General features: G+C 36.2%; 28 protein-coding genes and 7 pseudogenes. 23 read left to right on the forward strand and 12 right to left on the reverse strand.

The window, feature by feature from the left end; translation table 11 throughout:
* Nucleotides 1–325: 325 nt before the first annotated feature.
* The gene (locus tag VK90_RS25835; protein ID WP_048376309.1) at nucleotides 326–754 is read right to left on the reverse strand and encodes a cell wall hydrolase; all 429 of its coding nucleotides are present in this window, start codon (nucleotides 752–754) and stop codon (nucleotides 326–328) included.
* A 426-nt stretch (nucleotides 755–1,180) separates the two neighbouring features.
* On the opposite strand from VK90_RS25835, the gene VK90_RS25840 reads away from it, so the two are divergent.
* Nucleotides 1,181–1,495 carry a hypothetical protein gene (locus tag VK90_RS25840; protein WP_048376311.1) on the forward strand — a complete coding sequence of 105 codons (315 nt, stop codon included), beginning with the start codon at nucleotides 1,181–1,183 and terminating at the stop codon, nucleotides 1,493–1,495.
* Nucleotides 1,496–1,781: 286 nt separating this feature from the next.
* Nucleotides 1,782–2,621 carry a YitT family protein gene (locus VK90_RS25845; RefSeq protein ID WP_048376312.1) on the forward strand — a complete coding sequence of 280 codons (840 nt, stop codon included), beginning with the start codon at nucleotides 1,782–1,784 and terminating at the stop codon, nucleotides 2,619–2,621.
* A gap of 521 nt (nucleotides 2,622–3,142) precedes the next feature.
* On the opposite strand, the gene VK90_RS25850 is transcribed toward VK90_RS25845, so the two are convergent.
* Nucleotides 3,143–3,781 (reverse strand): TetR/AcrR family transcriptional regulator, encoded by a 639-nt coding sequence (locus VK90_RS25850; protein WP_048376314.1) that lies wholly within the window; start codon nucleotides 3,779–3,781, stop codon nucleotides 3,143–3,145.
* 406 nt (nucleotides 3,782–4,187) lie between these two features.
* Between VK90_RS25850 and VK90_RS25855 the strand changes: the two genes are divergently transcribed.
* The 3 genes from VK90_RS25855 to VK90_RS25870 all read left to right on the forward strand — a co-directional run bounded on the left by VK90_RS25855 (nucleotide 4,188) and on the right by VK90_RS25870 (nucleotide 6,439).
* Nucleotides 4,188–4,643: a MarR family winged helix-turn-helix transcriptional regulator gene (locus tag VK90_RS25855; RefSeq protein ID WP_048376316.1), complete on the forward strand. Its 456-nt coding sequence runs from the start codon at nucleotides 4,188–4,190 to the stop codon at nucleotides 4,641–4,643.
* Nucleotides 4,644–5,051: 408 nt separating this feature from the next.
* Nucleotides 5,052–5,555, forward strand: coding sequence for a DUF3995 domain-containing protein (locus VK90_RS25860; RefSeq protein ID WP_053081463.1), 504 nt, complete (start codon nucleotides 5,052–5,054; stop codon nucleotides 5,553–5,555).
* 464 nt (nucleotides 5,556–6,019) lie between these two features.
* Nucleotides 6,020–6,439, forward strand: a complete 420-nt coding sequence (locus VK90_RS25870; protein ID WP_048376320.1) for a DUF1259 domain-containing protein — start codon at nucleotides 6,020–6,022, stop codon at nucleotides 6,437–6,439.
* 118 nt (nucleotides 6,440–6,557) lie between these two features.
* On the opposite strand, the pseudogene VK90_RS25875 reads toward VK90_RS25870, so the two are convergent.
* A pseudogene (locus tag VK90_RS25875) lies at nucleotides 6,558–7,181 on the reverse strand (polysaccharide deacetylase family protein).
* Nucleotides 7,182–7,380: 199 nt separating this feature from the next.
* Here VK90_RS25875 and VK90_RS25880 point away from each other — a divergent pair.
* The gene (locus VK90_RS25880; RefSeq protein ID WP_048376321.1) at nucleotides 7,381–7,911 is read left to right on the forward strand and encodes a cysteine hydrolase family protein; all 531 of its coding nucleotides are present in this window, start codon (nucleotides 7,381–7,383) and stop codon (nucleotides 7,909–7,911) included.
* A 440-nt stretch (nucleotides 7,912–8,351) separates the two neighbouring features.
* Nucleotides 8,352–8,546, forward strand: a pseudogene (locus VK90_RS29495) (MerR family DNA-binding protein); the annotation flags it as partial.
* A 132-nt stretch (nucleotides 8,547–8,678) separates the two neighbouring features.
* Here VK90_RS29495 and VK90_RS25890 read toward each other — a convergent pair.
* Nucleotides 8,679–9,791 (reverse strand): RNA-guided endonuclease TnpB family protein, encoded by a 1,113-nt coding sequence (locus VK90_RS25890; protein WP_048376324.1) that lies wholly within the window; start codon nucleotides 9,789–9,791, stop codon nucleotides 8,679–8,681.
* Nucleotides 9,792–9,802: 11 nt separating this feature from the next.
* Entirely contained in the window at nucleotides 9,803–10,201 is a 399-nt protein-coding gene (tnpA, locus tag VK90_RS25895) for an IS200/IS605 family transposase (RefSeq protein ID WP_048376326.1), read from the reverse strand.
* A 156-nt stretch (nucleotides 10,202–10,357) separates the two neighbouring features.
* Between tnpA and VK90_RS30410 the strand changes: the two are divergent.
* From VK90_RS30410 to VK90_RS30960, 3 genes and pseudogenes are all read left to right on the forward strand, one after another.
* Nucleotides 10,358–10,519: pseudogene (locus tag VK90_RS30410) on the forward strand (Hg(II)-responsive transcriptional regulator); the annotation flags it as partial.
* A 29-nt stretch (nucleotides 10,520–10,548) separates the two neighbouring features.
* The gene (locus tag VK90_RS25900) at nucleotides 10,549–11,007 is read left to right on the forward strand and encodes a putative iron-sulfur cluster-binding metallochaperone (protein ID WP_048376329.1); all 459 of its coding nucleotides are present in this window, start codon (nucleotides 10,549–10,551) and stop codon (nucleotides 11,005–11,007) included.
* A 346-nt stretch (nucleotides 11,008–11,353) separates the two neighbouring features.
* Nucleotides 11,354–11,533 (forward strand): annotated as a pseudogene (locus VK90_RS30960) (integrase); the annotation flags it as partial.
* Between the two features lie 159 nt (nucleotides 11,534–11,692).
* Here VK90_RS30960 and VK90_RS30415 read toward each other — a convergent pair.
* From VK90_RS30415 to VK90_RS25920, 3 genes are all read right to left on the reverse strand, one after another.
* Entirely contained in the window at nucleotides 11,693–11,857 is a 165-nt protein-coding gene (locus VK90_RS30415; RefSeq protein ID WP_048376333.1) for a hypothetical protein, read from the reverse strand.
* Nucleotides 11,858–12,566: 709 nt separating this feature from the next.
* Nucleotides 12,567–12,914: a short-chain dehydrogenase gene (locus VK90_RS25915; protein WP_082148071.1), complete on the reverse strand. Its 348-nt coding sequence runs from the start codon at nucleotides 12,912–12,914 to the stop codon at nucleotides 12,567–12,569.
* Nucleotides 12,915–12,951: 37 nt separating this feature from the next.
* On the reverse strand, nucleotides 12,952–14,448 hold the full coding sequence (locus VK90_RS25920; RefSeq protein ID WP_048376335.1) for an IS110 family transposase: 1,497 nt from the start codon (nucleotides 14,446–14,448) through the stop codon (nucleotides 12,952–12,954).
* A gap of 1,020 nt (nucleotides 14,449–15,468) precedes the next feature.
* On the opposite strand from VK90_RS25920, the gene VK90_RS25925 reads away from it, so the two are divergent.
* Entirely contained in the window at nucleotides 15,469–15,930 is a 462-nt protein-coding gene (locus VK90_RS25925) for a GNAT family N-acetyltransferase (protein ID WP_025149700.1), read from the forward strand.
* A gap of 79 nt (nucleotides 15,931–16,009) precedes the next feature.
* Entirely contained in the window at nucleotides 16,010–16,156 is a 147-nt protein-coding gene (locus tag VK90_RS30000; RefSeq protein ID WP_269431835.1) for a tyrosine-type recombinase/integrase, read from the forward strand.
* A gap of 229 nt (nucleotides 16,157–16,385) precedes the next feature.
* On the opposite strand, the gene VK90_RS25930 is transcribed toward VK90_RS30000, so the two are convergent.
* Together VK90_RS25930 and VK90_RS31520 are read right to left on the reverse strand one after the other, a co-directional pair.
* Nucleotides 16,386–18,056 (reverse strand): ribonuclease J, encoded by a 1,671-nt coding sequence (locus VK90_RS25930; RefSeq protein WP_048376337.1) that lies wholly within the window; start codon nucleotides 18,054–18,056, stop codon nucleotides 16,386–16,388.
* A gap of 1,024 nt (nucleotides 18,057–19,080) precedes the next feature.
* Nucleotides 19,081–19,272 (reverse strand): annotated as a pseudogene (locus VK90_RS31520) (chloramphenicol acetyltransferase); the annotation flags it as partial.
* 136 nt (nucleotides 19,273–19,408) lie between these two features.
* Between VK90_RS31520 and VK90_RS25935 the strand changes: the two are divergent.
* The 11 genes and pseudogenes from VK90_RS25935 to VK90_RS25985 all read left to right on the forward strand — a co-directional run bounded on the left by VK90_RS25935 (nucleotide 19,409) and on the right by VK90_RS25985 (nucleotide 52,697).
* Nucleotides 19,409–19,924, forward strand: coding sequence for a hypothetical protein (locus tag VK90_RS25935; protein WP_048376340.1), 516 nt, complete (start codon nucleotides 19,409–19,411; stop codon nucleotides 19,922–19,924).
* A 226-nt stretch (nucleotides 19,925–20,150) separates the two neighbouring features.
* Nucleotides 20,151–20,339: pseudogene (locus VK90_RS25940) on the forward strand (ArpU family transcriptional regulator); the annotation flags it as partial.
* A gap of 261 nt (nucleotides 20,340–20,600) precedes the next feature.
* Nucleotides 20,601–20,789, forward strand: a complete 189-nt coding sequence (locus tag VK90_RS25945; RefSeq protein WP_048376342.1) for a hypothetical protein — start codon at nucleotides 20,601–20,603, stop codon at nucleotides 20,787–20,789.
* Nucleotides 20,790–21,018: 229 nt separating this feature from the next.
* Entirely contained in the window at nucleotides 21,019–21,219 is a 201-nt protein-coding gene (locus tag VK90_RS29520) for a hypothetical protein (RefSeq protein ID WP_082148069.1), read from the forward strand.
* Nucleotides 21,220–22,229: 1,010 nt separating this feature from the next.
* Nucleotides 22,230–22,932 (forward strand): annotated as a pseudogene (locus VK90_RS25955) (IS6 family transposase).
* Nucleotides 22,933–23,638: 706 nt separating this feature from the next.
* Nucleotides 23,639–24,892 carry an MFS transporter gene (locus VK90_RS25960; protein WP_048376346.1) on the forward strand — a complete coding sequence of 418 codons (1,254 nt, stop codon included), beginning with the start codon at nucleotides 23,639–23,641 and terminating at the stop codon, nucleotides 24,890–24,892.
* Between the two features lie 14 nt (nucleotides 24,893–24,906).
* Nucleotides 24,907–29,475, forward strand: coding sequence for a non-ribosomal peptide synthetase (locus VK90_RS25965; RefSeq protein ID WP_048376349.1), 4,569 nt, complete (start codon nucleotides 24,907–24,909; stop codon nucleotides 29,473–29,475).
* A gap of 2 nt (nucleotides 29,476–29,477) precedes the next feature.
* Nucleotides 29,478–35,948 (forward strand): non-ribosomal peptide synthetase, encoded by a 6,471-nt coding sequence (locus VK90_RS25970; protein ID WP_048376351.1) that lies wholly within the window; start codon nucleotides 29,478–29,480, stop codon nucleotides 35,946–35,948.
* Nucleotides 35,945–50,860, forward strand: coding sequence for a non-ribosomal peptide synthetase (locus VK90_RS25975; RefSeq protein ID WP_048376353.1), 14,916 nt, complete (start codon nucleotides 35,945–35,947; stop codon nucleotides 50,858–50,860). Before VK90_RS25970 ends, VK90_RS25975 begins: the two co-directional genes overlap by 4 nt.
* Nucleotides 50,861–51,283: 423 nt before the next feature.
* Nucleotides 51,284–51,958: a 4'-phosphopantetheinyl transferase family protein gene (locus tag VK90_RS25980; protein WP_048376355.1), complete on the forward strand. Its 675-nt coding sequence runs from the start codon at nucleotides 51,284–51,286 to the stop codon at nucleotides 51,956–51,958.
* Nucleotides 51,959–51,974: 16 nt separating this feature from the next.
* Entirely contained in the window at nucleotides 51,975–52,697 is a 723-nt protein-coding gene (locus VK90_RS25985) for a thioesterase II family protein (RefSeq protein ID WP_048376357.1), read from the forward strand.
* Nucleotides 52,698–53,061: 364 nt separating this feature from the next.
* Here the strand turns inward: VK90_RS25985 and VK90_RS25990 are convergent, their stop codons facing one another.
* Together VK90_RS25990 and VK90_RS25995 are read right to left on the reverse strand one after the other, a co-directional pair.
* Complete coding sequence (locus VK90_RS25990; protein WP_231595966.1) at nucleotides 53,062–53,913, reverse strand: IS3 family transposase; 852 nt, start codon at nucleotides 53,911–53,913, stop codon at nucleotides 53,062–53,064.
* A 23-nt stretch (nucleotides 53,914–53,936) separates the two neighbouring features.
* On the reverse strand, nucleotides 53,937–54,257 hold the full coding sequence (locus VK90_RS25995) for a helix-turn-helix domain-containing protein (protein WP_048376359.1): 321 nt from the start codon (nucleotides 54,255–54,257) through the stop codon (nucleotides 53,937–53,939).
* Between the last annotated feature and the right edge of the window lie 85 nt (nucleotides 54,258–54,342).

Below are 54,342 nucleotides of genomic sequence, written 5' to 3' on the forward strand. Positions count from 1 at the left end.
GATACTAAGTGGTGGGTAGTTCACATGTAGTATAGCTATTTAGAAAGTAAGCAAATATTATTTGATATGAGAAACCCTGTTTTGATAAACAGGGTTTTATCTTTTTAAAGAGGTCCCGCCCTATCTCTATAAACTTCAAATTTTTTTGCAGCCCAAAACGAAGAATTTTATGGCTTTTATAGTAATAAGATTCATTTTCATCGTTTTGGGGATAACTTGTTTCCCTAAGTTGATGTGCATGGACGCTACCCCTAAAACTAGTAAAAAAGTGTTAAATTAACGCTTTTTTATTCTTTCTTTAATTACAGATTGTTTTTATCATTGTTTAAAATGTGTTATAAACCTGTTCACAAGTTGCGGCTGTTGGTTGAAAAAAACAGTGCTTTTTAAAACGCCCCACAAGAGGCTGATTATACCATTGTTGAGGACAATCACCTGGTGGCCTAAAATACCACAAACTAAATTTCCCAGGCCAGAACCTCTCTCCATTGATTACTCGACGAGCTAAGCTTTTTTCACTTTCTCTTGCTCTTTGATAGAAATAACCGTGAGTAACAGCTTCAAACGCGTGTTCTTGGAAAATCATTTGTCTAATGGTACGAAGGTTTTTAAAATCGGAACAATTGGCTCTTATTCGGTTAATTCCTACATTTCCGACGAGCAACATACCCTGGGTTCCTTCTCCTTCGGCTTCTGCTCTCAGTAATCTTGCTAAAAGTGCAATATCTGCATCTGTAGCGTTAACAACTCCCATGACTTCACCTCCATTATATTTTCTTCTTATAGTATTGTTTATTAGTCAGGATAATGACTTTTTTACATAATATAGGTTTTTATGTTTACGGAGTATGAAAGAGAATTACTCTTATATATAAGGGGGATGATAAAATTGTTATGCAAAATATTTTTTCGTACAATTGGAAAGAAAAGCTAACAAATCTTTTATTATCTGTGTTTTGAGGATATTAGGAGATTTGTTGTGCAGTCAATGAATTTGGGGTATTGAATGTGAACTAATATTTTAAAGGTTTACTTTCAAATTAAACCGAACAGACCAAAAATAAGGAAGTTCTTTTACACTACAAAATGAATTTATTTTAAAAGCGCAGATGCATTTTTATGAATTTTATTGGAAATTAAATGTAAAAATGGGTTATCATCGTACAATAAAGTTGTATAGGTGTATTATAATGAAAAACTTTCTTTCGTTTTAGTAGTACTTTTAACTTGTATACTAGTATTTAATGTTTATGCTAGTGAAGTAGATACAACTAAAAGTGCTACAGAATTACGTGAAGAACGTATTGCAACAGCAATTGAAAACGTTTGGTACAAATATGATTTAGCTAGTTTTCAAATTGGTATCACTGATCCAATAATTTGGATTGAAACAGAAAAAATGGACTATAAGAAGGAATGGTTGACATACTTAGAAAAGAATGTAAGTAACTCTGATTTAGAACACTATAATATTGAAATTTCGGAGAGGAAATAATACGTAATTTCATTAGACAAGAAATAAAAGACATTAACCAATACAGTGTAAAGGTTAATGCCTTTTATTTTAATTTAAATGTAATAATTTAGTTGAAAACATGTCCATCAGATAAAGAAGCACTAGATGTACTATTATTTTGTAATTGTAGTTTGAATGCTGTTCCTGATTTAGTTAAAATCCTGTATTAAAATAAAAACAGACTACTGGTCGGGTTAAATGTTCCAGGTTATAATGGTTAGGGTTTATGCCTGAGTAAATATTTTTATAAGAAGTGAGGTAGTGTATGAAAAAAAGAACCATAGACATTATTTTTATTATTATTGGTGCATTCCTTTTTGCGTTAGGTGTGAATTTGTTTGTTATCCCGAACGAGTTCGGTGAAGGAGGGGTAACGGGTATCACGATTATTACCTACTATTTATTTGAGTGGTCACCAGGCTTAGTCAACTTAATTTTAAATGCAATTTTGTTAATAGTTGGCTACAAATTTTTGAATAAGGTAACAACGATTTATACGATTATTGCTGTAGTTACCAACTCGCTTTTTCTTCATCTGACAGAAGGCTGGAATATTGCTTCGAATGAAATGCTGGTAAATGCCATTTTTGGAGGAGTATTTATAGGATGCGGGATTGGTCTAATCATTCGTGTTGGCGGAACAACAGCGGGTACTACCATCTTAGCAAGGATGACGCATAAGTATTTAGGATGGAGCATTAGCTATGGTCTGTTGTTTTTCGATTTAATAGTTGCTTTTTCATCGTATTTCATCATTGGTGCAGAAAAGCTGATGCTGACAATTATTATGTTATATGTAGGAACAAAAGTGATGGAATTTGTAATCGAAGGTTTGAATCCGAAAAAGGCCATTACGATTATTTCTGATAAACCGAATGAAATTGCCGAACAGGTGACTACCTTAATGGACAGAGGGGTTACCGTATACTCAGGTCATGGTTATTACACAAAAACCCCGAAGGACATTCTTTATATTGTTATTAATAAGCAAGAAGTAATGAAGTTAAAACGGATTGTTCAATCTACTGATACGAGTGCTTTCATCGCTATACACGATGTTCGTGATGTGTTTGGGGAAGGATTTGTTGATATTTCTAAGGCTTAATAAGAGGTTATTTTAAAAGAGTTAGAATTTGTAGAGTTGGTATTAGCTAGATGCCTACCTGTTTTAATTAATCGTTCGTTATCGTCAATATAAACGACACAATTTAAAATTTTGTTTTTTACAATACGTTTATGAACTAAGTGTAAATTGAATTATATAGCGAATAAGATATAATTTTATTATAAGCAACATGTTTTCGTTATAAACGATTCTGGTGTAAAAACGATAAAACTTGTGCAATGAATCTTCAAATTTTGGACATATTGATAATACCACTCTATAAAAGGTGTACGATCAGTATGTCCAAGTTTAGGAGATTACTTGCAAGAACTTTAGAGTTTTTGCAGCAGTACCTAAAGGAGCTATAACTATTGGAGATAATAATTGAAATTAGGAAGAGACCAAATTTCAATTATTAAGCATAAAATCATTAACCGGCACCTTAACTTTTAAGGTACCGGTTAACTTGAGTGCAATTTGTGTCAATACGTACGAATTTCCTGGAATGATAGGATGATTCTTCACAGTACAGTTGCTTTTTCTAGACCTCGTGAAAAAAAAGTAAAACCCAATGTACAAAAGGGGCCTTTAGTAAAAAGCTTCGCTGCTTGTTCTGCAGTATATTTAGGTGAATATTTTATGTCATTTTGAAGCCACCAAATTGCTATCCCAATAATAGAGGAAGTGATGAAGTGCAATACCATATCTTTCGGAATATCTAAGTCATGTTCTGCAAGTGTATGCTTAATGGAATTTTGTTCAAGGTTATCCATGATAGCCTGCTGCATTTGTAGCTTAAAATCATGAATGCCATGAGGCCCAAGCATGGATTTATAAAAGTCTGCATGTTTTGTGATACATTCAAATATGGATTGTAAAATTTCCTCGAATTTCGAAAGTTCTATTTGATTTTCCTGTACATGGATATAAAGGACCATCTTACTTGTGAATTCTCCTAGAGTATTTTCGGTAAGCTTTGTTAACAAAGCTTGTTTATCCCTGTAATGCGAGTAAAATGTTGCCCGATTAATGAGTGCCTCATCTGTGAGGTCTTGAATGGTAATAGCGTTGTATCCCTTTTCCCCTATCAGCTTGATAAAAGCATCATATATAAATACCTTTGTCTGAATAATCCGTAGATTCGATTTTTTCAATACCATATACCTCCGTTTTCGTTATTATCATTGGAAACAACAGATCGCCTCTTTTTGTTTCTTATCTTGCATCTATGTATTAAATGTAAATTAAACTGTCTTGAAAAAATGAGTCTTTGAAACTCCATAATTTATTAATCCATTACATTTTATCTATATGAGGGACTAGAATAGCAACCCTGTGATACTGCTCCAAAAGGTGTACCTTGTGTAGTTCAAGGGATTCTTGCAAATACTGCTGTGAGATAGGAGCTTTTTATGTACTATTAAAAAGAATTTGTAATTAAAGTATTGAGATACATTTTGCTTTACACTAACACAAAGAAATTGTACAGTTAACTTAACTTAATTATATACAAAAGCGAAATAACATCGTACGGTGCAATAACAAAATGAGTGGAGGAAGAATCATATGACTAGTTCTTATAAAGGAGTAATTACCGAAATGAACCGGGCCTACAATGAATTAAACATTTTAATATCTCAGGAGTTAAAGACTGAGTTCGGTCTAACAGGACAGCAAGAGAACATGATATTCTATATCAATTTAAATAAAAATACTACAGCAAACAACATTGCGAGCACTTTTAATATATCCAAAAGTGCTGTCAGTCAAGTTTTATCTAAATTGGAAAAACATAAGATGATTTCGAAACAAGTAAATCCGAACAATAAACGTGAATATTTCCTTACACTTGGTCCTAACGGTAGCAAGTTTATAGAACGGTTGTCTGAGCTAGATGATTTACTTATTGAGAAATACTTCTCTAAAATTGATATCGAATCCTTGCAGCAAATGACCGATACCTTAATTAAAATAAATCAAATTATACGGGAAGAAAAAAAGAATACCCTTGAGACCAAATAGTAATAGAGTCTTTATGGAGTGGCTTTTATTAGAGAAGTTGCATAGGGTTATTTGATTAGGCGCATATTTACATAATGTACATAAACTAAAAATGTACAATTGCCTACTTTATGGATTTTTTATAATGAGATACAGATGTGGCTTTAAAATAAAGTTTGATAATTTATAAAAAAGTCTGATCGTTTAAAATAAAGATTGATAATATGTAAAAAAGTTTGATCAAAATCCTATGTTGATGTGCAGGATTTTTTCTTATTCAGCAATCGAGCCATATAATGTAGTAACTGATTGTACAAATACAATCATAATATTCGTAAAATTTTTATTGGATTTAATAATAATAAATTATAAAATGAAACAATATATAAAACTATACGTAATTCAAAAAGATTTCTGTTATCCCTCATAATGAAAGGAGTTATTACAATCAAAAACAATAATGATCGTCATCCTCTGGACAAAATCGAGAAGTGGTTGGTTTTTACTGGTTATGCAGCTTTTGTTTGGTCGACTCTATTCGGGTTAATCCACATTTACTGGGCTACAGGAGGCACTTTAGGATTTGAAGGCAGGACGATGGGCGAAGTGTTATTCATCATTAATCTGGTTGCAATTGCCCTATGTATAATTTCTGCATTTACTGCACTTGCACTTGTTCAAGCATGGGGTCGAAGGTTTCCATCCTGGTTTTTGCTCACTTCAGCATGGGGAGCGTGTGTGGTTTTGGGTTTACGCGGTGGTGTAGGGATAATTCAAAGCTTGTTGGAAGCAGAATCACTTTCTTTACTATTAGTAATTGTTGAACCGTTTTTCTTGTTAGGAGGAATCTTATATGGACTTCTTGCTTTTCTTTATATTTATACCTCCAATAATGGGAAAAAAATAAAACAGAACGGGATAAATATGCGGTAAACCTATAGTTATTCAAGAAACGGGCGCTTTAATGGAGGGAAGATCACAAAAATGATCAAACTTTTTTATGAAAGATAAATAGTCAATCTCAAAAGTGGAATCCATTTTGATCAAACTTTTTTCAAACTGGTTTCTTTTTCTTTACCGTAAACTATGGGTTTGGGAGGTATTTTTAATCAAACTTTATTTCAAAGCTACAACAGAACAGGGGGACATCATGAATCAGACGTTCAATAAAGCTGATACATTAATCCCTTTCAAGAATGGTTATGATTGCTTGGAGATACCATAGGTATTTCGTCTAAAAAAAACAGGTCACAGATTACACTTTGTGACCTGTTTTTTAGAATTTTGAAGCGAGTTGAGTTTGTTTATCCGTGTTTCTTGGCTGTAAGAGTAGGAAAAAGTCCTTTTTAAATTAAAACTCTAAATTCATCATTTTGTATGAGAAAGGAATGAAATTTATGCACAACTTTAATTTCATTTGTGATCAATTTGCTACAATTCTTAAAGGGAAAAGTGAAATAAGTCAAGGTGGTTGTTCGGTATCTTTTCATCGTGATTTTAGGGTGCTTGTTCAAGGGAAGCCAAGTGCCTATGTAGTACCCGTAGGAGTAAGTTTTGAATCGTTGGATCAAAATGGTAATGCATTAAATTTAGGAGAAATTGCTGTTCTGCAAGAAGAGATCCCTTCATTTATGAGATCAATTGTACAACAAGGAATTATTGTTAGTGCTTTACATAATCACTGGTTGTACATGAACCCATTAATTATGTATATTCATATCCAATCAGTAGAGCCCCCGTTACATTTTGCAAAAAAATTGGCAAATTCTTTTTTGTTCTTAAGTAGCTATCCTGTTGCTAATAACGAGGCTCAATAATCAGTGATTTGGATGTATTTATTTTTTGTTAATAGTTTGGAGAAAAGTTTTCTTTGCACATCTACATTTTAGCAGTCATATTGTGAGTATTTTTAGAGGTACACCCATGCTACTTACTTCATTTATACTTGAGAAGATCATAAACTTTAACAAATTGAAATCCTTTTTCCTGATTCTTAGGAAGAATGATTTTTAGAGCTACTACAGTTGTCTTCTGTTCCCTCCACCATCATGAAGAAGAACAATATCTCCGTTACGAGCATTTTTTATACGTGATTAGCAATGGCAGTTACCTCATGATTCGGCCAATCACGTGAATCTTGATGCCAAGACCAAAGTACAATTTGTTCCCGTTGTTGCTTGACTGTTGTAAATACAGTGTAATTTATATAACCACCAGGTGGTCTGAAAAGTACGGAATCTTTATTCCATTTTTCTATATATTTCTGCCTTTCTAAAATGTCATTTTGGATTATTTTTAATGGTGTATTTTGAGCGAAAACATGATTCATTGTATGATTGCCAATTTCATGCCCTTTATTTAAAACCGTTTTTACTAATTGAGGATCCTGTTGTATACGAAAGTCAATTATCTTTTGTTGGTAGGTACGTCCCAAGTGGTTATCCCCGTTGGTTCTAGATCTTCTCTCATTAACATGCGAGCTGCTACTTTATTTGAAGTCCTTGTACCAATAGTACATAAGATACCGACTATAATTATACACTTTAATTTATGAACCATTATTACCTACCCTTTATGACTATTAAGTGAAGTGGAATTTAGTTTCTTACAAATGGCGTAAGCATTTCATAGTATTGGTAGCAAATACATACATTTATTAGTGTGTTTATTTGGAAATTTTGGAGACATTAAATATGCATAACTTGGTAGTTTACATATATTTTTTTGTATTTTGGGAACAAGTGTTAGGAGGGTATTTATGATGAAAAGCTGTACAGCACTTCTTATTATTGATGTACAAGTAGGTTCATTTGAAGAGAGAAAAGTTCTATATAATGAAATGGAATTATTAAGAGTTATTCGATTATTGATTTCTAAAGCCCGTTCTGCTTCAGCCCCCATTTTTTACATGAAATTTAATGGGAAGTCTGGTTCCACACTTAAACAAGGGACAGCTGGGTGGGAAATTCATAAATCTATTGCTCCAGCAATAGAAGATGTCGTTCTTGAGAAGAATCACCCAGATTCTTTTCATAAAACGGGTCTTCAACAAGCTCTGGAAATGAGGAATATAAAACGAATTGTTATAGCAGGAATTCAATCTGAAATTTGTGTAGATGCAACATGCAGGCGTGCGTACAGCTTAGGATATGACGTTACTCTTGTAGGGAATGGACATAGTACATATAATTCTACAGTATTATCAGCGTCTCAAATCATTAAGCATCATAACGAGATAATCGGTCAATGGTTTGCTTGTGTAAAAAATGCGGAAAATATAGAATTTTAATTACTTTCTTACAACTGATTTTGTTTTATAATAAAATATGCTTCCCGACTATGCTTTTTAGTGATTAGTATATTGATTTATAACTGCTAAATAAATACTGGAATATCACCATCAAGCTAATATTTTATAATATCTCCAGAACGGAAAAAGTATCTCTTCATAAAAAATTCTTTTGGATGCAAGAGGATTTTTTTATTGGGAATAGTAAGGGTGAGGGGAGGTGCATTACATATGGGAAAAGGTAGAAGTAATAATGCTGGTAAAAAGCAACCGAATTTCGATGATTCATCTAATTTTGCTAAACAAAGCCAACCGACAGAAAAGAAGAAGAAATAAGAAATAAGAGAAGGAGCTCTCTTGATAAAGGGAGCTCCTTTTTAAGATATATTGACGTTTCAGAACAACATATCGATGGCTCAACCGAATAGTCATAAGTGCAAGGCTTAATTCCAGAGCCTAATCGTACCGAAAAAGGATACCGAATGTATTCCCTACAAATGGTCGATCGTTTGAATTTCATAAAACGGACGCAGGAATTGGGGTTTACCTTAAATGAAATTGACAAATTGCTAGGGGTTGTCGATCGCAATGAAGCAAAGTGCTGTGACATATATGATTTCACTGTTCGTGAACTACCCGCCACTTAACGTCCTAACGGACTGTTTGAAGTGGGGGCTTCTCGGTTAGTCGTTACTTTTGATAGCTAACGAATTAGTCCTAAGACAGCCGAGCTAACTCCCTTGTTCCAAAGGCTATTTCATTGCTATTTACGCTAACGCTAATAGGCGTATTGCCTCATTTTTGATATTGATAGCTGAGTTATAATCTCTATCGAGATTTACACCGCATACACAAGAATATACTCGTTCAGACAATGACATACTTTTTACATTTCCACAACCGCTACATGTTTTTGTGGAAGGAAACCATTTGTCTATTTTCACAAGTAGTTTTCCTTGTTCGTTTAGTTTATAAACTAAGAAAGAAGTGAACATACCCCAACCATTATCAGCGACACTTTTTCCAAAATGAAGTACTTGCGACATTCCTTTCATGTTTAGGTCTTCAATAGCTACAACATCGAAAATAGTAGCTAACTCTTTAGACTTATGATGTAGAAAATCCTTACGTTGGTTCGCTACTTTTTCATGTAATTTCGCTACACGAATACGTTGTTTGTTCCAACGTTCTGAGCCTTTAGCACGTCTTGCTAATACTCGTTGTGCCTTTGCTAATTGGTCTAACATTTTACGATAAAACTTAGGATAATTGGCTTTCTCATCCTCAGAACTAACGTATAATCCATCCATTGCAAAGTCTAATCCAACAACTATTTCTGTTTCTTTTTGTACAATCTCTTTTTCGTATTCAGTCAAGATGGACACATAGTATTTACCAGTAGGTGTCATAGAAATTGTACATGATTTGATAATATGGTCTTGTGGTATTTCTCTATGCTGTTTGATACGTACCATTTTCAGTTTTGGCAATTTGATATGACCATTAAGCAACATAATATTTCCGTTTACTACATTCGTTGTATACGATTTTCTATCTTTTTTGCTTTTGAATGTAGGAAAGTCATTTTGACCACTAAAAAAATTCTTATAGGCAGTTTGCAAGTTTAATTGAGCATTTGCCAAAGCTAATGAATCAACTTCTTTTAACCACTCAAATTCTGCTTTGTATTTCGCAGGAGTGGGAAACTTTTGTTTCTTTAGTTGTTCTTTATCATCTTTGTATTTCTCATATACTTCTTTACGTTCAGCCAACATTCTGTTATACACGAAACGTACACAGCCGAAGGTTTTACGCATAAGATGTGCTTGGTCTTCTGTTGGGTACAAACGGAATTTATATGCTTTATTATGCTTTGTCATATCATTTCACCTCACTTTTCACCTTGATTTTCAATATATTTTTTTACTGCGTCTATTGGCGAACCACCAGTAGTTAGTAAGCAAAAACTTCTTGACCAAAACATCTCTTTCCAAAGTTTCTTTTTTACATGTGGAAAATCTCTTTTAATGAGTCGAGAACTGGCACTTTTATAAGCATTAATGAATTTTGTCATTTCTGTATTAGGATGTGCCTTGAACAAAATATGAACATGGTCTACATCATGATTCCATTCAACTAATGTGATGTTATAGTTTTCAGATAGTCGAACAAACATATCTTTTGCATAGTCTGACATATCATCATCAAACACATTTCTTCTGTATTTTACGACCAACAAAAGGTGATAATACAACATGAATACTGAATGGTTATTATTATCTAATTTCATTGATATAACAACCTTTATACTTTATAAGACTGATTATATCAGAGGCAAAATATAAATCAAAACCTTTTGGCTACGCCAAACCGAAATTCATCTCCCACCTACCGTTGGGCTACGCCCTTCACACGCTTGAGGAAGGAGAATTCTTTCGGGGAATTCGTTAAATTAGAGAACATCCAACGTAAAATTCAAGACCTTAAAAAAATTAAACAAATGTTGATAGACCTTAAAGAAAGATGTCCCGAAAACAAGGATATTTACGAATGTCCTATTATCGAAACTTTAATGGACTCAGAAAAGAAAGCAGAAGAATATTTATAATAATAATAAATTGTAAAGGTGGAAGAATAATGGAAGATTGTTGTAGTAACCTTAAAGGAATAAAAATTGAAAATAATGGTCATTGTCCAACATGTAAAAATAAAGTTAAGAATGTAAAGTTGATTACACTAAAATCATTGCTTAAACCATCTGCATTAGAAACATTAAATACTAAAGAAAATCACTATTTTTGTTCAAACGAAGATTGTGATGTAGTCTATTTTGATACGAATAATAAAAAATACTTTGTATCTGACATAAAGGTAGCTGTACATCAAAAAGATGACTCAGCAACTACACCAATTTGTTATTGTTTTGATTGGACAAAAGAAAAAATTAAACAATATGTGGAAAATGGACTTACTCCTAATCCAGTAGAACATATTCGCGAAAACATAAAAGAAAACCGATGTGGTTGTGAAGTAAACAATCCACAAGGTAGTTGTTGTTTAGGCAATATTACAACTTATATTAGAAAAATGTCATAAGGAACCTAAATGTTGCTTTTTTTCACCAAAATAAATCAATATTCCTCCGCAAAAGGGTGCTATTCTTTTATAGAGAAGCGTCTTTTTCTTGTATTTCAAGTGTTCTCATGGTTAAGTAATTTCTTGGTTTTCTACGATTGTTGAATGACTAGCGTATAAAAGAGACTCTCCTTGAACATAATACTAGATTAATTGATTTATAGAATGGGAGCGTGAAGAATAATGTTATTATCTGAGTCCTGAGAACAGTAGCAATTAGATAAAAATTGAGGGATATTCACCTCTGACTTTAAAAACATATTATTTTCAATATAATTTTTTATTACGTTATTTTGGTGACATTAACATGAGTGAATTTACTACAGAAAAACTAAAGGTTTACATAATTGAAGCAGGAGAACACTTAAAGCCATCTAGTTTAGGACACCGAGTTCGTTGCATCAAATCACTTTTTAGATGGACACATGATGAAGGCTTTATTCTTAAAAAACCTGCTACTAAATTAAAAGAGCGGAAGTTAGGCAAAACATCGGCTCTTTTAATTTAGCAGAGCCGAAAACAAAAATAGCCACTTTCTGTTAAAGAGTGGCTTTGTATGAGTACGATTACTACATGTTACAGGGCTAGTATGTAAGTAATTACTTAAATGCATATAGCCTTATTTACCGAAAGGAGGACCCCTGTTCTATTGTTTTCTAATCAGTCTCGTTAAAGCCATCCCAAGAAATCCAACACCCATTCCTATCAGCCATCCAATTTGGGAACTTCCTAACAAAGATCCCACTCCTCCACCAAGAAACATGCAGCCAACGAATACTAACGCTCCAATGCCCCATTTCGGCCGATCCATAATTCAATCACACCCTTTCAATAAAACATATGCTATTAGCTAATTAAACTTTCTTGAATATGATATGTTAATTAATTTGCTAGAGGTGGTATATTTGTTTGGCTTAGGTATAGCAATGGTCAGGGAATTTAAAAGACGGAGATTGACGGCTTTAAAGGGATTGTAGGAGGAAAATTTAATGTTTAAGTATCATCACTTAAGAGTTGTGGAACAAATTCTTTTTCAACTCACTAGATAATAGACGCTTGGTGATTTTCCACAATCGGGCGCTTTAATGGAATAAAAGGAGAGCATATATTAGTCATGTATAATATGTGATTTTCTTTATTTTTAGGGATTTTTATAATTTAGGTCTTGATAAGAAGTACTGAAGGGACTTTTAAAGGTCTTTCGATATTTTGGTTTTATGTTAGCAAAAAGTGCTTTCATGTAAAGAAAACATCAAATCAGTCTACAACTATTTTTTAATGTAGTGTAGTGCTATCCTAAAGAGAAGTAAAAAATCCCTCTTGGAAATAGCACTATTTTTGTGCTGAAAATAGCTGTTTTTTACCTTTTAAAACACTTACTGTTTAAATAATAAAGCGGTTAAATCTTAATGCACAATAATAAAGGGAAACTCTATTAATCAATGGTTTCCCCATTTTGTTAAACTAACGCATCCGTAGTTTAAACAATGACACAATCTAAAAAACGAACTTAGTTAGGTTCAAATCCCATAATGTATCATATATTTCTTTTCTTCTGTTGCTTGTATAATTTTTGAAGCCAGTTCACTAAGCTCGGTAGAATTTTTAAAATACCTTGATGATGTGACTACATCATAAAACAATGATAATGATTCAGGTGGAATAATCGTTATTCCGTAATAGGCTAATCCATATTCAGGACGATTAAATGAATGAAAGTATGTTTTCATTATAGATAAATTTCCAATTAAACTATTGATAATATCATCATCAACAGAAATACAATTGTATTTCTGAGGGGTATAATCATTGTATTTTTTTTGAATGTCAAAATCATCAAATATCCCAAATTCGTGTACGCAAGTTATAATAATCACCCTCTTAATAAGAAATAAACTGACACTCTTATTCTTCCTCTGTTTCAATTAATTCAACATCGTCAGATGTTGAATCTCCCGCAAGCTTTAATGCCTTTTGATAAAACTTCTCCGAGTTGACATTTTTTGTTCTTTTGTCATAAACAGAATCCCAAGGAATACCTGTTGCTTGTGCGTGTTTTACAGGGTCATATTTTTGCCCCGTTTTAAGCATCATATAAAGGATTTTGGCAATCTTTCCACACATATGCCCAATTGCTGTTTTTCCATTCATTTTACGCTCTACTAGACGATGATAATAGGAGCTGAATACAGACGGTTGCTTTTTCATCGCAATGATAATCATTGCCATTTGAAAGAGAACTCGCCGTGCATCTCGAACACCACTAAAAGTCATTCTCGTACCCTTTACTGATGTCCCAGATTGTTTATTTTCAGCCGAAACACCAAGATATTTTTTGAACTCTTTATATGTATTAAATCGTTCAACATCACCAATGGCTCCGATAAGGGTACAAGCCCAAGTATCACTCATAAAAGGGAAAGAGTATAATAACTCCGTATAAGGGTGAGGTTTAATACCTTTGCTTGAATTTCCGTGAAGTAGTTCTTGGATGTGATTGTCAATCCCTTTAATACTTTCTTCAATACGTAACGCTTCTTCAATTACCCAATTTTGTCTTCCAACTAAATGAGGGACATCAATTGTTATAGACTTTGCAGTAACTTCTGCTAGTGCCTCAGACGCCTTCGTAGCTATTTGCTTTGCCCCAGATTCAATCATTGTTTGTCGTAGTTCTTCCTGTGTGGCTAGCTTTAGATCTTTACCAGTAGGATACTTCAATACGAACTTCATCACAGAAGTGGTACCAAGCTTCTTAAATGCTACTTTGAGGTCTGGGTGCGTCACAGCTAAAAGTTGCTGCACCTGATTTTTACGCCGTGTTAACTGAGTATTTAATAACCATCGGTCACGGGTTAACGAACGAAAGATAGATTGAGTTACCGAAACTGGTTTAAGTAGGCTAACTCCTTTCATATGAGGGTGTAAAGTCTTGTGCCATCCCATATAGGACATTACCCTTGCGTCTACCGCATCTGATTTTTCAGTAATTCCTAAATGCTTTTCGCGGAAGTCTTTTACTGCGGAATTTTCCACTAGGTATACATCAAAATTTTCGTTCAAAAGGACTTGTTGAAGCAGGTAAGAGTAGTGACCACCTGTTGGTTCTAATAAAACTAGGAAATCTGATCTATGAATTCCTAGTTGTTTTTCCATTTGTCCTAATGCTTGTAAGAACTGTGTTATTCCTAGGCTGTCCGCATTAAATTTCATTGTTTTTGCCCGTTTCCATTCACGTCCCTTTGGGTCTAAAAAAGCTTGGAAGGGGATACAACTAGCAACGTGAAAAGAGGCACCAATGTCAATTCCCACAAATAACTGGTACATCATCCTCTTAGTTTCTTTCTCTTTTTCTTTGGATTCCTCTATAAAACTAAAGGGTACTACTATGTTTTCACTCATACGTAAATCCTCCTAGCGATATATACATCTGACTGTCCAATTTTCCGTTAGAGCTTAATGCCCAATGTAGTATGTCAGGACTATAACGCCAGATGGTAAATCTCACATTAAGTAAAGAGGTCTAGCCAAGAACCAGCCCCAAATAACCAAAGAGTTTCAATCGCTAATTTCATTAAAGACTATATATGTTTTTGAATTTCACTTACATATAGTCTTTTAAATTTCTAAAAGAAAAGTTCTTTATCTAGTATCCTATTCCCTGCCTAATTTACAGGAGTTTTTATCTTTTTTGTTTAATTTGTTATAATGAGTGTGTGCAGTGACCTTTTAAGGTGTTTCCGACCATAACTGGATTGGGGCTAGTATTATATATCCTAGACCTCTTATATGCAATTGGGGCACTCCACTACTTGTGGGTACAAGGCTCTGCACACCTTAGATAATCCCCTTATCTTTTTAACTAATTTACCGGGATAATGGCTTGCTGCCAATAAAAACCTTTGTCTATATTCATAGTAAACGAACCTATTTTTTTATGATAAGCAAGAAACATAAAAAAGACCCCTTTTTGTAGGAGTCTTTTTTTCTATGTACGCCAATGCTCCAAAACAGTCTAAAGAGTTACTGCTCGAAAGCGTACCCACATTAAAAAAAGAGATGCATTGGCATTATTATTATATTTCATATTGTATTTTATCGTCTAATAGTTTTCTAGATAGTTGATTATTCTTATTTTCAAGGTCCTCGATGCTTTACATCTACGGATACGCCTCCCGCTATGGGCTATGTCCTCCTCCAAAACCAGTTAACCCCTTCTATAATTCCTCTGTTTTATACTCTTTCGCGAATAGTATGTAGTCTTTTATTTTTAACTAATTTATTCTGAAAAGACTACGGAAACAGTCTAATACTTTTTCTATAGTCTAAAACATTTTTTTAATGAAACACTTGATGGTAATAGGAAAAAGTATTTGTTTCTTGATGAAGGCAGAATATAAGATGATACAATTAGAGAAAAATATGGAGGGGCTCATAGTGGAGATAAGAAAATATAATTCTGATGACATCAAACAATTAACAGATTTAATGCCAGATTTAGGTTATCCTAGTTCATTAGATGAAATGAAAGTAAGAATGGAACGTATCGAATCCAATCCAAATTACTACACCTTTGTTGCAATAAATGATAATAACTTAGTAGGGATGATAGGAATAACAATTCATACAACGTACACAAACAACGATGAAAAGATTCAAATAACATCGCTAGTTACAAAGAAAGAATATCGCGGTCAAGGTATTGCGAAAGCATTGATTAAATATGTGGAAGAATGGTCTTTGAAAAGAGGATCTGATTTTATTTATCTTCTAAGTGGAAAAAGTGAAAAGAGGGTAAAGGCACACGAACTATATAAATTCCTTGGTTACGAAATAACTGGTTATAGGTTTGTAAAACGTTTGCGAAAAATGGATGTGCTTTAACAATTGGATGCAATTGTTGAATAATTAAATCCCAATTTCTCATTTATATCACTGAGAGATTGGGATTTTTAATAATGGAATAAGCTATGCTACACATATGATTAACAACGGTGCGCCACTTGAAGTAATACAAAGCTTACTTGGTCATGAGAAGAGTGAAACCACGAGAATATATGCTCAGCTGAGCGGAAAGTTGAGACACGATTTTTATATTAAATATTTTTGAAAGCTACAGAAATTAATCTTTAATCAAAATCGAGGCGTGCATGTATAAAGACGTATCTATTTGAATTGGGCCAGATTGTAAAGTAAAGAATTATTAGAAAGTAAATCAAACCTCTACTTTTTTTTCCATTAAATGATCCAATACAAAAGAAAGAGCACAATTCTTATTAGAGAATTGCGCCCAATTGTTGAAGATCAATTAATTCATTTTTTTTTAAACTTTCCCCTTATTAAATTTCAATAAGTATAGGAACAATCATTGGCTTTTTCTTAGTATGTGTATATACATATTGTCGTATTGATTTTTTTATTTGTTTTTTCATTACATTCCATTGGTTTCTATTTGCTTCTTGTAGCTCGTTAACAGTTTTTATAGTAAGTCGATTAACCTCTCTTCGGAGTTCCGAGAAATCTCTATCCACAAATCCACGAGAAATGGTATCGGGTTCAGAAATCAGTTTTCCTTCCGCTTTGCTCATAGTTAAAACAATCATGAGCATCCCATCCTCTGAAAGTTGCTTGCGGTCTCGTAACACAAATTCCCCAATATTATCGATATCTCCCCCGTCTACGTAGGTATTCCCAACCGGTATTTTCCGGGTCTGACGGGCAATGGTATGTTCAATATCGACGACATCTCCATTATTGATGATAAACGTGTTTCCTTGTTCTACTCCAACGGATTCACCTAACAAACGGTGATGGTGTAGCATTCTAAATTCACCGTGAATGGGAATAAAATATTTTGGTTTCATTAATGTAAGCATTAGTTTTAAATCTTCTTGATAACCATGGCCAGAAACATGCATTCCGGATGTACTTCCTGATCCATAAATCACGTTGGCTCCAAGTGCAAATAAATTGTCTACGATACTCGTGATATTTCGTTCATTCCCGGGTATTGGACCAGCTGCAAAGATAACCGTATCTTCAGGTAAAATGTCGACACCGCGAAAGTTTCCAGTGGACAGGCGAGCAAGAGCAGCCAATGGTTCTCCTTGACTCCCCGTGCATAAAATAGCCACCCTTTCAGGAGCCATTTCATTTATTTCATGTGGGTCAATTAACATTCCATCTGGAACTGTTAAATAACCACGATTCATAGCAACCGCTACGACATTAACCATACTTCGTCCAAGCAACGCAATTTTTCGATTTGTTTTTTGTGCTGCATTCACGACTTGCTGAACGCGACTAATATTTGAAGCAAAGGTAGAAAGAATAACTTTGCGTTCGGCTTTCATGAAAGCTGCTTCCACATGTTCACCTACCATTTGTTCCGATGGGGTCAAACCAGGGCGTTCTGCATTGGTACTCTCAGACAATAGAAGCAAGACCCCTTCTTTGCCGATTGCAGCCATTTTATGAATATCTGAATTCTCATTATTCGCAGGGGTTAAATCGAACTTGAAGTCCCCCGTATGTACAATATTACCCTCTGGTGTGTGAAAGACTATTCCCAAGCAATCAGGAATACTATGGGTCACTTTGAAAAAGCTTACACTCATTTCTCCGATTGTCAAGTTTGAGTTTGAGTTGATTTCAATAAGTTCACTTTCTCCTAAAAGTTTATGTTCTTTTAATTTGATTTCAATTAATCCTAGTGTGAAGCGTGTGGCATAAACGGGTACATTCAATTTTTTTAAGAAGAACGGGATCCCCCCGATATGATCTTCATGTCCATGTGTGACAAGTAAAGCCCTGACTTTATCTTTATTTTCTACTAAGTAAGCTATATCAGGGATAATCAAATCAACTCCTAAAAAACTTTCATCTGGAAACTTATTGCCACAGTCGATAATCACGATATCGTTTGAATATTCGATTGCATACATATTTTTCCCGATTTCATTCAAGCCGCCTAAGGCGAAGATAGATAATGCATTCTCTATTGTACTCAAATTTAGATCCTCCCATTTTAAATATAATCTTAGTATGCCCTTTTGGTTTCCATTTATCAGTGGGTTGAATGCTCGAGATTCCAATAAAAAAGGGAACTCTAGACTTGTTTTTTCCTAAAAATAATGACTACAACATTGATGTCTTAGTTTCCCACATCGTTATCGAAGCCTATCCTCTCATGGAGATAGCTGCTATTGAAATCACTCATGGCTTTCGATTCTTAATAAAGACGCAATTCTTTTTTAAGAAATGCGCCCGATAATGGAAGATCGTTATGCAGAGGTGATGCTGCACTTATATTGTAGAATAGCCCCCTAAAACAGAAGAAGCTCTCCTTATACTAATTGCTTAGCTTAGGGTGAGAACAAATTCATCTAAATCTTAACTACGTGCATTGGAAAAAACGCTGTCTTCATCTGTAACACTGAATCCACATCTCATCAGAACATTAAGGGATCCAAATAGATGTGATTTTTGTTAACACAAATCTTTTAAGGGATGAGATATTGATGTTTAATAGATTGGGTCCAAAAATTGGATATTCTTAAACTCGGAATCCGCAGTAGCAAAATCCATTAATTTAGCTCCCTCAATAGGGGGAGTGACACATACCCATCAATTTAAGAAAAATAAAGGCCAAAAAAAAGAAAAAATGAGCCGAACTCTTATGAATAACTGTGAAAAGGTAAAATTTTTGTTATGGGAGGTTTCTCAAAATCTTAGCTTGATGGTGATGGGGGGTATCCCTTAACGCACAGGTAATTGATTAAATGTGTCTAATGTTAAATGATAATATAGCTATTTAATTTCTAAGCTATAAACGCAGTAAACACCGTCCGAATAATCGAAGGGTGTTTACAATAGTTATTTAATTTTTTTCTATGTCTACTAACTCCCTCAAAATCAGTCACAATAAAGATGTTTAAAAATAGCCCTTATGCAACTAGAGGTATCGGCTAGGTGCAAAACAATAGATAAAAGAAATAGATTTCAATTTCCTTACTACCTAGTTAACAGTTTTTATTATGACTTTATCAGCGCCTTTAAAGCACTCGTATTATTGCTTGTCAAAACGGGAATGAATTCAGTTATTTTTTCAATATCCCAGTCCCACTACTTAATGATATTGAGAATATCAATTGTTTCCTCGTCAAATCTATAACGTATTAATTTAGCTGGATTCCCTCCTACAATTGAATAAGGCGGAACATCTTTATTTTAATTATCATAAATTATGGATTTATGAGGTGTTTTTAATTAAATCTTATTTCAAACCAACAAATGTTTTGATGTGGGATTAATTGCCTAATGCATATTATAATGTTATTAATATGTATTGGTGGTGTGATGAATGAACAAATTAGAAAAATGTTCTAAAGTCTTTGTAATATTTTTTATTTTGCATGTTATATTTCTTATGTTTTCTCCAAATAGAATAGTAGGTAGGTCAGCTATCCAAAAAGATGACATAAAATTGCACGTATACGCACAAGCCACTACGGGAGCACCTCAAAAAATAAGTAAGAGTGATTTAGCTATATTAAAAGAAAAAATTAAAGATACATACCCTAATGTAAAATCTACGGATATTGAGCTTGAAGGTGACACACCGTTCCATCATGTTGATGATCCAGCTTCTATCGGAGAGTTTACTGTATACGGAAAAGTTATAGGTACAACACTAAATGAAACATCGAGAGAAAATACAGTTGCGGTTTTAAAAGTTTCATACTGGGATATGCCAATGATTCAATACTGGCTTTATGAAAGCTCTATCCCAAGTCTATCACTTGCAATTTTGTCTCCATTTTTATTCATTGCACTTAGTACCCTTTATGCAAGACCTAAGAAAACTGACCAACGGTAATAGGCGGTCTTTTTACGTTTACGTATATTCACTTTCTAGTCTAATACTTTATTTTATGGATAGCGGAACAATGCGCAATAGTGGGGTGGGGGCTATGTTAATGCACACTGTTCCTTTATTCAGTAGTTAAATAATAAAATTTCACGTACCTTATATAATGTTAAAATTACAAATTCAGAAATAGGGGGATTCCAACTTAGAAAGGCAATTAACTTTATTACCAGCTATCGATGATAAGAAAGTACAAAAGGAAGTAATAAGCGTATTAAAGGAATATAGAGCACTCAAGATGCGATTCAGTAATGAAGTGGAGCAAGAAGGAATCAGTTTGTTTCCTGAGTTACGTGATTCAAGGAATACGAGTAAATGGAAGGTGCAGCAGGTAGAGAAGGCGCTTAATAACTTATTAATAGAAATTACACATTAAACCAGTGAACATTCTAAAAAAACAAACATATGATAAAATCGTGGGACAAGTTATCATATGAGGTGAAACTTGGAGCGCCATACTTATTCTTGAAGAGTACCTAATGGAGGGTACTCTTATTTACTTAATAAAATGGACATTTGACTTGATATAACCCTAAGTTGACCAACGATTGTGACCCCTTACATAAATTAAATTCTAGAGATATATTTAATATGGGCATATAAATTTTCATTTAAAGGGGTATAAGTGAAGAGGCGAGAAAAAGAACGCTTAAAGCAATGGAGAACAGATCTACAACAAGTTATTTTGGAAAATCCTAAAGAGAAAAGAGAGAAAAATAAAAAATATAGTATTCCTGGTAGTTCGTTTCAATTCATGACTAGCAAGGATATCTATCACAAAAAGAATGGGGTATGGAAACAAGGAAATAAGTAAAAATGATTTTATTAAATTTATAACTACTATTATAGGCGCTGTCGTAATCTGGGGGGCGTCTTGTCTGTTGTTAATGGATGATAAGCGAGTGAAATAGATTTGCAATTTGAAGATTCAAAATGAATATTATTACTTTAAAATGCAGAACATAGACTAGTAAACAAGCTGTTTTTAACTTTTAATCATAGAATATGATGAATTCTATTGTTAAGAGGAGGTAAGCATATTTATGGGATGTAATGATAATTTCAGACATTCTCGAGAGTGTAATAGATTTTGGGATGATTTAATGTTTTGCAGACACAGACAAAGAGATTGTGATGACCGTCGTCGTCGACATAACCATCATCATGACTGTGATTGTGATGAATGTCGTCGTAGACGTAACCATCATCATAACTGTGATTGTGATGACCGTCGAGATTGGTAAATTCATATTGGAGAGTGCTTTGAAGAAAAGCGCTCTTTTTTTGTACATGGATTTTCTGGTCTTATTTGTTGTTAAGGGATGATAAGGGTAAAATACTTTGAGAATTTTTTAAAAATAAAGACTATTATTTTAATAAATGGTATAATTTTCATATTAATGGAATTAAAATGAAAATATAGATAAAAGAAGGAGATAAGGTGATTTGAATGGGGGATTCTGATCATAGAGAAACAAAGGCTATATTAAAGATATGGTTTATCTATATACCACTCGCATTGGGGGACTTCATTTTTTCAAGCATTATAGGTTACTTCAAAAAAATAAAAAATTAAGATTTTGCATAGAAAAAACAATTAATCTATTTAATTGTTTTTTTTCTCTAACAAAACAAACGAATACAACGAACGAAAATAGAGATAGTTAACAATATGAAGTTTATGCAGGAAATAACGGTGTCTTAAGGTGAAAATAGCGTAAAATCAACGATGTATAAAAGTTGTTGTAAGTGTAAGTTTTCGAAAGTGTCGAAAACGTTGATATGACGGCGTATTTCCCAAAAACCTTGTTTACATAAGAAATCTTATGTAATTGAGATGAAAATGGGAATTTGCTCATTTTCAGATCTGTGTTATGGGTAGCATCATGCAGTAAATCGATCTAGGATGGCCACAGAGTCTTTTATTAAAAAAATTTATTAAGGTTTATATTATGAAATTAATATATTGATAGATAGCAAGTTTTAATTCTAAACTAAAAATGTCTCATATCTCAAAACAAAGAGTATACTTAATTTTCGAGATGTGTGAGGGGAAAATGCCCGTAAAGCATATACACTTTACGGGGAGAACCTGTTTTCTATCCTATTATATATGTACAGCCGTACCACTTACAGTAACTATTAAAATACCATCACGGACGGCTTGGGTGCAAAAACCTCAAAGTATCTGCAAGTAATCTCCCAGACTTGGACATACTGATACTAGTACTCTAAAAAAAAGGACGTGATCAGTATGGAAAAGCAAAATTTATTCAAGTGGAAACATTATCAACCTACTATTATTTTATTAACCGTAAGATGGTACCTACGGTACAACCTCAGTTTTCCTGATTTAGTCGAAATGATGGAAGAACGCGGACTATCTATTGCTCATACAACCATCATGCGATGGGTTCACCAGTATGGTTCTGAATTAGATGAGCGAGTACGGCATCATCTTAAGCCAACCAATGATTCTTGGCGAGTCGATGAGACATATGTGAAAGTCAAAGGTCAATGGATGTACCTATATCGTGGAGTTGATTCAGAAGGAAATACGATTGATTTTTATTTAAGCAACACAAGAGATCATAAGGCTGCAAAGCGCTTTTTCGAGAAAGCTTTGCAGTTTTTTCATGTTTCAAAGCCCCATGTTATCACAGTAGATAAGAACCCATCCTATTGCGATTGGAAAGTTGAAGAAAGAGAAAAGGATGCCCATAGGCACCCAAATAAGGCAGGTAAAATATCTTAATAACATTGTGGAACAAGATCATCGTTTTATTAAAAAGAGAGTTCGTTCAATGTTAGGATTGAAATCTTTTCGTACAGCTAAATCTATTCTTTCAGGAATAGAAGCGATGCATAGCACTAAAAAAGGGCAACTTGCTTTACGGGACAAGTCTGTCCAAAATCAAGTGAAGTTCATCCATCAACTATTTGGAATGGCTGCATAAGAATAGATTCCATTAGGAATCTATACATCTCTTTCAATAAATGCAGTCTTTGCACTAAAACCATTTTAACTTTAATATTCACATAAAATCATACCTATAATTTCACTTGCCCTATTTTAAAACTGCTTAATAAAAAAACAGAATATTAAAGTAAAATTTACTTTTTTGTTTAATAGGATTGATGGTTTCCGTAAACTATTATGTTAATAAAATTAAATAAAACTCACTGTTTGACATTCCGATGACTAAAGCCATGTATTGAATGACGATATAACTAAATTGTAATTGACTGATTTGGTTTGTGGATTTGATTTTTTTATCCGAATTTTCTGATTTGATTATTTCAACTTTATGAATATAGTAGATGAAAAAGTTGTGTGATAGTATTTTAGATAGAAAAAAAGACAATTTTGAAAAGGGGTGTGAATTGAATGTAAAAACAACTGTAAATGGTTAAACTAAGGTAATGTTTAGCTGTTATCAGTGTAAGATAAAGGTATATTTTTTAGAATTTGAAATAAAAAATGAAGAGATAGATATGCTTTTATTTATCTGATTATTTCCATTATACACAATATTATAATTGGTTGGATTTTTTGAAAACGTTAAATTCTACGTGAAATATTTAGAATGATTAATTAGGTTTAATAAAGGGGTACCTTATATGCAAAAGCGTCTATATTAGTAACCTAAGGAGCTTATTTTTATGAAAACTACTGACTCAAAAAGCCTATGGGGAAATACAATTTATTTACAAGTTTTCTCTGCCTATTCACTACTTATGCTTGGTGTGTTTATTGATATGTTAGCTATTATGACTATTGTTGGGTTTGAATGGGAAGTAGACCCTACCATGATTGGATTGATTCCTGTTGCATATGCACTTCCCGGAATTATCTTTGGTTCATGGGCAGGTGTTATTGCAGATCGCTTTAGAAAAATTCCAATTATGATGTTTTGTAATCTTATGGTTGGTCTAATAACAATTGCTCTTTTATTTGTACAAAATATCCACTGGCTCTTAGTGGCATTAATGATTCGTTCTATTTTTATTGTTTTCTATTATCCTGCACAGCAAACACTAACAAGACAGATAGTGTCTCCTGATTTGCTTACTAAAGCAGTAAGTACCAACGGAATAGTTGAGCAGGGAACAAAGATAGTAGGTCCACTTATAGGAGGCATGTTGCTAAGCTGGTTTCAGCCAGAGTTCTGCCTCATTATAAGAGCTATAAGTTGTTTATTAGCTACTTTGGTTCTGATACCCACAATAAAATTCAAAGAAACTCTATCGAAAGAACTTGTTGAAAAGCAAAAGCAAAGCCCTTGGACCGCTTGGGTACAAGGGTGGGGTTATGTGTTATCTAATCGGATAATATTATCAACTATGATTTTCGTTACAATAGCTATGGCAGTATTACAATTAGTAGACTCACAGTTCCCTACTTTATTTAAGAGTTTATTTCCACATGATAAAAGTAAAATGGGATATATCATTTCTATTATTGGTCTTGGGGGAATACTTGGTGCATTACTAACTCAGAAATTAAAACAATTTCAATATGGTTGGGTAGTATGTGGGGGCATGGTTTTAATGGGAATTGGTTTTGGGGGGATTGGCCTGATAACGCCCGGTACGGTCTTCGTTTTGGCCTATCTGATTAGTTTTATCGCCGGGATTGGAAGTGGATTGATGCTTGTATCTAATCAAGTCATTTTACAAATAGAATCCGATCAAGATCAAGTAGGAAGAGTATTTGGTATACAAAGCAGTTTAACAAACGCAGTTCTAATTATTTCTCCTGCTATGAGTGGCCCGTTAGTTCATTTGTTTGGAGTAACTCAACTCTATGTTTATGGCGGGATTGGGCTTATTATCATTGGGGTAATTGGAGTTTTACTGCAGAAATATTTATGGGCTAAACATAAACACGAACCTATAAGAGTAAATAATTTTTGAAGGGAAGAGTTTTTATGACCAATGAGGAATGTTATCCATTAAGTCACCCGCAGAGAAGAATATGGTATACAGAAGTTATTCATTCTGATAAAGGGATATGTAATTTAAGGTTCTTATTTAAACTTCATCGAAAAATGAATTATTCAAAATTAAACCGAGTTGTGAATCGCGTTATCAGTGAAAATGATGGTCTGTGCATCAGATTACAAGAAAATGGGCATCAGGAACCTGAACAATATTTTATTAAACATGAAGAACAAGAATTTGAGTTTTTCGATTTTAGTTCCGTGGAGGATTCAGATTTGCTTGAGAAATGGATCGAGCAGAAAACAAAAGAAACGTTTACATTATTTAATTCAAATTTATACTATTTCGCTTTAATAAAATTAAACGATAATGAATGTGCAGTCTTTGGGAATGTTCATCATATTATCATGGATGGTTTATCAATCCAAATATTTATCAGTCAGATTGCAAAATATTATTATGAGATGCATAACGAGACTGAGGAAGGCGAAATTAAAAATTCATATGTTCAATTTCTGGCCAATGAACAAACATACTTGAATAGTAGTCGCTTTCAAAAAGATCAAAAATTTTGGTTAGAGGAATTTAAAACACTTCCATCTGTGACCGGATTGAAGCCCTATAATACGTACCAAGTTAGTACTAAAGCATCACGTGAGACGTTTATATTATCGGAGCATTTGAAGAGAAAGATAGAAAAATTTTCTGAAGATTACAAATTTAGTTTATATACCCTTTTTGTTGCTGCTTTCTCGTTGTCTATGTATCGGTGGACCTCATCAATTGATATTACATTAGGAATGGCTTATGGAAACCGTATGACTAAAATGGAACGAGAATTAATTGGAATGATGGTGAGTACAGTTCCTCTAAGAATGGATATTGATCCAGAAGAAGAAGTGCTTTCATTTATTGGTAGGGTGTCCAGAAAACAAAGTAAATCATTACGACATCAGAAATACCCATTTGATTTGTTATTAAAGCAGATTAATAAAGAGAATAACAGCAATGTGAGACTTTTCGGAACTACGATTGATTATAGAGATCGTGATGAAAGTGGTGACTCACTATGGATTCCAAACCGTGAAGAGGTACAAGATTTTGCAGTGCATATTGAAAATTTAATTGATATAGACTCTTTACATGTACATATTGATTATCGTGAGGAGCTATTTTCTAAGGAAGAGATAAAACGGTTTTTTAACGTTATGTTAGCGATAATAGAAAACACTTTTGAAAACCCAAAGCAGAAGGTAGCTGAAATCGAAATCATTTCTGATGAAGATAAAAGAAAAAGTTTAGTAGAGTTCAACAATCCTAAGCTTGATTTTACACCTCAAGTAACTATTCATGAATTGTTCGAACAGCAAGCGATGACTTATCCAAATGCTATTGCAGTTATGTATGAAAAAGAAAAAGTTACTTATAGGGAGCTTAATGAACGTGCAAATCAGTTAGCTCATTATCTGCAGAAAAAAGGAGTAGGACCTGATACTTTAGTTGGACTGTGTGTTGAACGTTCTCTCGAAATGATTGTAGGTATTTTAGGGATTTTGAAGGCTGGTGGAGCTTATGTTCCACTTGATCCAACATATCCAGAGCAGCGACTTCAATATATTTTAGAGGATGCTAGCATTCAGTTATTCGTAACGCAAGAAAGTTTAAAAGAATTGAAGTGGTTACCAGAAAATATTAAATCAATTTGCCTAGATCGTGATCAAGATGAGATTGGGAAAGAAAGTAAGACCTTGCCGGTTTCTGATGTAAGTTCCCACAATCTAGCTTACGTAATCTATACTTCGGGATCAACAGGGAATCCAAAAGGCGTTATGATAGAGCATCACAATGTCATTCGTTTATTTAAATCGACGGATTGTTGGTATCAGTTTAATGAAAAAGATACTTGGACGCTTTTTCATTCTTATGCATTTGATTTCTCAGTATGGGAAATTTGGGGAGCATTATTAAATGGTGGAAAATTAGTTGTTGTTCCGTACTGGATTAGTCGATCACCTAGGGATTTTTATCAATTATTGGTGGAGGAAGAAGTCACAGTTCTAAATCAGACACCTTCCGCATTTCGACAATTAATACGAGTGTGTGAACAAGAAGATAAGAATAAAAACTTGCAGCTGCGTTATGTGATATTTGGCGGAGAAGCGTTAGAACCTATTAGCTTGTTACCATGGTTTCAAAGGTATGGCGAGAAAGAACCGCAGTTAATTAACATGTATGGAATTACAGAAACTACAGTTCATGTTACATATTATCCAATTACTCTAGATGATGTGCAGCATGCTTCAAGAAGTAATATCGGAAAACGGATTCCAGATTTAGAAGTGTATATACTAGACGCTTATCAACAACCTGTTCCTATAGGTGTAGATGGTGAGCTTTATATTGGCGGTGCAGGGCTTGCACGTGGGTATTTAAATAGACCTGAATTAACTGCAGAGCGCTTTATACCTCATCCATTTAGTAGTGATCCGAAAGCAAGATTATACCGGACAGGAGACTTAGCGAGGTATTTGCCGGATGGGAATCTCGATTATCGTGGAAGAATTGATTATCAGGTTAAAATACGTGGTTTCCGAATTGAGATTGGGGAGATTGAGTCTACTTTAAATGCATATGCATCTGCATCTGCATCTATAAAAGAGGCAGTTGTAATTGTTAGAGAAGATCAACCGGGGGATAAACGATTGGTAGCATATGTTGTAGGAGATGGAAATGTAGGTGCGTGGAGAGAGTATCTTAAAGCGAAACTACCGAGCTATATGGTCCCTTCGAGATTTGTGACGATGGAAGCCATTCCACTTACAGCTAACGGTAAAGTTGATCGTGAGGCCTTACCTATGCCGGAGGAAAAGCAGATTGACAGTGAAGCTGTTGCCCCTCGGAATAGTAACGAAAAGATACTGGCTACCATCTGGAAGCAAGTATTAGGTGTTAAAAAGGTGGGAATCTATGATAATTTCTTTGAAATTGGTGGCGACTCGATTCTTAGTATTCAAATCATATCTCAAGCAAGTCAAGTGGGATTAAAACTTACTCCAAAGCAAATGTTTGAATGCCCGACCATTGCCGAGTTGGCACAAGTGGCTATAGAAACTCAGGGAGTACAAGCGGAGCAGGGAATTGTGACAGGAAAAGTACCCCTTACTCCAATTCAGTACTGGTTCTTCGAGCAAGAACATCCACGTCTGGAGCATTGGAATCAATCAATGCTTTTAAGAGTAAAAGAGAGATTGGACGTGAAATTACTAGAAGGAGCGATTTTAAACTTACTCAAACATCATGATGCTTTACGTTTCCGGTACGAACAGTTACCAAATGGAACGTGGAGCCAGAGAAATGAAGGGACTGATGAGCAGTCTGTACTTCATGTGGTAAAACGGAACAAAGCTAATGAACAAGTGTGGAATAAAGTAATACAAGAAGAGATGAACATTACTCAAGCTAGTTTCAATTTAGTTACAGGTCCGTTAATGAGAGTAGTTTACTTCGAGGACACCTTAGCTGGAAATGATCTACTATTCTGGGTGATTCATCATTTAGTAGTAGATGGAGTATCGTGGAGAATTCTATTGGAAGATTTACAGACGGTATATAACCAGATGAAACAAGGTCAAGGAGTGCGCTTACCTGTGAAAACTACATCTTTTAAAGAGTGGTCGGAACGAGTGCAGACATACAGTGATTCAGGTATTTCAAAAGAAATACAAGATTATTGGAATGAACGGATAGAGAAAGAAACGATGAAAATTCCAATGGACTACCCAATACAAGAAACAACAGAAGAATCGATTGATCAAGTGACGAGGACTTTAGGAGTAGAAGAAACACATGCATTGTTACAAGAAGTTCCAGTGACTCATAAGACAAGGATTAATGAGGTACTATTGGCGGCATTAGGACAAGCTATCGTCGATTGTACAAATCAGCAAACGGTTTCTATTCATCTAGAAGGACACGGGAGAGAAGAGATAATTGAAGGTATTGATCTATCACGGACAGTGGGTTGGTTCACGAGTATTTATCCTGTTCATCTGGATTTTCAAGGAATTAAAACACCTATTGAAGGATTAAAGGCTGTAAAAGATCAATTGCGTCAAATTCCGAATCGCGGAGTTGATTATGGTATTTTACGCTACTTGAAAAAAGAATTACTCCCGTCTTATCAGCAAAAGCCTTCAATAAGCTTTAACTATTTGGGGCAATTGGATCAAGTGTTTTCAAAAGAATCTTTGTTTATGCAAGAGACAGGGTTTATATTTTTAGATCATGCTCCAGATTCCAAGCCATCGCATCTAATTGATGTTATCGGTATGGTAAAAGATGAGAAGTTACATTTTGTTTGGATGTATAGTAGAGAACAATATTCTAGATTAAAAATTCAAGCGATAGCAGATGGTATGTTGAGGCATCTTCGTCAACTTATAAATAAAACAACAACAGAGTCAGCTTTTACAGTATCAGATTTTGCTGATGCTGAGGATCTTACGGAAGAAAGCTTGAGCAAAGTATTACTTAAATTAACAAAGAAGAGGGTGTAAAGATGGGAGACGTTATAGATATATATGGATTATCACCTTTGCAAAAAGGAATACTGTTTCATACTTTATACGATCAAGATGATGAACATTCTTTTTCCTACATTGTACAAGTAGGGTTCTTGCTCGGGCGGCAATTGGATATTGCTACTTTTGAAAAGGCTTGGGAATATGTTATTCATCGACATGAGGTTCTACGCTCAGTATTTGTGTGGGAGGAAGTAGAAAAACCTCTACAAGCAGTTTACCAACGTCTTCCTTTTACTATTCATCAAGAGGATTGGAGTGCCCATTCGCAGGAGGAAAGGGAGAAGAAATTACACCAGTTTTTGACTGCAGATCGTAGAAAAGGATTTTTATTGGATGAAGCACCGTTGATGAGAGTTACTGTGATTAAAGAAGCAGAAGAGGAAACGAGAATCATCTGGACACATCATCATATTTTGCTAGATGGGTGGAGTGTGTCATTGGTCTTTAGTGAAGTAATGGAAGTTTATCTCAAGATGATAAAGGGAGAATTGTTGAATCTTCCTAAATCTCTTCCTTATAAAAAATATATCCAGTGGATAAATAAACAAGATCAAAGTCAAGCAGAGGAATTTTGGACAGAAGAATTAAAGGGGTTTTATGCACCTACGCCATTAGCGATGGAAAGAAAGGATCAAGGACAAGAAAAGGGCTATGGAGAGTGTGTTTATCAAGTGTCTGAGGAACTCACTGAGAATTTACAAGAGTGGGTACGAAATAGTCGATTAACATTGAATACGTTAGTACAAGGCGCATGGGCCTATTTGATGAGTAGGTATAGCGGTGAAAGTGACATCGTATTTGGCGTAACTAGCTCTGGACGTCCTACTGATCTAATAGGAGCAGAGAATATGGTAGGTCTATTTATTAACACATTACCTACTAGAATTCGTTTAACGGCTGATACATCAGTAGTAGATTGGCTTCGTAAAATACAGATGAAAGAAATGGAACGAAGACAATATGAGTATAATTCATTGGTTGATATTCAAGGGTGGAGTGAGGTTCCGCGGAATAGCTCCTTATTTCATACCTTGTATGTGTTTGAAAATTACCCAATTCAAGGTAAGAGAAATGATGATTTAAGATTACTAGATGTTAAAAGCACGGAACAAACAAATTATCCTTTAACACTCATTGTAATGCCTGGTAAGAAAATTACTTTAAAGTTGATGTATGACCGGAGCTATTTTAATGAAGAAACAATAAATCGGATTCAGGGTCACTTATTACAAATATTAATTCAGATGACGAAGAGCCTAGATTCAAAACTCTTTGAAATTACTCATTTAACAGTGGAAGAGCAGACACAGTTACTAGAGGAATGGAATAATACTCAAGTAAAATATTCAGCTGAAGGCATGATTCATACGGTGTTTGAGGAGCAAGTTAAGAAAAAGCCAGAAGCAATCGCAGCTATTTACGAAAATGAACAAATCACCTATAGAGAGTTGGATGAGCGTGCGAATCAGCTAGCACATTATTTACAAAAGCGTGGTGTAGGTCCAGAGTCTCTAGTTGGTGTATATATGGAACGTTCATTACAAATGATGATAGCGTTATTAGGTATTCTAAAATCAGGAGGGGCGTATGTTCCACTTGATCCTACTTATCCAGAGAATCGGCTTCGTTATATATTAGAGGATGCTGGAATCGAAGTACTAGTGATGGAAGAAAATTCGAAAAATTTATATATATCTGAATATGTTAAAACGATTTGTATGAATAAAGATTATACTGCAATTAAAAAAGAAGAATCAATTCCATGTATAAGTGGTGTAACAGGGAGAAGTTTAGCGTATGTTATGTATACTTCAGGATCTACAGGTAATCCAAAGGGAGTGATGATTGAGCATCATTCGGTAATCAATTACCTAGAATGGATGCAACATAAATATCCACTTTCTGAAAAGGATGTGGTCTTGCAGAAAACCCCATTCTCATTTGATGTATCTGTTTGGGAGTTATTTTGGGGTATTCACGTTGGTGCAAGTGTATCTTTCTTGCCTCCAGGTGGAGAAAAAGATCCTTCTATTATAGCTGAAGTGATTGAAAAACATCAGGTTACTATTGTTCAATTTGTTCCTTCGATGTTATCTGTTTTCTTAGATCACTTCAATCATATTGAATTGAACATGAATTGTTCGTCCGTGCGTCATGTATTTTCTGGTGGGGAAGAACTAAGCCCAGGGCTGGTTAGACGATTTCAACAGCAATGGAATCATAGTGGACAAGTAAAATTAACCAACTTTTATGGACCAACTGAAGCAACTATTTATGTAAATGCATTTGATATTCACCCTAATCAAGAATTTGTGTCTATTGGGCAGCCGATACAGAACACACAATTATATGTATTAGACCAAAATCAACTCTTGCAATCAATAGGGGTAGAAGGTGAGTTATATATTGGTGGTGCCAACTTAGCACGTGGATACTTAAATCGTCCGAATCTCACTGCCGAAAAATTCGTTTCGCATCCGTTTCGATTGGGAGAACGACTATATCGAACAGGAGATTCAGTAAGATTTCTAACTGATGGAAATTTAGAATTTATAGGTAGAATGGACCATCAAGTAAAAATGCGTGGTTTCCGGATTGAACTGGGAGAAATTGAAGCGACTTTAGAAAAATGTTCGTTTATTAAAGAGGCTGTCGTATTAGTTAGAGAAGATCGTCCAGGCGATCAACGATTGGTCGCATATGTAATAAGCGATGGAAATACCCGAAAGTGGAGAGAGTATTTACAAAATCAATTGCCGAGTCATATGATTCCAGCGCACCTTGTAGAGTTAGAACAGTTCCCGCTTACACCGAATGGGAAAATCGACCGAAAGGCCTTGCCAGCACCGGATGAGCAACCTATAGGAGATTTAAATGTTCTACCTCGGACGCCATCGGAAGAGCTTATTGCCTCGGTTTGGAGTCAAGTGTTAGGAACAGAAAATATCGGTATTCAGGATTCCTTCTTTGAACGAGGTGGACACTCATTACTAGCTACTCAAATTGTCTCTCGATTACAAGAATTGTTCCAGGTTAAAATCCCGCTACGTGAGCTTTTCAAGCACGATACAGTGGAAGCATTAGCGGAACGATTAGATCAGTTGCGCAAAGAAGATAAAAAACGAGAGGTTCCACCCCTTGTACCTATGACTCGGGAAGAATCTATTCCACTTTCGTATGCTCAGAAACGTCTATGGTTTATTGATCAATTAATGCCAAATAGTGCGATGTACAATATTCATGCAGCGTGTCGCTTAACAGGTAAATGGTCAATTGAAGCATTGGAGGCCGGATGGAATCAGTTGTTGGAGCGTCATGAATCATTACGGACGATAATTCTAGAACAAGAGGGTGAACCTTTTCAACAGGTACAATCTCATGTATTCAGACATATCCCTCAAACGGATCTAACAGATCTCTCTTTGGAAGATAGGGAAAGAGAGATGAAACGGCTCATTCAAAACGAAGCGGAGGAACCATTTCATTTTGGACAAGGTCCTCTGATTCGAACACGAATATTGAAAGTGGACGAGGAAGAATGGATTCTCCTTTGTACGATGCATCATATTATTTCGGATGGATGGTCAATGGGAATCTTACTTGAAGAATGGATGGCTTTTTATGAAGGAGCACTAAGCGGAAAGCAAGTGGAACTGAAGAAGTTATCTGTCCAATATGCAGACTTTGTCATGTGGCAGAAGGAATGGCAAAAAGAAGAGAATTTTGATCAACACCTTCAATATTGGAAGGAAGAATTGTCTGGAGAGCTACCGGTTTTACAATTACCGATGGATCGTCCTCGACCTGCGGTTCAAGCCCACCGTGGTGCGAGTCAGTCCTTTATGGTGGCGAATTCACTACAGGAAAAGCTCAAAGATTTAAGCCTGCGAGAAGGATCCACTTTATTTATGACCTTGATGGCAGCGTATCAAAGCTTCCTTTCTCGTTATACAGGACAATACGACATCTTGGTTGGAAGCCCAATTGCAAATCGAAATGTTAAAGAGATTGAAGGATTAATAGGTTTCTTTGCAAATACGTTGGTCTATCGAGCTGATTTCAGTGGGAATCCGACGTTCCAAGAACTTTTGTCGCAGGTACGAAAAAAAGCACTAAAAGCATACGAGTATCAGGACATTCCATTTGAGAAAGTGGTAGAATCCGTAAAACCGGAACGGAATACAAGTCATTCACCGATATTTCAAACCATGTTTACTTTACAGAATACGAAACAAGAGTTTCCGCAGCTATCTGAAAGACACATGGAACTCATGGAAAGTCATACTTCTGTTGCGAAATTTGATTTGAGTTTATTTGCTTCTGAGACGGAAGAAGGATTATCGCTAACCTTCGAATACAATACTGATTTGTTTAATGATACAACCATTGAACGTATGACAAGTCATTTTGAACATTGGTTAAATCAAATTGTCTCTCATCCAAAATATTTATTATCAGAACTGAGTATGTTATCGAAAATAGAATATAAGCAACTACTAGAGGAATGGAATGAATCAGGTGTTGTAGATATACAAGAGAGCACGATTCATACATTGTTTGAAGAACAAGTGAAAAAAACACCAGAAGCAATTGCAGTAGTGTGCGAAGATGAAGAACTAACATATCGAGAGTTGGACGAACGCTCGAATCAGTTGGCACATTATTTACAGGAAAATGGTGTAGCATGCGAATCATTGGTTGGGATTTGCGTTACACGTTCATCCGAGATGATTGTCGGGCTCTTAGGAATTATGAAGGCAGGAGGAGCATATGTCCCAATTGATCCAGCGTATCCGGAAAGTCGACTGCAATACATTTTAGAGGATGCCCATATAAAGGTACTGGTGACACAGGGAAAATTACAACGAAAAATGGTTTTACCTAAATCCGTTGATGTTATTTGTCTTGATCGTGATAGAGCAGAAATAGAGCAAGAAGTAACTAAGGTGTGTACGAGTGAAGTGACGGGAGATAACTTAGCCTATATTATCTATACTTCAGGTTCAACTGGAAATCCAAAGGGAGTAATGATTGAGCACAGGAATACAGTAACAATGATTCATTGGGCACATCACACATATTCCCAAAAGGAATTAGCGGGTGTATTAGCTTCAACTTCGCTATCCTTTGATTTATCTGTTTTTGAAGTATTTGTTCCCTTAACGATGGGTGGTAAGGTGATTGTCGCTGAAAATGCTCTACATTTAGAAAAACTGTCTACTAAAGGTGTAACTTTGGTGAATACTGTGCCATCAGCAGCGAAGGAACTGGTTCGAGCAAAAGCAATTCCTTCTTCGGTAAAGGTGATGAATTTGGCTGGGGAACCATTACCATATTCACTTGTTCAAGATTTATATGAGAGAAGTACGATTGAAAAGGTGTACAACCTATATGGGCCGTCTGAAGATACTACATATTCCACATATATGGAATTAGAAAAGGGTGTCATGCATAGGGTACCACCTATTGGTAAACCTGTCTTCAATACAGAAGTATATGTACTGAGTGCTGAACAAAAAATGGTTCCAATTGGTGTAGTTGGTGAGCTTTACATCGGTGGATCAGGATTATCACGTGGATACTTAAACCGTCCTGACTTAACGCAAGATCGTTTTATACCACATCCGTTTAAAGAAGGAGAGCGAGTATACCGGACTGGAGATTTAGTAAGGTATCTGCCGGATGGGAATTTGGAGTATCTTGGCCGAATCGATCATCAGGTAAAAATTCGTGGGTTCCGGATTGAACTAGGAGAAATTGAAGCGACATTACAAAAGCATACATTAGTTAAAGAAGTTCTTGTGATGGTGCGGGAAGATTATCCTGGTGATCCACGTTTGGTTGCCTATGTTGTGGGAGACGGGGATGCTCATAAGTGGCGTGATTATCTTAAGGCCCAGTTACCAAATTACATGATTCCATCCTATTTTGTCGGATTGAATGCATTTCCACTCACTCCAAATGGAAAGATTGATAGGAAGGCCTTACCAGCACCAGAGAGACAGGAGATAGCGAGTGGTTATATTGCTCCCCGTACACCTACGGAAAAAACAATCGTTTCGATATGGCATCAAGTTTTAGGTGTAGAAAATATTGGAGTGCAGGATTCGTTTTTTGAAATCGGTGGGCATTCATTACTTGCTACGCAAGCTGTTTCCAATCTTAAAGAGGCTTTTGGAATCGAGTTACCATTGCATGATTTATTTACGTTTCATACGGTGCAGCAATTGGCAGAACAGATTGATCAATTGCTCTATAACAAAAATCAAGAAATGCAGAATGATAGTAAGGAGAATATAAGTCTTCAAGACTATATTCAAAAAGAAGCAGAAGTGAGTAATGATGAAGAATTATTTGAACTGCTTAAGCAATTAGAAGAGCTATCAGAGGAAGAAGCACAAGGAATATTCCAGAGTAATTTAGTTGAGGAAGGGGTAAAAAAATGAGAAGTGATTTACTAGCAAAGCTGAGTTCACTTTCTCCTGAGAAGAGAGCTTGGCTTCAGAAGCAAATGCAAAAAAAGGAGAATAAAGAAGCACTTCCCTTGTCTTATGCACAACAACGTTTGTGGTTTATGGACAGATTTAACCCAAACAGTTCTTTATATAATATTCCAACGGTATGGCATCTAAAAGGAAGTTGGATTCCTGAAGCATTAGAAAAGGGATTCAATCGACTTATTGAACGTCATGAATCATTACGAACTGTTTTTAAAGAAGTAGGAGAGCAACCTGTACAACAAATTGTCGAATTCCTTCCTAGAGCATTACCTGTAACGGATTACTCTCAACTTCCTCTAGAAGTAAAAGAAAAAGAGGTAAATAGTTTAATTGTGAGAGAAGCGCAAGAACCATTTAATTTAATGAATGGCCCTTTAATTCGTTATCAACTTGTTCAATTAGGAAAGGATGAATGGTTATTACTGTGTACGATGCATCATATTATTTCTGATGCTTGGTCCATCGGTATATTCATGAATGAATTACTTGCTTTCTATGAAGAAGAGACGGGAGGGAATCCTGCTAAATTAAGTTCACTATCCATTCAATATGCAGACTTTGCGAAGTGGCAAAAGGAGTGGTTACAAGGTGATGTGTTAAATCGTCAACTTACGTATTGGCAGGAAGAATTGTCTGGGGACCTTCCTATATTACAACTGCCAGTGGACCGACCTCGACCGGTTACGCAAACTTACGCTGGGGATACGCATCACGTGATTTTTCCTTATAGATTACTCAATCAATTAAAAGATATAAGTCGACAAGAAGGATCTACCTTATTTATGATTTTAATGGCTGCATACCAGAGCTTTCTTGCTCGTTATACGGGGCAAAAAGATATTCTAGTCGGAAGTCCGATTGCAAATCGGAATCATAAGGGAGTAGAAGGATTAATCGGTTTCTTTGTTAATACGTTGGTTTACCGATCAGATTTGAGTGGCACCCCTACTTTTCGGGAGATTTTGAACCAAACAAAGAAAAAGGCGTTAAAAGCTTACGAATATCAAGATATACCATTTGAAAAAGTGGTAGAAGCTGTGCAACCTGAACGAAGTATGAGTCATTCTCCTATCTTTCAGACCATGTTTACACTACAGAATATAAAACAAGAACGACTAGATTTTCCTGGTAGAAGTATCGAAATGGTAGAAAGTAATATGTCTATTGCAAAATTTGATCTGAGTTTAACTGCCTACGAAGTGGAAGAAGGTCTATTTGTCTCATTTGAATACAACACGGATTTATTTGATAGTAGTACCGTTGCTCGTATGGCAGGCCATTTTGAGAACTGGTTAAATGAAATCGCGTATCATCCAGATGAATCATATACAAAGCTATCAATGTTATCGGACACAGAGCAGAAACAACTCCTAGAAGAATGGAATGATACTGACGTGGTTTATGGTCATGAGTGTATGATTCATGAGCTATTTGAGCAGCAAGTGGCACGTACACCTGATGCAGTGGCGGTAGTTTATGAGGGTGGAAAGCTAACGTATCAAGAACTCAATGAAAAATCGAACCAATTGGCACATTATCTACAAAAACGAGGTATCGGGCCTGAATCATTGGTTGGTATATGTGTTGAACGTTCTCCTGATATGATTATTGGTCTCTTTGGGATTTTGAAAGCAGGTGGAGCTTATGTCCCACTGGACCCAAGTTATCCCGAAAACCGCCTGAGATACATTTTAGAGAATTCACAAATTCAAGTGCTGTTAACAAACGAGGCACTACAGGACTGGTTACCTAAAGATATTCAAGCAATTTGTTTAGACCGGGATCAAGTAATGATTTCTAAAGAGAGTAATTTGGCTCCGGTAAGTGGAGTAACTGCAAATAACTTAGCCTATATCATATACACTTCGGGTTCGACGGGAAATCCGAAGGGAGTAATGATTGAACATCATTCGGTTATCAACCGCCTACAGTGGATGCAGAAAAAATATCCATTATCTGAGGAGGATACAATTCTACAAAAGACACCGTTTTCGTTTGATGTTTCTGTCTGGGAATTATTTTGGTGGTCATTTGTAGGAGCACGTGTTTGTTTGCTTCCACCAGGAGGAGAGAAAGATCCTGCGGTGATTGAGGAGTATATCGAACGATATCGTGTGAACACCATGCACTTTGTTCCGTCGATGTTATCTACTTTCTTGGATTATATGGAACAATATAATTCGAAAAGGGATGTATCGTCTTTAAATCAGGTTTTTACTAGTGGAGAAGCATTAAACACTGAACAGGTTCGCCGCTTTAAGGGGGTATTTTACGATGTTCAGCAAACAAAGTTAATTAACTTGTATGGCCCTACCGAAGCGACTGTGGATGTGACTTATTATAATTGTGATTTAGAAAAAGAACCTATGCTTATTCCAATTGGTCGTCCAATTGATAATACAGAGTTGTATGTGTTAGATCAACATCAACAGGTGGTACCGATTGGTGTGGCGGGGGAACTTTACCTTGGAGGAGTAGGATTGGCACGTGGCTACTTCAATCGACCAGAGTTAACTACTGAACGTTTTATTCCGCATCCCTTTAAGGAAGGGGGACGATTATATCGAACGGGTGACCTGGTGAGATATATGAATGATCGTAACTTGGAGTATATTGGAAGAATAGATAACCAAGTCAAAATTAGAGGATTCCGAATTGAATTGGGAGAAATTGAAGCAGCTTTACATGATTACTCATCTGTAAAAGAGGCTGTCGTGTTGGTGAAGGAAGATCGACCAGGAGATAAGCAGTTAGTAGCTTATGTAGTGGGTGAAGGGGATACTGGAGAGTGGCGTGAATATCTCAAGAAGCAACTGCCACATTATATGGTTCCGGCATACTTTTTCCAAATTGAAGGGATGCCACTCACTCCAAATGGTAAGGTGAATCGGAAAGCCTTACTGGAATTGGAAGCACAGTTTATAAGTGAAGATATTACTTTATCACGAACACCAGTGGAGGAGCTCATCGTTTCCGTATGGAGCCAAGTGTTAGGTATAAAAAATATTGGTGTTCAGGATTCCTTTTTTGAAATCGGTGGTCACTCGCTACTAGCTACTCAAGTAGTGTCACGTTTACAGGAAATCTTCCAAATTGAATTACCGGTACGTGAACTATTTGAGTATGCAACGGTGGAGTCACTGGCAAAGCGATTAGATCAGTTACGTAAAGGAGATAGAAAACGAGAGATTCCGCCACTAATGCCGATGGAACGAGGGGAAACTATTCCACTATCTTATGCACAACAGCGCTTATGGTTTATTGATCAATTTACACCTAATAGTGCCCTTTACAATATGCCAATGGTATGCCGCCTTACAGGGAGTTGGCTACCTGAGGCATTGGAAACGGGATGGAATCAACTAATAGAACGTCATGAATCATTGCGGACGGTCTTTCATGAAGTGAACGGTCAACCCGTACAGCAAATTGAACCGTATGCTTTTCGATCAATTTTAAAAATGGATTTAACTATGCTTTCTCCTGAAGACCGAGAAGAAGAAGTTAAACGTTTGATTCAACAAGAAGCAGAAGTGCCATTTGATTTAGGCGAGGGCCCACTGATCAGGACAAGTATTTTGCAAGTGGGAGAGGAAGAATGGATTCTCCTTTGTACTCTACATCATATCATTTCAGATGGATGGTCAATGGGAGTCCTACTTGAAGAGTGGATGGCATTCTATGAGAAAGCCATGGATGGAAAGGTAGCAGAACTTGAACCATTACCGGTTCAATATGCCGACTTCGCTCAGTGGCAAAAAGGATGGTTGAAGGAAGAAGTGCTTGATCAACAACTCCAATATTGGAGGGAAGAATTGTCTGGAGAGCTTCCTGTACTTCAACTTCCTATGGATCGCCCGCGTTCTGCAATACAAACTCATCACGGGTCGACATACACACTGGCTCTACCAAGCACGCTACATGACAAATTGAACGAATTTAGTCGCCAAGAAGGGGCTACGCTCTTTATGACGTTGTTGGCTGCATATCAAAGTTTTCTATCACATTATACGGGACAAGAAGATATTCTGGTCGGAAGTCCAATTGCTAATCGAAATTACAGAGAAATTGAAGGACTAATTGGTTTCTTCGTCAATACGCTGGTTTATCGGGCTAATCTGAGTGGTAGACCGACATTTCAGGATGTTCTGTCTCAGGTTCGTCAAAAGGCATTGAAGGCGTATGAATATCAAGATATTCCTTTTGAAAAAATTGTAGAAGTTGTACAACCAGAGCGGAGTACAAGTCATTCGCCAATCTTCCAGACTATGTTCATCTTGCAAAATATGAAACAAGATTTCCCGGTGCTATCTGATAGAAATATTGAAATGATAGAAAGCCATAATCCAATCGCAAAGTTTGATTTAAGTGTAATGGTGGCTGAGACGGAAGAGGGTTTACTTTTTACTTTTGAATACAATAAGGATTTATTCGATGCTACAACTATCGAACGGATGGCAGGGCATTTTGTGAAATGGCTACACGAAGTTTCCCATCACCCGCAAAAGCCGTTGCACAGTCTGAGCATGCTATCTGAATCTGAGCGTACTTTGTTATTAGAAACATGGAATGACACTGTAATGGAAATGTCCCCGCAGAGTCTTATTTGCGACAGATTTGAGGAACAAGTAGCAAGGCGTCCTGAAGCGATTGCGGTGGTTGATCAAACAAAAGAGTGGACTTACGGTGAACTGGATGCACAAGCAAATCAATTGGCAAATGTTTTACAGCGAAAAGGAGTTGCTCCAGAATCAGTCGTGGGAGTTTATCTTCCGAGATCGGCTGAGCTCATGGCGAGTTTACTAGGCATATTAAAAGCTGGTGGAGCCTATGTCGTTTTAGATCCGTTGTATCCAAAATCAAGGTTAGAATACATGATTGAAGATGCAGGAATTCAAATTGTAGTGACGGCGGAAGGACAAGAAGACCATTTCGAACAGGTCGAAATGGTGAGGTTAGAAGAATTAACAGTGGAAAGTGTAATCGCACCTACACGGCAGATAAATCCAGAGAACTTAGCTTATATCGTCTATACCTCGGGTTCTACAGGAAAGCCAAAGGGTGTCATGGTTGAATATCGCTCATTAATGAATATGGTCTTGTGGCATCAAGAAGTCTATCGTATTACAGCAGAGGATCGTGCGACTCAGATTGCGGGGATTGCTTTTGATTCGGCTGTCCAGGAGATTTGGCCGTATCTAACTGCAGGTGCAGCACTCTACTTGTCAACAGAGGAATTAAGAATTAATCCAGAAGCACTAAGAGACTGGCTCATTGATTCGCGAATAACAGCTAGTTTTGCACCTACGCCTATTCTGGAAAGACTCTTGAAATTATCTTGGCCAGAGAAGACGGATCTTCGTTTTATCATTACGGGCGGGGATCAATTAACGCAGTATCCATCTAAACATATTCCTTTTGCGGTAATCAATCAGTATGGTCCATCGGAAAATACCGTTGTTACCACGGATTGTTATGTACCTGTAGGAGTGACAACAGGTACGCCATCGATTGGCCGACCAATTGCGAATACAGAAGTTTATGTGTTAGATTCTTATCTTCAGCTAGTACCAATTGGGGTGATTGGAGATCTCTATATTGGAGGAAAGAGTCTTGCTCGCGGATATGCTAATCGTCCGGATCTTACAAAGGAAAAATTTATTCCGCATCCATTCAAATCAGGAGAACGGATCTATTACACTGGAGACAAAGCAAGTTATCTTTCTGATGGTACTCTCCAGTTCCATGGTCGTATAGATGACCAAGTGAAAATTCGTGGTTTCCGGATTGAATTGGGAGAAATTGAAGCAGTTTTGCAGGCACATTCTTCAGTGAAAGAAGCAGTTGTATTGGTACGAGAGGATGATCCAGGTGACAAGAGATTAGTAGCTTATGTAGTTGGTGAAGGAAGTGCCCATGAGTGGCGAGAGCATCTACAAACACATTTACCAAATTACATGGTCCCAACAAACTTTATTGAAATGGAATTTTTACCACTTACACCGAATGGAAAACTTGATTTGAAGGCATTGCCTATACCTAGTGAACTATCTACTGGAAATACTGTTAACGCACGAACTCCGCTAGAAGAACTTATCGCTTCAGTGTGGAGTCAAGTACTAGGAATAGAAAATATAGGTGTTCAGGATTCCTTCTTTGAACTTGGTGGTCATTCTCTACTTGCTACACAAGTGGTCTCACGCTTGCAAGAAGTCTTTCAAATCAAATTACCGGTACGTGAACTGTTCGAATATTCAACGGTCGAGGCATTGTCAAAGCGAATAGATCAGTTACGTAAGGGAAGCGAAAAACGAGAAGAAATTCCACCATTGATGTCGATGGAACGGGGAGATAACATCCCACTTTCTTATGCTCAACAGCGCTTATGGTTTATCGATCAATTTGCACCTAATAGTGCACTTTATAATATACCAATGGTATGCCGTCTTACAGGGAATTGGTTACCTGAAGCATTGGAGTTGGGGTGGAATCAGTTGATAGAGCGTCATGAGTCTTTACGGACGGTATTTCATGAAGTAAACGGTCATCCTGTGCAGCAGGTTCAACCGTATATTTTCCGTACTCTCCCACACATGGATTTAACTAAGTTTTCTCCAGAGGAGAGAGAAAGTAAGTTGGAGCAATGGATTCAAACTGAAGTCGAATCCCCATTTGATTTAGAGAAAGGGCCATTGTTCCGTGGACAAATCGTGAAAATTTCAAAAGAAGAATGGGTTCTTCTGTGTAATATGCATCATATTATCTCGGATGGATGGTCGATGGAAATTTTACTCCAAGAATGGATGGCATTTTATGAGGAGGCAATTGGTGAAAAACCAGCAGAGCTTGCGTCACTACCAGTTCAATATGCCGATTTTGCTCAATGGCAAAGGGAATGGTTGAAAGATGAAGTACTAAATCAACAACTTGCATATTGGAAAGAAGAATTGTCTGGTGAGTTACCGGTCTTAATGTTGCCAATGGACCGTCCGCGTCCTCCGGTACAAACCCACCGTGGATTAACTCATAATGTGATGTTGTCACGTTCATTGCTGGATAAATTAAACGAACTTAGTCGTCAAGAAGGGGCCACGCTTTTCATGACCTTGTTGGCATCGTATCAAAGTTTCCTTGCCCGTTATACAGGACAATCGGATATTATTGTTGGCAGTCCAATTGCAAATCGAAATTATCGAGAGATTGAAGGGTTGATTGGTTTTTTTGTCAACACGTTGGTTTATCGTGCTGATTTAAGTAATGCACCGGCATTTCAAGAGTTGTTGTCTCAAGTGCGAATAAAAGCATTGAAGGCGTATGAGTATCAAGATGTTCCGTTTGAGAAAATTGTAGAGGTTATCCAACCTGAACGAAGTACAAGTCATTCTCCAATTTTCCAAACCATGTTTACGTTGCAAAATACGGGACAGGAGCTACCAGAGTTACATGGACGAAATATAGAAGTAATGGAGAGCAACGCTCCAATCGCCAAATTTGATTTAAGTTTAACTGCTGCAGAAGTGGAAGAGGGTTTATTGCTTACTTTTGTTTATAGGACTGATTTATTTGACAGTTTAACTATTGAATCCATGGCTGAACACTTTGGAAACTGGTTGAATTTAATCGTGGAACATCCTGATAAATCATTAGCTAAGTTGCCTATATTATCAGGATTACAGCAAAAACAGTTGGAAGAGTGGAATAATAATGCCGTAGCATATCCACAGGAAAGTGCGATTCATCAGTTGTTTGAAGAGCAAGTAAATCGTACACCTGACGCGGTGGCAGTGGTAGATGAAAAACAACAGTTAACGTATCGAGAGCTGAATGAAAAAGCTAATCAATTGGCCCATTATCTTCAGCAATGTGGGATTGGGACTGAATCATTGGTTGGACTATGCTTTGAGCGTTCAGTTGAGATGGTTGTTGGTCTCATGGGGATCTTGAAAGCTGGAGCAGCCTATGTTCCATTGGATCCATCGTATCCAGAAAGTCGCCTACGATATATTTTGGAGGACACAGGGATTCAAATATTGGTCACGAGCGAAGCATTAGTTGGTTGGATACCTGAAGGAATCGAAGCCGTTTGTTTAGATCGGGATCAAGCGATGATCTCGCGAGAAAGCATCCTTTCACCAAAATGTGAAGTGACAGGAGAAAATTTGGCGTATGTAATCTATACTTCGGGATCAACGGGGAATCCGAAGGGCGTGATGATAGAGCATCACAATGTGATTCGTTTATTTAAATCAACGGAATGCTGGTATCAGTTTGATGAAAAAGATACTTGGACACTTTTCCATTCTTATGCATTTGATTTCTCAGTTTGGGAAATTTTCGGGGCATTACTCTATGGAGGAAAATTGGTTGTTGTTCCTTACTGGATTAGTCGATCGCCTAAGGATTTCTATCAACTGCTAGTAGAGGAAGAGGTTACGGTTCTTAATCAGACACCATCTGCATTTCGACAATTGATACAAGTGTGTGAACAAGAAGATGAGAATAAAAACTTGCATCTGCGTTATGTCATATTTGGTGGAGAAGCACTTGAATCTACTAGCTTGCTACCATGGTTTCAAAGGTATGGAGAGCAGAACACGCAGTTAATTAATATGTATGGAATTACAGAAACCACTGTCCATGTTACGTATTATCCAATTACTCAAGATGATGTAAAGCATTCTTCAAGAAGTAATATTGGAAAGCAGATTCCAGATTTAGAAGTGTATGTGCTAGACGCCTGTCAACAGCCTGTACCTATTGGCGTATCTGGTGAACTATATATTGGTGGAGCAGGAATCGCACGTGGGTATTTAAACAGACCTGAATTGACTGCAGAACGTTTCATTCCTCATCCATTCAGTAGTGAACCGGGAGCGCGATTATATCGAACAGGAGACTTAGCCAGATACTTGCCAGATGGAAATCTGGATTATCTTGGGCGTATTGATCACCAGGTGAAAATCCGTGGTTTTCGAATTGAACTTGGAGAAATTGAATCTGCTTTAAACGCGCATGCATCCATAAAAGAGGCTGTTGTAATTGTTCGAGAGGATCAGCCGGGTGATAAACGATTGGTGGCATATGTAGTGGGTGATGGGAATGCAGGTGAGTGGAGAGATTATCTCAAGGCGGAACTACCAAGCCATATGGTTCCTTCAGGATTTGTGATGATGGAAGCCATTCCACTAACTGCTAACGGTAAAGTTGATCGTGAGGCCTTACCTGTACCAGAGGAGAGGAAAATCGAAAGTGAATGTGTAGCACCGCGGAATGATAAAGAAGAAACACTTGTTACCATTTGGAAGCAAGTATTAGGGATTAAAAAGGTGGGAATCTATGATAACTTCTTTGAAATTGGTGGAGACTCGATTCTCAGCATTCAGATTGTTTCTCGTGCGAAGCAAGTAGGTTTACAGTTGACACCAAAACAAATATTTGAACACCAAACGATTGCAGAGTTGGCTCAAGTAGTCAAAGAAGAACAAGTTATACAAGCTGAGCAGGGAATTATAACTGGAGATACGATTCTTACACCTATTCAGCAATGGTTTTTTGCACAAAATCATCCTAATCCACATCATTGGAATCAATCCATGTTTTTTAGAACAAAAGAGAAACTGGACATAGTATCGCTAGAGAAGTCAGTGAGTAACCTTCTACTTCACCATGATGCCCTGCGTCTAAGATATGAACGTTTACCTGATGGAGCTTGGAAACAGTGGAATGAAGGAATAGAAGAACACTTGATGTTGACTGTAATTCCATTAGACGAAGTGCCTGAATCCGATTGGCATCAAGTGATTCAAAAAGAGATTAATACTGCACAAGAAAGTTTGAATTTACATGATGGTCCGTTAATGAGAATGGTGTATTTTGATGAAGGTGAGAAGAATACTGGCCGATTATTTTGGGCAATTCATCACTTAGCCGTGGATGGTGTTTCTTGGCGAATTTTACTGGAAGATCTGCAAACAGCATATAATCAAGCAATACAGGGACAGAAAATCCAATTACCAATGAAGAGTACATCCTTTAAAGCGTGGTCGGAGAAATTACATCATTACACTGAATCTGGAATATCACAAGAAGTGCTGCATTACTGGGAGCAGCAGTCCGAACAAGAAGTAGTTATGTTACCTGTAGATGTTCCTATAAGTGATTCGGTAAACGCAGTAACTGAGGAAATTACTGTGGTACTAGATGAGAAAGAGACCCGTATGTTATTGCAAGAGACTTTAAGCGCTCATCGTGTCCAAATTAACGAAGTATTATTAGCGGCATTGGTACAAGCTACGGCAGTATGTACAGGGCAGCCGATATTGAGCGTGGATCTAGAGGGGCATGGTCGAGAAGAGATTATTGAAGACGTTGACTTATCGAGAACCGTGGGATGGTTTACAAGTATTTATCCTGTTCACTTAAATATTACTGGCGCCAACACGCCAATTGCAGCATTAAAAGCAGTTAAAGAACAAGTACGCAAAATTCCTAATAAGGGTGTTGACTATGGAGTGTTGCGTTACATGAACGCAACACTGTGTGAGCGATTAAAATCTCAACATACACCGTCTATTAGTTTTAACTATCTTGGACAATTTGACCAAATGTTTTCTGACGATGCAATGTTTATTCCGGAGAACGAATTTAAGCGCTTAGATCACGCTTCCGGTTCCAAGCGATCACATTTAATCGATGTAATTGGGATTGTAACGGATGGGAAGCTTCAGTTCACTTGGGTATACAATGTTGGACAATTCGCAAAGTCAACGATTCAAAGTATTGCACAGAATATGCTTCATCAACTGAGTAGAATGATTCAATCTTCAGATAGAGAATCTGCGCTGATCGTTTCTGATTTTGCGCTGGCTAATCTTAACAAAACAGATTTGACAAAAGTACTAACGAAAATGAATCGTGGAAAGAACTATCCAATTACTGATTTATATCCACTATCTCCTTTGCAAGAAGGTATGATTTTCCATACATTGCATGACCAAGGGGATGAACATGTAGCACCGTATATAGTGCAATTAAGTTTTATGATTAAGGGGAAGATGGATATTCCTATTTTTGAGCAGGCGTGGAAATCTGTAATTCAGCGGCATGAAATTTTTCGTACAGCATTTGTTTGGGACGAAATTGAAGAACCTTTACAAGTGGTGTATGAAAATATTCCATTTAAGGTAAACAAAGAAGACTGGCGCACAATGACAACTGAAGAGATAGAGGAAAAAAGAAAAGTCTTTTTGGCATTAGATCGAAAACAAGCCTTCCTATTTGATCAAGCGCCATTGATGCGGGTAACGGTCATTCAAGAAGGTGAGGAAGAGTATCGGATTGTTTGGACACATCACCATATTTTGCTGGATGGATGGAGTTTACCACTGGTCTTTAATGAATTACTTACAGTTTATCAGAAGAGAATGAGTGGAGAAGTTGTGAATTTACCTAAGTCATCGCCATACAAGAAATATATTCAATGGCTAAGAGAACAGGATAAGGAGCAGGCGGAACGATTCTGGAGAGAGAAACTTAAAGGTTTTACTGCACCAACTTTGCTGGGCTTAGAAAGTAAAGAGCAAGAAAAAGGTTACACGGAGAAGGTTACTCATTTATCAGAAGAGCAGACCAAAGCGTTACAAGGCTGGGCGAAGCGCAATAAACTTACTTTGAATACGGTAATTCAAGGTGCATGGGCATATCTCATGAGCCGGTATAGTGGAGAAAATGACATTGTCTTTGGGGTAACGAGCTCAGGGCGTTCTACGGAAATTATTGATGTTGAAAACATCATAGGTCCTTTCATTACCACGTCACCGACGCGAATTCAATTGATAGATGATATAAAAGTAATGGATTGGTTGCAGAAGATACAAGGGGAAGAGATAGAAAGAAGACAATATGAATATGCTTCTTTGACAGAGATTCAGGGGTGGAGTGAAGTTCCTAGGGGAACACCGCTGTTCAATAGTTTATATGTGTTTGAAAATTATCCAGTGAAAGAGGAATCTTCAGGAAATCTGGAAATTGGTGAATTGGAAGGAGTAGAACAAACCCACTATCCATTAGGGTTGGCTGTAGTTCCAGGAATCCAGTTATCGTTAAAGTTAATGTATGACCGTAGTAAGTTTAATAGATTAACTATTGAACGAATGCTGGGCCATTTACACCAAGTGTTAATGCAAATGCTCAAAAACATTGATCAAACTCTGTCGGAGCTGGTATATATTACGGAAGCTGAACAAAGACAACTATTAGAAGAATGGAATGATAATGTTATATCTTATCCACGAGAGAATGTGATTCATCAATTATTCGAAGAGCAAGTAAATCGTACACCTGACGCGGTGGCAGTGGTAGATGAAAAACAGCAACTAACGTATCGGGAGCTGAATGAAAGAGCTAATCAATTGGCCCATCATCTACAGAAATGTGGAATTGGGACAGAGTCATTGGTTGGCCTCTGCTTTGAGCGTTCAATTGAGATGGTTGTTGGCCTCATGGGAGTTTGGAAGGCTGGAGCAGCCTATGTTCCATTGGATCCATCGTATCCGGAAAGTCGCCTGCGATATATTCTAGAAGATACAGGAATTCAAGTGTTAGTTACGAATGAGGCAGTAGTGGGCTGGATACCTAAAGAAATCAAGACAGTTTGTCTAGATAGGGATCGAGCAATGATTTCACAAGAAAGCAAACTTTCACCAATATGTGAGGTAACAGGAGAAAACCTGGCGTATGTTATCTACACTTCCGGTTCGACAGGGAATCCAAAGGGTGCTTTAGTGCAGCATCATTCTGTAATAAACCTATCATATGGTTTACGAAAAGAAGTTTTCCTAGATGGGATACCTAATAATATGCGCGTCGGTTTAAATGCGTCAATTGCCTTTGATGTATCTATTCAGCAATTACAAATGCTGCTTTATGGTGCAAGTTTATATATTATTCCAAGCGAAGTTCGCACTAATCCGGAACAATTTGTGTCCTATATTAGGGAGAATGAGTTGGAAATGTTTGATATGACACCTTCATTACTTCAATTACTTATAGATGGAGGGTTGTTAGAAACGAGCGCTGATGTTCATGTGCCAAGCAAGATACTGGTCGGTGGCGAAGCAATTGTGCCATCATTATGGGAACAACTAGCAGCGGCTGAAAAAATTGATTTTTATAACGTATACGGTCCTACAGAATGTACGGTTGATGCAACGTGCTATCATATCAAAACAGATAGTAAGAGAGTAACCATTGGGCGTCCGTTGCCGAACGTCCAAGTCTATGTATTGGATGAAAATTTGTTACCTGTTCCAGTTGGTGTAACAGGTGAGCTCTATATTGGTGGTGCAGGTATAGCGAGAGGATACTTGAATCGCCCAGAATTAACAGCAGAGCGATTCATTCGTCATCCATTTAATGAAGAAGAACGGTTATATCGTACGGGAGATTTGGTTCGTTATTTATCTGATGGTTATTTAGATTACTTGGGAAGAATCGATAATCAAGTGAAAGTTCGAGGCTTCCGGATTGAACTTGAAGAAATTGAAGCAAATTTAGAAAGTCATCCGTTGGTGAAAGAAGCAGTAGTCTTGGTAACAGGGGATAAATTAGGAGAGCAGAGATTGGTCGCTTATGTAGTTGGAGATGGGAGTATGAATGAATGGCATGAGTATCTCAAGACACAAGTACCGAATTATATGATTCCCGCACAATTTATTAAGGTAGACACGATTCCTCTTACAACGAATGGAAAAGTTGATCGAAAGGCATTGAACAGCTTAACCATTCAAAGAGAAAATCACTTTTCTACGCCAATCATCCCAAGGGATGAAATTGAATATCAGCTAATTAAAATCTGGCAGGATTTGCTGCAGACAGAAGATGTCTATGTAAATGATGATTTCTTTAATAGAGGGGGACATTCTCTCCTTGTAATCAAATTGATTTCAAAAATTAGAGAGACGTTTGGAAAAGAAATCAAGGTGTCTTCATTGATTAAAAATCCAACAGTGGAAGGAATCGCATGCCTTATTCGTGATAAGCATGATATGACAAAATCTGTATCGACGCTGGTTCCACTACAAGAATCAGAGGAAAGACCATTCTTCTGTGTTCATCCGTTTATGGGGAATGTATTCTGTTACATTCAACTAGCAAGACTGCTTAAGAACCACTGCTCATTTTATGGTTTACAGAATCCTCTCATAGAAAAGGGAGAAATAGACGACTTGACCTTATCGGAAGTGGTTCAATTTTACATCGAAGAAATAAAGCGTGTTCAGCCAGAAGGTCCATATCGTCTTGGAGGATGGTCTTTAGGTGGTGCAATTGCCTATAAAATCGCAACTGTACTAAGGAATCAAGGAGAAGAAGTTGAGTTGTTGGTACTCATGGATACTAAAGTACCTTCAGAGCAGGATCATAAAACAAGGGAGGATATGCTCTCATATATATCTAAGCATTTCATTCATTTAAATCTAACCGAGCAGGAAGGAGAACTGGTCCATCAACAGGATAGGCTTGTGGAGCAATTAATTATGGAAGGAGTGCTCCCGCCTGATGCAGATATTATGAATTTGGAGCAAGTTATCAATGCTCATAGGAAATGCCTTAATATAATGGCAGATCACGATTTGATACCATACTCTGGAGAAGTTATCTACTTTAGTGCTGAGGAAGGGAAAGAGTTGTTTACAGATTGGGGACCTTTATTAATAGGAAGAGTAAATAAGTATTCAGTCCCTGGATCACACGAAGATATAGTAGCCTCCCCTGCAGTTGAAAAGATAGCTAAGTATCTACTAAATGAATTAGAAGGAATAAAAGAGACATCCACATCCATTTCGTTAACGGAAAAGTAGAGAGCACAAAAGATGCGACTCTATGAACGAAAATTACGATTATTAAAATTGTTATTTGTGAGTAGTAGTGTGAATGAAAAGAGCAGCCCAATAACTGCACATCAAGTGTAGGAAATTATGAATATATCGAGAGCATTATTTTTTAAGGGGTTAATGCAAAAATTGCTTGATAGAGAAATAGAAACCTGTATGAGTTGTTCATAGTATGATGTAAATGATCTGAAGTTTTTGTACCAGAAGCGAATACTTTAATGATATTCCTGAGGAAAGGTGTATATTTTCATTGATATGTAAATATGCACCTTTTCTATTGTATATGCACTTGAATAAAGGCAAGATATAAAGTGAATTTGAATTTCTATAATGTATACATAGGAAGCCATCCTTTTAAAAAGGAAGTGATTTATCATACAAATTCAAGCTGTGAAAATACCAAAGAATATTGAATATCATTTGTTAAAGCAACTTAGTAACTTGATTTCAAATGAGAAGAGAGAACGAATGAAGCGTTTATTAAATTCATGTGATATTAATAGGACACTGATAGGAGATTTACTAATCCGATCTCTAATCTGCCAAAAGTATAAAGTTAATAATGAAGAAATTAGATTTATATATAATGAGCATGGAAAACCTTTTGTTGAAAATTTTTCTGACTTTCATTTTAATGTGTCACATTCGGGAGAATGGGTGGTTTGTGCTACTGCTAATTTTAATGTGGGTATTGATATAGAAAAAGTTTCAGAAATAGAGGCTCTTAAATTAGCAAATGAATTTTTTTCAGAGGAAGAATTTTATGATATATATAATATGAATTCTGATGAACAAATTAATTATTTTTATGATTTATGGACATTAAAAGAAAGTTATATAAAAACGATTGGAAAAGGGCTTTATATCCCGTTAAATTCATTCGCTATAAAAAAAGAGTCACGAACTTTAATTTCATATAAGAATATACCTCAAAACTTTTACTTTAGACAATATAACATTGAGCCAAATTATAAGATATCTGCTTGTGCAACAAGGGATGAATTTCCGCAGGAGATAATAATTAAAGACATTTATACAATTTGCCAAAATATAAACAAATTTTAAAGTAAGGAGAAAATCAATGCAGAAGACTAAACTTTTTTGCTTTCCACATGCTGGGGGATCTGCGTTTAGTTACGCAAAATGGAAAAATTACTTTAATCCATATATTGAAGTAGTCCCAATAGAGTTAGCTGGTAGAGGATATAGAATTGAAGAAAGCTTGTACCAAAGTATGGAAGAGGCCGTAAATGATGTCTACACTAGTATAGTTAAGCAGATAGATCATTCACCCTATATTCTATACGGGCATAGCATGGGAAGTTTGATCGCCTATGAAGTAGCCAGAAAAATACAGGATTCTAAAAGCGTATTGCCTGAATTTCTTGTTTTGTCCGGTAGAAATCATCCAGATAGTAAAATAAAAAACATCCGACATAATCTTTCTAATGAACAATTTAAAAGAGAAGTTATTGCGATGGGAGGTACACCATCTGGGGTACTTCAATCAGAAGAATTAATGGAGATTTTTCTTCCTATTCTAAGAGCAGATTTTAAAATTGTCGAGACATATATTCATGACAATAATATACAAGCATGTGATATTGATTTTCTTATATTTAATGGGGAAAATGATGAATTTACTACATTTGATCAAGTAATAAAATGGGAGCAATACACAAGTAAAACGTGTACTTTTCATTCTTTTGAAGGTAATCATTTCTTTCTAAATGAAAATATTGAAGAAATAGCAAAGAGTATTATAAGAAAGTTAGATTCTAAAAGATTTTCAATTAGTTTTTAGAGGTTTTCTAAGTATACTCATGGCTGAGAAACAAAAATATTAAAGATGAAAAATACAGGCTCTGTTTAAACATCATTGAATAGAGGTATAGAAGTCTCAACGAAATGCTCAAAGGTGGGTAATGATGGAATTCTAAGCAATATATATAAATTAATTTTAATTAAGATAAGCTTTATTTGTAGGTGAAGTTTTCTTTTTTCATTTTATTTCTTAGTTGATAGAGAGTATTGTTTCGAGAAGAGAGAAAGGACGGAGCGTCAATTTAGTAATACCTGGCTTGCTGTCATTGTGGATCTGGAAATCGCAAGGATCGAGCTTGGTTGGGACTGGTCTTATCCCTGTCAAGTAGACAGTATGAAAAAGACTAAGCAGCCATCGAGATTCGATATTCTATCGGAGCTCGGTGGTTGAGTCGTTTTTGGAACCGTTTATAGTTATAAAAATAAATATATTCTTCAATTGCTTGTATTAAATCTGCTTCTGTTTTAAAATGATTCAAATACAACATCTCCGATTTAAAATGGGAGAAAAATGACTCAATACAGGCATTATCATGGAAGTTTCCTTTGCGAGAGTGGCTGCCAATGATACCTAAACTTAAAAGTCGTTTGTTGTAGGCGTGAGATGTGTACTGGAATCCCTGATCTGAATGGAGAATGGTTCCACGCACATCTCTTTTTTGTGCCAACATTTCTATTGTATCTAATACAAGTTCATTATCATTGCGCTTGGATATTTTCCAAGAAACAACTTCGTTATTATAAATATCTTGTACAACAGAAAGATATCGAAATCCCTCTTGGAATCGTAGGTAAGTAATATCTGTAACAAGTGCTTCATTTTGTTGGCGCCCTTTGAATTCACGGTTTAAAACATTCGGAAAAATATTGGAATAGTTCCCTTTAAAGAAGCGACGCTTCTTGCGAATCATAGACTGAATGTTGAGCTCGCTCATTAAACGATATACCTTTTTGTGATTTAGAAAATATCCCTCTTCTTGTAAAGCGATTTTCATACGTGGATAACCATATTCCTTGTGCTTTACGTGAATAGATTGTATTACTTTTTTTAATTGTTTCTCGGATTCTAGTCGCATGTTTTTCATACTTTTTGTATGAATCCACTTATAGTAACTTGGACGATGTACACCAGCAAATTTCGTAAGCCATATAACTGGATATTTTCCCTTTAATGATTCAATGATATGATATCTCACTGTATATTTTAGTACGCCCCCATTTACAGATTTGGATACTGCTTTTTTAAATATTCAACCTGTGCCTTATAGTAGTCACGTTCCTCTTCAATAGTCTTAAAATGAACACGTTTCCCTTTTAGAGGATTTGATATACCTTTCATTCCACCATTTTTCCCACGAGTATCTGTAATTTCACCAAATTCTTTATATTTTTTCACCCAATTTTTAAGTTGTGTAGAGCTTCTAATCTGATATTTTTCCTTTATTATATTGTAACTTCCTTCTCCGTTTAAATAACTTTGAACAGCTGATAACTTTAATTCTTCTGAATATGTATTAAATGTTGAACCTTTTTTAGTCATGAAAAATCCCCTCCAAGTAATAGTGTAACATCCATGTATGTACATGGTCTTTTTACACTGTCTACCTAAAGGGGATAATATCAAT

The organism is Bacillus sp. LK2 (assembly GCF_001043575.1).
Taxonomy (GTDB): Bacteria; Bacillota; Bacilli; order Bacillales; family Bacillaceae_G; genus Bacillus_A; species Bacillus_A paramycoides.

Excerpts from the sequence above, each read along its gene's own strand:
- VK90_RS25925 (WP_025149700.1), top strand. The coding sequence starts at position 15,469 with ATGGAGGGGCTCATAGTGGAGATAAGAAAATATAATTCTGATGACATC.
- VK90_RS30415 (WP_048376333.1), bottom strand. The coding sequence starts at position 11,857 with ATGGATCGGCCGAAATGGGGCATTGGAGCGTTAGTATTCGTTGGCTGC.
- VK90_RS25960 (WP_048376346.1), top strand. The coding sequence starts at position 23,639 with ATGAAAACTACTGACTCAAAAAGCCTATGGGGAAATACAATTTATTTA.
- VK90_RS25835 (WP_048376309.1), bottom strand. The coding sequence starts at position 754 with ATGGGAGTTGTTAACGCTACAGATGCAGATATTGCACTTTTAGCAAGA.
- VK90_RS25845 (WP_048376312.1), top strand. The coding sequence starts at position 1,782 with ATGAAAAAAAGAACCATAGACATTATTTTTATTATTATTGGTGCATTC.
- VK90_RS25920 (WP_048376335.1), bottom strand. The coding sequence starts at position 14,448 with ATGAGTGAAAACATAGTAGTACCCTTTAGTTTTATAGAGGAATCCAAA.
- VK90_RS25970 (WP_048376351.1), top strand. The coding sequence starts at position 29,478 with ATGGGAGACGTTATAGATATATATGGATTATCACCTTTGCAAAAAGGA.
- VK90_RS25995 (WP_048376359.1), bottom strand. The coding sequence starts at position 54,257 with ATGACTAAAAAAGGTTCAACATTTAATACATATTCAGAAGAATTAAAG.
- VK90_RS25965 (WP_048376349.1), top strand. The coding sequence starts at position 24,907 with ATGACCAATGAGGAATGTTATCCATTAAGTCACCCGCAGAGAAGAATA.
- VK90_RS25975 (WP_048376353.1), top strand. The coding sequence starts at position 35,945 with ATGAGAAGTGATTTACTAGCAAAGCTGAGTTCACTTTCTCCTGAGAAG.
- VK90_RS25890 (WP_048376324.1), bottom strand. The coding sequence starts at position 9,791 with ATGACAAAGCATAATAAAGCATATAAATTCCGTTTGTACCCAACAGAA.
- VK90_RS25870 (WP_048376320.1), top strand. The coding sequence starts at position 6,020 with ATGCACAACTTTAATTTCATTTGTGATCAATTTGCTACAATTCTTAAA.
- VK90_RS25935 (WP_048376340.1), top strand. The coding sequence starts at position 19,409 with ATGAACAAATTAGAAAAATGTTCTAAAGTCTTTGTAATATTTTTTATT.
- VK90_RS25850 (WP_048376314.1), bottom strand. The coding sequence starts at position 3,781 with ATGGTATTGAAAAAATCGAATCTACGGATTATTCAGACAAAGGTATTT.
- VK90_RS25855 (WP_048376316.1), top strand. The coding sequence starts at position 4,188 with ATGACTAGTTCTTATAAAGGAGTAATTACCGAAATGAACCGGGCCTAC.
- tnpA (WP_048376326.1), bottom strand. The coding sequence starts at position 10,201 with ATGAAATTAGATAATAATAACCATTCAGTATTCATGTTGTATTATCAC.
- VK90_RS25880 (WP_048376321.1), top strand. The coding sequence starts at position 7,381 with ATGATGAAAAGCTGTACAGCACTTCTTATTATTGATGTACAAGTAGGT.
- VK90_RS25860 (WP_053081463.1), top strand. The coding sequence starts at position 5,052 with ATGAAAGGAGTTATTACAATCAAAAACAATAATGATCGTCATCCTCTG.
- VK90_RS25900 (WP_048376329.1), top strand. The coding sequence starts at position 10,549 with ATGGAAGATTGTTGTAGTAACCTTAAAGGAATAAAAATTGAAAATAAT.
- VK90_RS25985 (WP_048376357.1), top strand. The coding sequence starts at position 51,975 with ATGCAGAAGACTAAACTTTTTTGCTTTCCACATGCTGGGGGATCTGCG.
- VK90_RS29520 (WP_082148069.1), top strand. The coding sequence starts at position 21,019 with ATGGGATGTAATGATAATTTCAGACATTCTCGAGAGTGTAATAGATTT.